This window comes from Microbacterium awajiense (assembly GCF_039536545.1).
GTDB lineage: Bacteria > Actinomycetota > Actinomycetes > Actinomycetales > Microbacteriaceae > Microbacterium > Microbacterium awajiense.
Window position 1 is genome coordinate 1,179,903 of sequence record NZ_BAAAYU010000005.1, and the last position, 57,671, is coordinate 1,237,573.

Sequence of the window (57,671 nt, forward strand, 5' to 3'; positions counted from 1 at the left end):
TCCACCGAGACCGGGACGTGGGCGTTCTCGGCTGCTGCGCGCGCGCCGGCGAGCCTGTCGTTGACCTGTCGGATGTCGAACGGACCACCGACGAACGCGATTCGACGGCGACCGCACGCGATCAGATGCTCTGCCGCCATGCGACCGCCTGCGACGCTGTCGATCGAGACCGATGAGAACTTTCCGTCGCCGCTGAAGCGGTCGACGAGCACGCAGGCGATTCCTCGCTCGCGCAGGCGGCGAAGTCGACCGGTGACGTCGCCGTAAGGTGCGATCAGCAGCCCGCGCACCTGCTGCTCTTCGAACAGATCGAGGTAGAGCCGCTCCCGACCGTGGTCTTCGTCCGTGTTGCCGTAGAGGATCGCGATGCCATGCTTGGTGGCTTCGTCCTCGGCGCCGCGGACGACGTCGTTGAAGAACGGATTCTGGCCGTCGAGCACGACGAACCCGACGGTGGTGCTGACCCCCGCGCGCAGCTTGCGGGCGGCGTCGTTGCGTACGTACCCGAGCTCCTCGATCGCCTGCGTCACGCGCGACACGGACTCAGCGGACACCTCGTCGGGCCGGTTGAGCACGTTCGAGACGGTGCCGACGGAGACACCGGCGCGCGTCGCCACATCGCGGATGCTCACTGCCACGCTCGACCCACTCCCTTGTCGGATCACGATTAGGTCACTGTCGCCGATCGGCTTGACGACCAGAGGCGACATCCATAGAGTAACTGAAACAAACCTGAATCGATTCATCTCCATTCACCTCGACGAGGAGGACCCTATCGTGGCAGACGATGTCGCCAAGCCGCGTCACGCACTCGAGCTCCACCGCGTGGTGAAGTCCTTCGGTCCCGTCGTAGCACTCCGGTCCGGAAGCCTCGTGCTCGACGCAGGCTCGATCCACGCTCTGATCGGTGAGAACGGCGCGGGAAAGTCGACGCTCGTCAAGATCATCGCCGGCGTCTACCAGCGCGACGCGGGCGAGTTCCTGCTCGACGGTGAGCCGGTCGACTTCTCGAGCACCGCGCAGTCCAAGGCTGCCGGCATCGCGGTGATCTACCAGGAGCCGACACTGTTCCCCGACCTGTCGGTCACCGAGAACATCTTCATGGGACGTCAGCCCCGCAACCGCTTCGGGCGCATCGACCGGAAGGCCATGCGCCAGGAGGCCGTCGAGATCTTCGACCGCCTGGGCGTGAGCATCGATCCCGACCGCATCACCGACGGCCTGTCGATCGCCGACCAGCAGCTCATCGAGATCGCGAAAGCGATCTCGCTCGATGCTCGCGTCCTCGTGATGGATGAGCCCACCGCCGCGCTGTCGGGCGTCGAGGTCGAGCGTCTGTTCGCCGTGGCGCGCAGCCTGCGGGATGAACAACGTGCACTCGTGTTCATCTCGCACCGGTTCGACGAGGTGTTCGACCTGTGCGACACCGTCACGGTCATGCGCGACGGTTCCTATGTCGACACGACGGCGATCTCCGAGACGACGGTCGACGATCTCGTGCGGCAGATGGTCGGACGAGACGTCACCGAGCTGTTCCCCAAGCTGCCCGCCGAGGTCGGCGACGTGCTGCTCGAAGTCGACTCGCTCACCCGTCCCGGCGTGTTCCGCGACATCTCGTTCGAGCTCCGCGCCGGCGAGATCGTCGGTCTCGCCGGACTCGTCGGCGCAGGCCGCAGCGAAGTCGCGAGGGCGATCTTCGGTGTGGATGCCTATCAATCGGGCACGGTGCGCCTCGAGGGGCGCGTGCTTCCGAAGGGCGACCCGCGTCTGGCCACCGTACGCGGCATCGCGCTCGTGCCGGAAGATCGCCGCAAGCAGGGGCTCGTGCTCGACGACGGCGTCTCGCGCAACATCACGCTCGCCATCCGATCGAAACTCGCCAAGTGGGGGCTGCTGTGGACGGGGCTGGAGAACGAGGCGGCCAAAGTGTGGGCGAGTCGACTCGAAGTGAAGACCGCCGCGCTCGACGCGGAAGCCGGAACCCTGTCGGGCGGCAACCAGCAGAAGGTCGTGCTCGGCAAGTGGCTGGCCACCGAACCCCGCGTCCTCATCGTCGACGAGCCCACTCGCGGCATCGACGTGGGCACCAAAGCTGAAGTCCACCGGTTGATCAGCCAGCTCGCGCAGCAGGGCATCGCGATTCTGATGATCTCGTCGGAGTTGCCGGAGGTGCTGGGCATGGCCGACCGCGTCCTCGTCATGCGCGAGGGGCGCCTGACCGGTGAGTTCAGCCGCGAAGACGCGACCCCCGAGGCGGTCATGTACGCCGCCACGGCCGACGTGGAGGTGGCCCGATGAGCACCACGATCGAGTCCCCGCCGAAGTCCGGCACGAGCCCCGCCGTGCGACTGGTGCGACACATCGCCACCGCCCGTGAGACAGGCATCCTGCTCGCGCTGGTGCTCGTGATCGTCGCGGCGACCCTCGCGAACCCGGCGTTCCTGTTCTCGTCCGACGGTTTCCGCGACCTGCTGTTGACGCCCTCGCTGCTGCTGCTTGTCGCCGTCGGCCAAGCCGTGGTCATCATCACCCGAAACGTCGACCTGTCGGTCGGGTCGATCGTCGGCCTGTCGGCCTACCTGACCGGACGTCTGTTCATCGACATCCCCGGTATCCCGATCATCGGAGTGTTCATCGCAGGGCTCGTCCTCGGGGGGCTGCTCGGCGCGGTCAACGGTGCGCTCGTCGCGTTCGCGCGAGTCCCTGCGCTGGTGATCACGCTCGGCACGATGTACATCTACCGGGGTATCAACGTCGCGTGGACCGGGAGCGACCGCATCAACGCGTCGGACATGCCCGCGGACTTCCGCGGGATGGGCACCGACCAACTCCTGGGCATCCCGGTGCTGACGATCATCGCCGTGGTCGTCCTCGTCGCCGCAGCCTGGTACATGCGCAACATCCGGGGTGGTCGCGAGCTGTACGCCATCGGCTCCGACCCGGCCGCCGCGCAGCTGTACGGCTTGAAGGTCACGCGCCGCGTCATCATGGCGTTCGTGCTCTCCGGCGCCCTCTCGGGTCTGGCGGGGGTGCTCTACGCGGCCCGGTACGGCACGGTGAGCTCTGCCGCCGGCTTCGGCTGGGAACTGCAGGCGATCGGCGCCGCGGTCATCGGCGGGGTCGCGATCTCGGGAGGCGTCGGCACGGTATGGGGGGCGGCGATCGGCGCGTTCCTGCTCCTGACCATCAACCGCGCGCTGCCGATCCTCGGCATCGACGACTTCTGGCAGCGCGCCGTCGTCGGCGCCCTCATCATCGGCGCGATCGTGCTCGATCGGGTGCTCGCCGTCCGACAGCATCGACGACTCGTCGCGCAACGAGAGGAGACACGATGACCACCGTCACCGACACCCCTCCCGTCCGGACCTACCGGGCGCACGCACGGCCTGCCTGGCGGCGGGTGCTGTTGACGCGCGAGTCGGCGATCATCGCCATCCTGATCCTCGTGATCCTCGTGGCGCTGGCCACTGTGCGCAACTTCGACAGCCCTCTCACGGTCACCTTCCTGCTGCGTGACATCGCGCCGATCCTGCTGATCGCGTTGCCGATGACGCTCATCATCATCACGGAGGAGATCGACCTCTCGGTGGCGAGCATCGTCGGGCTCTCGAGCGTGATGACCGGCATCCTCACACAGGCGGGGCTTCCGTTCCCGGTCGCCGCGTTCGTGGCGATCGTGGTCGGCACCCTCGCCGGCGCGTTCAACGGCTTCCTCGTCACCGTCGTCGGCCTGCCGTCGCTCGCCGTCACCATCGGCACGCTCGCGCTGTTCCGCGGTATCGCGGTCGGGTTGCTCGGCACGACGGCGATCACCGACTTCCCCGAGGAGTGGACCGACCTCGCCAAGGCGAACATCCCGGGCACGCCCATCCCGGTGATCATGATCCCCTTCGTGATCCTCGCGGTCGTCTTCGCGGTCATGCTGCACTTCACTCCCTTCGGGCGGTCGCTGTACGCCATCGGGCTCAACAAAGACGCTGCCGCTTTCTCGGGCATCGACGTCGGCCGCACCAAGTTCCTGCTGTTCGTCTTCAGCGGCGCGGTGTCGGGCTTCGCGGGCGTCTACTTCACGCTTCTCTACTCGAACGCCCGCGGCGACAACGCCATGGGCATGGAGCTGCAGATCATCGCGGCCGTGCTGCTCGGAGGCGTCTCGATCTTCGGTGGGCGCGGTGCGATCCATGGCGTGATCGCCGGTGTTCTGCTCATCGGAACGCTCGGGAGCGCGCTGCGGCTCGCAGGCATCACGAGCGACATCATCAACATCATCACCGGGATCCTGCTCATCCTCTCGGTGGTGTCGGCAAGCCTCCTCGCCTGGTTGCAGGCTCGCAGAGCCTCGGCCATCGGGAAGAGAAAAGGACGGGATGCGACGCCGGACGCGTCGACCTGAGCCTCCGGCCAAGCGCAACACCCTCCAGCACGACAGCTGAGAACAACGAAAGGAAAACAATGATGTTCGGAATTCAGCACAAGAGGCGCGCGGGTGCCGCGGCGGCCCTCGCCCTCGGTGCCGCGCTCGTTCTGAGCGCCTGCTCGGGCGGCGGATCGGGAACCCCGACGGACGGCGGCGACGGGGGGGACGGCGGCGACGCCAACCTCACGATCACGATGCTGCCCAAGAACCTCGGCAACCCGTACTTCGACACCTCGACCGGCGGTGCCGAAGAGGCCGTCGCCGAGCTCGGTGGCACCTTCGAAGAGGTCGGTCCGACCGAGGCGTCGCCGACGTCGCAGGTCAGTTTCATCCAGACCGCAGCCCAGCAGGGCGTCGGCGGGCTGATCGTGTCGGCCAACGACCCCGAAGCGATCTGCGACGCGCTGGACGAGGCCCGCGGGGCGGGTGTGAAGGTCGTCACGTTCGACTCCGACACCAACCCCGAGTGCCGTGACCTGTTCATCAACCAGGCCACCGCCGAGGGCATCGCCCGCATCCAGGTCGACCTGATCGCCGAGCAGATCGGCGACGCCGGTCAGATCGCGATCCTGTCGGCATCGGCGAACGCGACCAACCAGAACGCGTGGATCGAGATGATGGAGGAGGAGCTCGCCGCCAACCACCCCGACATCGAACTCGTCGACGTGGTCTACGGTGACGACGACGACCAGACCTCGTTCGACCGCACCGCGGCGCTGCTGCAGACGTACCCCGACCTGAAGGGCATCATCTCGCCCACCACCGTCGGCATCTCTGCTGCCGCCCGCTACCTCTCGACCTCGGAGTACAAGGGCCAGGTCATGCTGACCGGCCTCGGTACTCCGAACCAGATGCGCGAGTACGTCGAGGACGGCACCGTCGTGGCGTTCGCGCTGTGGAACCCGGCCGACCTGGGCTACCTGGCCGCGTACGCGACCGCGGCCCTGATCACCGGTGAGATCACCGGCGCCGAGGGTGACACGTTCGAGGCAGGCAAGCTCGGCTCGTTCGAGGTCGGCCCCGACGCCGGCGTACTGCTCGGAGACCCCTACGTCTTCGACGTCGACAACATCGGCGACTTCGACTTCTGAGTCGCCCGCGCGCGGCTTCGGACAGGGTCCGAAGCCGCGCGCTCAACCTGAACGACCGGCGAGCTGCACTCGGAGGTTCAGGTACGTGCGGCGCGCCGCGCCGCCCAGCACTGCCTTGCAACTTGGGACGCAATGAAGGGACCCACATGAGTGTCACAATCGAACCCCCGGACCGACAGGAAAAAGACGACCGGCGACCGCAGGTCGGCTCAGATCGCCGCTTCCATGCCACATCTCCACGGCGGTGGATCACTCTCGGCGTCGCCATGGCCACGTGTCTGGGCATGGTCGGTGGCGGCGGCCTGGCCGCCCCTGCCTTCGCTGAATCGAACGAGAACGTGATCAGCGTCGACAACCTGACGGTCGAGTACGCCGTCGAACCTCTCGGTGTCGACAATCCAGAACCTCGGTTGAGTTGGATGCTGGAGTCGTCGGAACGCGCCAAGACGCAGTCGGCGTACCAGATCCAGGTTGCCTCGAGTCGCGCCGCCCTCGCCTCGGGGCAGGGGAATGTCTGGGACACCGGTCGCATCGATTCGAATCAGTCGAACCAGATCGTCTTCGACGGCGACGAACTGACGTCGGGGTCCAGGTACTTCTGGCGCGTCAGGGTCTGGGACGAGAGCGGCACCGCGTCGGAGTGGAGCTCGATCGCCGAGTGGGAGATGGGTCTGCTCGATGCCGAGGATTGGCAGGGCTCATGGGTGGGCGCTCGCCCGGCCGACGACCCAGATGCGCCTGCCCCGGCTGCACCGATCCTCCGTACCGAGTTCGAGATCGACAAGCCCATCGAGCGGGCACGCGCCTACGTGAGCGGGCTCGGCTACTACGTGCTCCACCTCAATGGGGACCGGGTGGGAGACCGCGTTCTCGAACCGGGTTTCACCGACTACACCGAGAGTGTCCTGTACTCGACCTACGATGTGACCGACCAGCTCGCGAGCGGAACGAACTCCATCGGCGTCGAGCTCGGGCGGGGCTTCCACAGCCTCAACACGCCATCGACCTGGGACTGGGAGGAATCAGCCTGGTTCGACGAGCCCAAACTCCTGCTGAATCTGGAGATCGAGTATCAGGACGGCACGAGCGAGGTGGTGGCGACAGACGACACGTGGCGCCTCACTGAGGGGCCGACTCTGTTCGATTCGCTCCTGCAAGGAGAGACATTCGACGCACGGAAAGCGATGCCGGGCTGGACCGAGGTCGGTTTCGACGACGACGCGTGGCGCGACGCCGATGAGATGGAGGCGCCGACTGGGCGTCTGACCTCGCAGCAGATGCCGCCGATCACCGTCGCCGAGGACATCACCCCGGTCTCGATCACCGAGCCCAAGCCCGGGGTCTACGTGTTCGACATGGGCAAGGCGACAGCGGGTTGGGCTGAGCTCTCGGTCTCGGGCCAGCCTGGCGACAAGCTCGTTCTGCACTACCACGAAACCCTCAACCCCGATGGCACGGTCTTCAACAGCCAACGACCGAACAGATTCCAGCGCGACGAGTACATCCTCAAGGGCGGCGGCGTCGAGGTGTGGGAGCCGCAGTTCAGTTACAAGGGCTTCCAGTACGTACAGGTCACCGGTCTCCGGGAGGCGCCCAGCCTGGACACCCTGCGCGGGCGCGTCGTGCACACAGACGTCGAAGACGCGAGCACGTTGGAGATGTCCAACGCTCTCTACAACGACATCCACGCCGCCATGCGAGACACGATGCTCAACAATTTCCACAGCATCCCGACAGACACGCCCACTTTCGAGAAGCTCGGCTGGACGGGCGACGCTCACGTCGGCATTCCCTCGATGATGTACAACTTCGACATGGCCGCCTTCCTCACCAAGTGGGCCGGCGACACGCGGGACGGTCAAGCGGCGAACGGACAGATCCCGCCGGTCAATCCGGCGCCCCCGTATCACAACCCCGAGGTCAAGAACGTCCCGTTCACCGCGGCCTGGCTCGGTGTGTATCCGAGCCTGGCTTGGGAGATGTACGTCACGTACGGCGACCGGCAACTGCTGTCGTCCCACTACGACTCGCTCGTGAAGGCGACGAACTACTCGGTGAGCAGGCTCAACAGCGCCGGGATCATCCAAACCGAGGCCTACGGCGACTGGAGTTCGCCCGGCTTCAGCAAGCGTCCTCCGGAAGACCTGCGGCTCGCCGGAACCGCGCATCTCTACAAGTCGCTGACGGAGATGGCCAGCATTGCCGAGGTCCTCGGCAAGAGCGGCGACGCGCAGTCGTTCCTGGATCGTGCGAGCTCGGTGCGCGATTCGTTCAACGCCGCGTTCTTCGATGAGGAGGTCGGCCATTACCGCACGGCGACGGACACGGAGTACCGGCAGACCAACAACCTGTTGCCTCTCGCGTTCGGAATGGTGCCCGACGGGTCGGTGACGTCCGTCGCCACGAGCATCGTCGCCGATGTAGAAGCACGCGACTATCACTTGAACACCGGCGCGCTCGGAACGCGACTCCTGCTGCCGATCCTCTCTGAGTACGGCTACCACGAGGCGGCGGAGCGCATCGCGGGGCAGACGAGCTACCCGAGTTGGGGACACTGGTTGGCCAACGGCGGGACGACGATGTGGGAGCGATGGCAGCTCAATCCGTCGGACACCCGCAACTCGCACAATCACTACTTCCTCGGCACCGTCGACGAGTGGTTCTACAGCGATGTCGCGGGAATCCAGCCCGATCCCTCTGGTCCTGGATATCAGCGGTTCGTCGTTCACCCGCGACCCGGTCAGACCGAGTCTGCGACGGCGACGTATCAATCGCCGTATGGAGAGATCGTCTCGAACTGGACCAAGAGCGCGGACGTCTTCACGCTCGAGGTGAGCATCCCCGCGAACTCCACTGCCGAGGTGTTCGTGCCGGCCGAGCGAGCCGCTGCGGTTCGCGAGGGTGAGACAGGAGCGGCGGATGCCGAAGGCGTGGAGTTCCTGCGCATGCAGGATGGCGCCGCGGTGTTCGAGGTCGGTTCCGGTGACTACGAGTTCGTCGCCGACCCGATCCTCGGACTGTTCGCCTCAGCCCAGGCCGAGAGCGAGGCGATACAGCGGCTCGTGGACGAGGGCGACCTCGACCCCGGCGCCGAGGGCTACCTGGGGGCACAGTCGGGAAAGCTCCAGGGTGAGATCGACGACCTGTTCGACTCCTACCTGATGGGAGACCGTGAGGCGACCGCGGCGAACGTGTCGAAGGCGCTCACGACGATCGCCACCGTTCAGCGTTGGCTGGACAATCAAGGTTCGAAGGTCGATGCGGACACGCTGGCGGCACTGCGAGCAGCGTTGGCTCAGGCCGAGGATCACCTCTCCGAGGCAATCGGGAGGCTCATCGGCTTGACGGCCCAGTTGGCCGTAGAGACATCCGATGCGGTCGTCGGCGGACCACTCGTGCTCTCGGTGTCGATCGAGAACGGCGGCACGGAGCGGATCACGTCGCTGACCTCGAAGATCGACACCCCCGACGGCTGGCAGATCAGTTCTGTCGAGCCCCAGGAGTCGACGGTGGACCCCGGCGAGGTCGCGACTCATGGCTTCCGCGCCGTGAGTTCTTCCGCCGCGGATCACGGAGAGGCTGCACTCACCGGGAGCGTGAGCTTCAAGTACCTGTCGAGTACGGTCACGCTGCCGATCGAGGGCGCAGTCACGCTCCTGCCCGCCGTCGTCGTCGATTCGGTCTCGGTCGAACCCGCAACGGCCGAACCCGGCGAAGAGGTCACGATTCAAGCCGTTCTGCGGAACCGAAGCACGAGCCCCGCAACGGGGAGCGCCGAGTACGGTGTCCCGGATGGGTGGGACATGCCCGCCGCCAGGAGCTACGACGTCCCCGCAGCTGAGACGGCAGAGGTGGTCGCGACACTGGAGGTCCCGTTGGGTGTCTCCGAGGGTGATGCGATCATCGACGTGTTCGTCGGCGATTCCGACGAGGAGAAGGGAAGCAGTTCACTCTCCGTTGTGTTCGTGAACCCGCCGACCGGCTTCATCGATCACGTCGATCTCGGGGAACCCACCTCCGAGACGGAGCACAACGTGCGAGCATCGGCCGCGTCGGGCACAAGTGTCGAAGCAGACCTCACTCGTCGCTTCACCCGAACCAGTCCCGCCGGGGGATGGTTCGAAATGGAAGTGAAGGTACCGGAGACCGACGGTTTCGTGGTGCGAGTGGTCGAGACATACGGCTGGGCCCAGCTCAAGACGTACGACGTGATGCTCAATGGAGAGGTTGTCCATGAGCGTGTCCATCAGAAGGCCACACCGGGCAAGGGAGCACTGACCTATCAGTTCGTGGTGCAGCCTTCCGCGGGCAGTCCGGACGGGACGATGACGTTGAGGTTCCAGGATGTGCCTGGCGACTTCGACCCGTCGATCGCCGACGTGTGGGTCACGCCGCTGGCCGAGAGTGTGCCGGTGGTCGATGAGGAGCGGCCTGTCGTGGAGTTGCGCTCTCCGGCGTCGGCCGGCCCGTTCCCGGTGGTCGACATCGAGATGACGGCGACGGACGATGTCGGGCTGTCCCGCATCGTGGCGAACATCTATCAGGACGGGAAGCTCGTCAAGAGCACCCAGACGCGCGTCGAGGGTGGCGCCAAGTCCGGCACCCACTCGGCGACGGTGTCGCTGCCTGACGGGGAGTACTCGATGAAGTACAACGCTGAGGATCTGGCCGGCAACATCGCCCGCACGCGCACGGTGACCTTCACCGTGGACGCCACGGCGCCGGTGGCGTCGGTCAAGTCCGGCGAGGGGTTCACCGTCGTCAGCGGGACCGGATATGAGAAGGTCAGCTTCAAGCTGTTCGACGCGGGAAAGATCGACAAGGTCGTGATCAACGGCATCGTGAAGGACCTGACGGACAACACGTGGTCTGATGTGAACTTCGTCAGGCCCGGGGTGTTCGGCGCTGTCGCGGGCGAGAACGTGCTCGTGGTGTACGACGTGGCCGGAAACTCGTCCACCAGGTCGTTCACGCTGGTCGGCTAGCGCGAGTGTCACTGCACCCCCGGCGTCTTCGGATCCGGGGGTGCAGTGACGCGTCGACGCCAGTCGCCGTCGGCGACGGATCAGGCCGGGCTCACGAGCTGGATGAGGTTGCCGCAGGTGTCGTCGAGCTTGCACGGCCGGAACACGGCATGCCCGATCAGCCACGGCGCCGCCTGCCGGGCCGTACCGGCGTGACGGTGTCGGCGTGTGACGGTTCGTGACGGCCGGTGACGAGGCGTGACGGGCGCCGCGCGGCATCCGCCCGCCCGTCGGTACCGTCGCGGCATGACCATCGTGAACACCGTCCAAGACATCACCGCCGCAGAGCGCGACGAGCGGCTGGATGCCGCCGCCACGGCCTGGAGCGACCGCATCGACAGGAAGCGCTCGTCGGCCCACCTGACCTACCGCGTGAGCGGCACAGGCGAGGGCTCGGTGGCGACCCGCATCCAGTCGGGAGCCCACGAGTTCTTGATCGACGAGCCGACCGCGCTGGCCGGCGACGACGTCGCACCGAGCCCCGTCGAGTATGCGCTCGGTGCGATCGTGGCCTGTCAGGTGGTCGTGTTCCGCCTCTACTCGCGAGTGCTCGGCATCCCGTTCGACGACATCCGGGTGCTCGCCGAGGGCGATCTCGACGCGGCGAAGCTGCTCGGGAAAGACGACTCCGTGCGCCCGGGGTTCAGCTCGGTGCGCCTCGTGATCGAGCTGACCGGCCCCGAGTCGGCCGAGCGGTACGAACAGCTGCGGCAGGCCGTCGACGAGCACTGCCCGGTGCTCGACCTCTTCGCGAACCCGACCCCCGTCACCACGTCGGTCGTCGCGCGCTGACGCCGGCTCCCTGCGTGGGGAGAGGGCGGCTGCAAGATGGGGAGGTCCTCCCGATTCGCCGCGTGCGTCCCTTCGGAATCGTGGGAACCACCCGGCACGGGCCGGATGCCACGATCAGGAGGAACGTCATGCAACGCTTCATCATCGAGCGCGAGATCCCCGGCGCCGGCGACCTGAGCGAGGACGCGCTGGCCGACATCGCCAAGGCCTCGAACGCCGTGGTCGATTCGCTCGGCGAGCCGTACACATGGGTCACCAGCTACGTTGCGGGCGACAAGATCTACTGCGTTCACGAGGCCGAGAGCGCCGAGGCGGTGCGCGAGCATGCCCGTCGGGGAGGCTTCCCCGCGAACTCGGTCACCGTGATCGCCAACGAGATCGGTCCGCAGACCGCGACGCTCGCGCCGGTCAGCTGACCGGCCGAGCGGCGTCGCCGTTCGCGTCCGCGCTGGGGATGTCGCGGGCGCGGGCCCGGGCGTGGGCACCGGCCTCGCGACGGCTGCCCACGCCCAGGCGAGCGAGGATCGCCGACACGTGGTGTCCGGCGGTCTTGGTCGAGATCGTCAGCGCCTCAGCGATCTCGGCATCGGTGAGGTGGTCGGCCAGCAGCGCCAGCACCTCCGCCTGCCGGGGCGTGAGCCCGTCGGGGTCGCCCGCCGTCGCGGCTCGCGGTCCGCGCGGGATGCCGACCACCCCGCGCTGCTCGGCCAGGCGGCGCAGCCGCCCGATGGTGGCGTCTGCGCCGAGCCTGGCGAGCGCCTCGAAGGCATCGCGCAGCGTGCCTGTGTCGTCCGACAGCCCATCGATGACGGATGCCTCGAACTCGCACCCCATCGCGCGCCACGCCGCCGCCGCATCGGCGGCATCGCCGTCGAGCTCGAGGAGAACCGGATCGGGCAGCAGCGCGCGGTCGATGCCCGAGACGTCGGCGCGGTCGAGCTTGCACAGCCAGAACATGGCCGGCCCGATCAGCCACGGCGCGGCGGACGGCAGCGCCGCGATCGTCGCGAGCTCTTCGCCGAGTCCGTCCGCAGCTCCGCCACGCAGCCACGCAGCTTCGGCGCGCACCGCGAGGGCGAGGGGCCGCTCCATGCCACTCTCGTCGGCGGCCCGGTCGGCGTGGTCCATCGCGCTCGCGGCATCCGTCTCGCCCCGGCGGAGCGCGATCGTCGCCGAGGCGATCGCCGCGCACACCTGCATGCTGTCGAGGCGGCCGTCGACGTCGAGGGTCGCGGCGGCGTCGGTGAGCGCGTCGTCCCACCGCCCCTGATACAGCCGCAGCAGGGCGCGGGAGTCGATCATCGCGTCCCACCAGAACAGCAGGTCGCGATCGAAGGTCCACTCGAGGCCTTCGCCGAGCCAGCGCTCGGCGTCATCGAACCGGCGCGACACCGTCGTGATCCACGCGAGGTTGCAGTAGGCGCGCGCGGTCTGCTCGAGAGATCCGCCGCGCAGGCCGAGGTCGAGGCCCTCGACGAGTCGGGGAACGTAGACCTCGGCGCGAAGCGGTCGCGAGCCGGCGACGGTGACCATGAGGTGCGCAGCGATCTCGAGTTCCCCGGCGTCGATCGCGAGCTCGACGGTCCGGGCGCTCCAGGCATCGCGCTCGCCCTCGTCGTCCCGCTGACTCGCCAGCCACCATCGTGAGTACGCCTCATGCACCGTGTCGTCTCCGAGGGCATACGCGTCGACCGCGCGTTCGGCCCATGCGATCGAGAGCTCCGCGTCGCCGGAGTAGTGCGCGAGCCGCGAACACCACCAGGCCCGCTCGCCTGCGGTGGCGGTGGCGGCGGGATCGGTGCGGTCGTACAGCTCGGTCGCGCACGCGAGGGCGTACGACGGGTCGTGGGTGAAGTACGCCTCCTGAGCGGCTCCGTCGAGGGCGCGGTCGATCTCGTTGTCGGTCAGGTGCGCGCGATGCGCGAGGGCGTTCACGAGATGCCGCAGCGCCTCGCGGTGAGCGCCGTCCGCCCGCGCCTGTTCGCCCGCACGCAGCGAGAAGAATGCCGCATTCGGGCCGTCGCCGGCCGCAACGGCATGTGCGGCGATCTGTGCGTGGTCGGCTGCGGTCGTGGCATCCGCAGCGAGCTGCTCGACCAGGAACCCGTGCACCTGCCGGGCGCGTACCGGCGTGACGGTGTCGGCGAGGGCGGCGCGGACGAGGTCGTGGCGGCAGCGCAGCCGCCCGCCCGAGATCTCGAGCAGGCCGCGCCCGATCGCGAGGTCGGCGTGGCGCGAGGCATCCGGCCCGACCTTCGGCACGAGGCCCAGCGGAATACCGCCAGGCGCCAGAGCAACGGTCTCGAGCAGATGCCACGCCGCATCGGGCAGGCCCGCAGCGCGGGCGACGATGGCATCGGCGACGGCAGGCGGGGTCTCCTCCCCGTCGTGGGCGAGCAACTCGGTGACCAGGAAGGGGTTGCCGCCCGACCGGGCGTAGATGCTGTCGACGTCTCGGATCGGGTCGCCGGCGAGCGCGCGGACGGCTCGCAATGTGAGCGGCGGCAGCTCGATTCGCGTGCCGACCCGGCTGAGCTCGGCCGCCACGCGTCGGAACCGGTGATCGCGGTCGATCTCGTCGCTGCGGTACGCGACGCACAGCACCACCGGCACCTCGTCGATGCGGCGGGCGAGGTGGCCGAGGAGGTCCAGCGTCGCCTCATCGGCCCACTGCACGTCGTCGATGGCAAGGATGCTCGGCCGTTCGCGCAGTGCGTCGGCCAAGGCGACGGGCATTCGGATGCCTCCCCTCCCCTCGAGGGCAGTCCGCACCGCGGGCGGCAGTGTGAGCGCCATGTCCCAGATTGGCGCGTACGATGCCGGTGCTGTCAGGTCGTCGCAGCGGCCGAAGCGCGCCGGAACACCTGGAGCAGCGGCGTCGACGAACGCCCGCAGCACCGACGTCTTGCCGGCGCCCGCTTCGGCGCCGACCAGCGCCACCGCGCCTTGTGGCAGCCCGCGGGCGAGGCCCGCGAGCACGGCGAGCTGCTCGTCGCGCTCCACGAGGGGCATGCGCTTCACCCTACCGACGCGACCGCGGGGGCGGCCGGGGGCGCTGCCGCCGGTCACGGAACTCGGAGAACCACGCCAACCTCGGAGCGAAGCGCCCGCGTCCTCCGAGGTTCGCGTGATTCTCCGAAGTCGGTGACGTCGGGCGCCCGGGGCTCAGCGCGGGTCGTACCGTTTCGGAGGATGCGTGCGGGCGACGAGGTCGCGCAGCGCCTCGAGCGGGCCGTCCACCAGGCCGGCGGCACGCGCCTGGACGAGCACGTTGCCCAGCGCCGTCGCCTCGACGGGCCCCGCGAGCACCGGCATCCCGGACCGGTCGGCGGTCGCCTGGCACAGCAGCTCGTTGAGCGAACCGCCGCCGACGATGTGGACGGCGTCGATCTCGCGGTCGCTGAGCCGCCCGGCCGTCGACAGCGCGCCGGCGAAAGCCTGCGCGATCGACTCCACGATCGTACGGGCGAACGCGGCGCGGGATGCCGGAGCCGGCGCGCCCTGCTCGGCGAGCACGGCGGCGATCCGCTGCGGCATGTCGCCGGGGGCCGACAGCCGCGGATCGTTCGCGTCGAAGAGCGCTACGTCGCCCTCGACGGCGGCGGCGTCCGCGAGCAGTGACGGCAGGTCGATGGTTGCCGCATCCTCAGCCTCCCACGCCCGCACCGATTCGCTGAGCAGCCACAGCCCCGTCACGTTGTGCAGGAAGCGCACCCGCCCGTCGACGCCGCCCTCGTTGGTGAAGTTGGCCTCGCGGGCGGCATCCGTCACGATCGGCTCGTCGAGCTCGACGCCGACGAGGCCCCACGTGCCGCACGAGATGTACGCGGCGTTCGGAGTCGACAGCGGCACGGCGACGACCGCCGACGCGGTGTCGTGCGAGCCGACCGTCACCACCTCGACGTCGGCGCCGATCTGCTCGCGCGGCGTCCCGGTGACGGTGCCCAGCGGCGTGCCCGGGTCGATCAGCGGGGGCAGAGCGGATGCCGGGATGCCCAGCCGTGCGGCGAGCTCGAGGTCCCACTCGCCGGTCGACACGTTCACCAGGCCGGTCGTCGAGGCGTTGGTGCGCTCGGCGATGACGGCGCCGGTCAGCAGATGCGCGACCAGGTCGGGAATCAGCAGCGCGGCGTCGGCGTCGGCGAGTCCACCGTCGGTCACGTACTGGTAGAGCGTGTTGAACGGCAGGAACTGCAGGCCGTTTCGGCGGTAGAGCTCGGCGAACGGCACTTGGGCGTGCACGGCCTCGACTCCGGTGGACGTGCGCTCGTCGCGATAGTGGAACGGCTCACCGAGCAGCGTGCCGCCCGAGAGCAGGCCGTAGTCGACCGCCCACGAGTCGATGCCGATGCTCGCGAGACCGGGCTCGCGGGCGACCGCTTCGCGCAGGCCCGCAACGACGTGGCCGTACAGCGCCGTGAAGTCCCAGTGCAGCGATCCGTCGGAGGCCTCGACCGGCCCGTTCGGGAACCGCGCGACCGGCTCGAGGCGCAGCATCCCGTCGCCGACGTAGCCGAGCATGACCCGGCCGCTGGTGGCGCCGAGGTCGACGGCCGCGACGACCCCCGCGCTCACCGCGCGCTCCCGTTCGCGCGAGCGCTGTCGTTTCCTGCGACCGCTGCGTCGCGCGACGCAACCGTCGCAGGAAACTGCCGCGCTCGGCGCGCCGCGTGCGCCCCGCCAGTCATCGCAGGAAGGCGGCCGCGACGCCCGAGTCGACCGGGATGTGCAGACCGGTGGTGCGGGTCAGTTCGGGGCCGGTCAGCACGTAGACCGCGTCGGCGACGTTCTCGGGCACGACCTCGCGCTTGAGGATGGTGCGGTTCGCGTAGAACTGGCCGAGGTCCTCTTCCTTGACGCCGTAGGTGGCGGCACGGTTGGCGCCCCACCCGCTGGCGAAGATGCCTGAGCCGCGCACGACACCGTCGGGGTTGATGCCGTTGACCCGCACGCCGTGCTCGCCGAGTTCGACCGCGAGCAGGCGCACCTGGTGGGCCTGGTCGGCCTTCGTCGCCGAGTACGCGATGTTGTTGGGGCCGGCGAACACCGAGTTCTTCGACGAGATGTAGACGATGTCGCCGCCGAGCTTCTGATCGATGAGGATCTTCGCGGCGATCTTCGAGACGAGGAACGAGCCCTTCGCCATGACGTCGTGCTGCAGGTCCCAATCCTTCTCGGTGGTCTCCAGCAGCGGCTTCGACAGCGAGAGGCCGGCGTTGTTGACGACGAGGTCGACGCCGCCGAACGCGAGCACCGCCTCATCGAATGCGGCCTGCACGGCGTCGGCGTCGGCGACGTTCGCGGCCACCCCGATCGCCACGTCGGCGCCTCCGAGCTCGGCCGCAGCGGCCTGCGCCTTCTCGAGGTCGAGGTCGGCGACGACCACGCAGGCGCCCTCGGCGGCCAGCCGCGTGGCGATCGCCTTGCCGATGCCCGATGCCGCGCCGGTGACCAGCGCGATGCGGCCCTGGTGGCTCTTGGGCTTGGGCATCCGCTGCAGCTTGGCCTCTTCGAGCGCCCAGTACTCGATGCGGAACTTCTCGGCGTCGGAGATGGGCGTGTAGGTCGAGACCGACTCGGCGCCGCGCATCACATTGATCGCGTTGACGTAGAACTCGCCCGCCACGCGTGCGGTCTGCTTGTTGGCGCCGAACGAGAACATGCCGACCCCGGGCACCAGCACGATGAGGGGGTCGGCGCCGCGGATCGCGGGGCTGTCGGCGGTGGCGTGGGCGTCGTAGTAGGCCTGGTAGTCGGCGCGGTACGCCTCGTGCAGCTCGTGGAGCCGCTCGACGACCTTTTCGACGGGCGCGTCGGCGGGCAGGTCGACGAGCATCGGCTTGACCTTGGTGCGCAGGAAGTGGTCGGGGCAGCTCGTGCCCAGCTCGGCCAGCTTCGGCGCTTTGGCGGATGCCAGGAAGTCGAGCACGACGTCGCTGTCGGTGAAGTGGCCGACCATCGGCTTGTCGGTCGAGGCCAGCCCGCGGATCGTCGGCGCGAGCGCGGCCGCCTTCGCGCGCCGGTCGAGCTCGGGCAGCGCCTGGTACTTCGCGCGGGTCCTGCCCAGCGGCGCGGCCTTGCCGTTCGCGTCGAGGTAGGCCTGCGCGGTCTCGATGATCCACAGCGAGTTGGCCTCGGCCTCCTCCGACGTGTCACCCCACGCCGTGATGCCGTGCCCGCCGAGGATGCAGCCGACCGCCTGCGGGTTCTTCGCCTTGATCGCGGCGATGTCCAGACCCAACTGGAACCCGGGGCGCCGCCAGGGCACCCACACGACCTTGTCGCCGAACGCCTTCTTGGTGAGCTTCTTGCCGTCCTTCGCGGTCGCGAACGCGATGCCGGCATCCGGATGCAGGTGGTCGACGTGAGCGGCATCCACGAGCCCGTGCATCGCGGTGTCGATCGACGGCGCCGCACCGCCCTTGCCGTGCAGGCAGTAGTCGAACGCGGCGACCATCTCGTCCTCGCGGTCGACGCCGGGGTAGACGTCGACGAGGGCGCGCATGCGGTCCATGCGCAGCACCGCGAGGCCCTCGGGCTTGAGGGTTCCCAGGTCGCCACCCGAGCCCTTCACCCACAGCAGCTCGACCGGCTCGCCGGTGACCGGGTCGGTCTCGGTGCCCTTTGCCGACGTGTTCCCGCCGGCGTAGTTGGTGTTCTTCGGGTCGGCGCCCAGTCGATTGCTGCGCGCGATGAGGTCGGTCACTGCCGGGTTGGTCATGTCGTGGTTCCTTCTGAAGGTCGAAAGGGGTCGGGTGGCGCGGCTCAGGCGCCCCAGCCGGCCTGGGTGCCGCCGACGCGGTCGGCCGCGAGCTTCTGCTGGTGGCCGGATGCCGCATACGCGGCCATCGGGTCGGCGGGAAGACCGCGGGTCTCGCGCCACTCGGCGAGCGCCGGCCGCACGTCGGTGTAGAAGGCGTCCATGAACACCGCGTTGGCGGCGAGCACGTCGTTCGCGGCCTGCGCGGCATCCAGCGCCTCGCGGTCGACGAGCAGCGCGCGCGCCGTCATCTCCTGCACGTTGAGCACCGAGCGGATCTGGCCCGGGATCTTGTCTTCGATGTTGTGGCACTGGTCGAGCATGAAGGCGACGTCGGGGTTGTTCAGGCCCCCGCCGCGGATGACCTCGAAGAGGATGCGGAACAGCTGGAACGGGTCTGCCGCCCCGACGATGAGGTCGTCATCAGCGTAGAAGCGCGAGTTGAAGTCGAACGAGCCGAGCTTCCCGAGGCGCAGCAGCTGCATGACGATGAACTCGATGTTGGTGCCCGGGGCGTGGTGGCCCGTGTCGAGGCACACCATCGCCTTGTCACCGAGGGTCGCCACCTGCGCATACGAGGTGCCCCAGTCGGGGACGTCGGTGTGGTAGAACGACGGCTCGAAGAACTTGTACTCGAGCACGAGCCGCTGGTCGTCGCCGAGGCGCGCGTAGATCTGCTGCAGCGAATCGTTGAGGCGGTCCTGACGGGCCCGCATGTCCATCTGACCCGGGTAGTTCGACCCCTCGGCGAGCCAGATCTTCAGGTCGCGGGATCCTGTGGCATCCATGATGTCGATGCACTCGAGGTGGTGGTCGATCGCCTTCTGGCGGATGCGGTCGTCGTGGTGGGTCAGGGCGCCGAACTTGTAGTCCTCGTCCTGGAAGGTGTTGGAGTTGATGGTACCGAGCTTCACCCCGAGGCCCTCGGCGTGACGGCGCAGGTCGGCGTAGTCGTCGACCTTGTCCCACGGGATGTGCAGCGCGACGCTCGGCGCGAGCGCGGTGTACTCGTTGACCTTCGCGGCATCCGCGATCTTCTCGTAGGGGTCGCGCGGGGTGCCCTCGGTCGTCCACACGCGGAATCGCGTGCCCGAGTTGCCGAACGCCCAGCTGGGCAGCTCGATGCCCTGTCCTTCGAGGGTGGAGAGGATGTCAGGGGACAGCGTCGTCATGATGTGGTGCTTTCTTCGGTGGTCGGTTCGTCGGTCGGCTCCGCGTCGGCCAGCTGGTCGGCGAGGTGGAAGATCTCGGTGAGGGGCGTCGCGGCCTGGTCGGGGCGGCCGTCGAGCCCGGTGAAGTACGGTGCCATCTCGGCTTCCCAGCGGGCGGCGACGGGGGATGCCGCGAGGTAGGCCTGCGCCGCCGCGTCGTCGTCGGTCTCGTAGTAGCCGATGAGGCGTCCGCCCTCGCCCAGGAACAGTGAGTAGTTGCGGCGACCGGAAGCCGCGATCTCCGCGAGCATCTCGGGCCGTACGGGGGAGTGGCGTGCGATGTACTCGTCGAGCAGCTCCGGCTTCACCTGAAGCTGGAAGCACACACGCTGTGGGGTGGGCATCACCGATCAAACCCTTCTGTTGAATCGATTCAATGCTAGCCCCTCGCACTGAACGGTGCAAGCCCGTTCGGATCGCGCGCTATCTCAGACCCTGCGACTCATGGCCTTTCTGGTACTGCCGGATCTCTCCGTGTCGCCGCTCGCGCAGTTTGGTCGGCCACCCGGGGTCGGACAACACGGCACGCCCGAGTCCGACGAGGTCGAATTCGCCGCGCTCGAACAGTTCGATCAGCGGCGCGATGCTCAGCGACTGTGCGCCGGATTCCTCGCCGCCGAACGAGGTCGTGACCCCGACGGAGCCGAGCGCGATCGTCGGCAGGCCGGTGAGCGACTTGGTCCAGCCCGCGAGTGTGCGTGGGTCGCCCTCGAACGCCCCGAGCCAGTATCGGCGCGTGGAGACGTGAAAGGCATCGACCCCGGCTGCGACGAGCGGAGAGAGGAGCGCATCGAGAGTCTGAGGCGACTCGGCAACCCGCGCGTTGTAGTCGGTCGCCTTCCATTGCGAGTATCGGAAGAGAATCGGGAAGTCGGGCCCGACGGCGTCCCGCAGGGCGGAGACGACCTCCGCGCTCAGGCGCGCGCGCTGGGTGGGCGTTCCACCGTAGTCGTCCGTCCGACGGTTCGTCGCCGACCAGAGGAATTGATCGAGGAGGTACCCGTGGGCGCCGTGCACTTCGATGCCGTCGAATCCTGCGGCGGCGGCGAAACGCGCGGAGCGCGCGTATGCGGCGATGATGGCATCGATGTCCGCGGCAGTTGCGGGTCGCCCGACGCGCGACCCTGATCCGTCGATGCCGGACGGCGTGACGACCGGAGCTTCTGGATGCGGGGGTCTCCCGGGCGCGCGCATGCCACCGAGATGCCACATCTGTGCGACGATCCGTCCGCCCTCACGGTGAACCGCCTCGACGACCCGCGTCCAGCCCTCCCGCGCTTCGGTGCCGTACAGGTGCGGGACCGCGCTGTCACTGCCCGCCGATGGGTGGTCGATCAGTGCACCTTCGGTCACGATCAGACCGAGATGACGGGCTCTTCGGCGGTAGTACTCGACCACGTCGTCGCCGGGGACGCCACCGGGCGAACGATTGCGCGTCATCGGCGCCATGACGAATCGGTTCGCCAGGTGCAATCCCCGCAGGTCGAAGGGGGTGAACAGCGGCGAGGGATCGGCGTCGTCGAGCAACACCGCGGACTGGTGGGGGTCCATCGCCCGCGTCGCGCTCACGGGTGCGCTCCCATCGATTCGGCCACCGCGCCGCGATGAGCAGAGCCGACATCGGGTTGCCGTGCTCCGGCGTCACCCACATCCGCGGGAGGCAGAGTGAATCGGACGTCGTGGATGCCGGGACCCGCTGTCATCGACACTCCCGGCAGGACGACATCGGCCTGAGTGCCCGGCGGTATCACGATGCGGGCCGATCCGCCGTCGGAATCGAGTTGCCACTCGACCTCGACGCGGCCGCGCGGAGTGTCGCGCCAGGCGCTTACCGGCGAGAGGCGCCGGGTGATCAGCGGGGCGATCTCGAGTCGCTCATAACCGACGGAGTCATCCGTCTGGTCTATACCCCCGATGCGCCGATAGAGCCAGTCTCCGATCGATCCCATCGAGTAGTGGTTGAAGGAATTCATTCGAACGTCCTGGTACCCGCCGTGCTCGGTCCAGGCATCCCATCGCTCCCAGATCGTCGTCGCTCCCTGATCGATCGAGTACCCCCACGAGGGGTAATCCCGCTGCAGGACAAGCGATAGGGCGAGGTCGTTCCGGCCAATCTGCGACAGGACGGGCCCGAGGAGGCTGATGCCGTGGAATCCGGAGGTCAACCGGGCGCCGCGTTCCTCGATCTTCTCGGCGAGGCGCGCGGCGAGGGCCTGCTGCATCGGTTCAGGAGCGAGGTTCCACGACAGCGCGAAGAGGTATCCACTCTGGGAGTCGCCCTTCATCCGGCCGTGAGCGATGAAGCGTTCGGCGAACTGCTCGCGGTATTGCGCCGCCCGGGCGCCGAAGACCGCCTCGTCGTCGATGTGTCCCAGTTCGCGTGCCGCGCGCGTGAGCAAGTCGAGCGATCGGATCTGGTACGCCGCCGCGACGAGCGCGTGCGGCGTGTGCTCGTCGACCGACAGCCAGTCGCCGAAGTTGTTGCCGAGGGCGTTCTTCCAGAGATGACCCGGATTGTTGCGCTCGACCCATTCGACCCAGTTGCGCATGCCCGGGTAGTGGTGCGCGAGCAGATCGCGATCACCGTACTCCCGGTAGAGAACCCATGGCACGATCACGGCAGCGTCACCCCAGCCCGGGGCACCCTGACTGAAGTTGCGCGTGCGGGGTGGCACCGGGGCGACATCCGGCACGCAGCCGTCCTCACTCTGGCTGGCGAACAGATCCTCGAGCCAGCTCGAGAAGAACGCCCGCGTGTCGACGTTGAAACTCGCGGTGGGTGCGAAGATCTGGGCGTCGGCGGTCCACCCCAGTCGTTCGTCCCGCTGCGGGCAGTCAGTGGGTATGCCGACGAAGTTGTCGATCATGCTCCACACGATGTTCGAGTGCAGCCGATTCACCAGCTCGCTCCCCGTGGAGAATCCCCCGGTGCGCCGCAGGTCCGACGAAAGCACGACAGCGCGCACGTCGTTCGGGCCCGGTGCCGTGCGCAGGCCGGTGATTTCGACGTAGCGGAATCCGTGTTGGGTGAACAGCGGCTCGAACACCTGTTCAGGGTCACCGGTCGCGACGACGATATCCCGCGCCTCCGCGGACCGGAGGTTCTCGACGTACACATCGCCTGCGTCGACAGACTCGCCGTGCCTGAGTTGGATGACGTCATCACGCTGCGCAGCGCCCAGTCGCAGTCGGACGCGACCGGCGATGTTCTGGCCGAAGTCGACGACGACCCTGCCGTGAGACTCGCGTACGGAGACGGGGGCGAGCTCGGCGATGGCGCGGATCGGCTCGGCCTTCTGCCCGGTGAGCACCGACACGGGTGACGCCGCTGTCCTGGCGCGCGACCAGCCGGAGGCCGCGTACCCCGGTTCCAACCACCCCGGTGTGGAACTTCGGTAGTCATGGAACTCGCCCATGAGCAGATCGGCGAGAACGATCTCGCCCGTGGCGGTCTGCCAGGATGTGTCGGTCGTGATCACCGCCGTCGTTCCATCGGCGTAGCGAAGGTGCAGTTCGGCGATCAGCTCGGGATCGGTCCCGTACTGCTGCGCCTGCGCCCGGGTGTCGTACCCGAGATACCCGCTCCACCAACCATCCGCGACGGTAGCGCCGAGCACGTTCTCGCCGTCGCGCAGCAGATGCGTGACGTCGTGTGCGCGATAGTCCACACGTGACTCGTAGCGCGTCCACCCCGGGGCGAGCTCGTCATCGCCGATACGCACCCCGTTCAGCCATGCCCGATAGACGCCGTGGGCGGAGATGTACAGGCGCGCCCGTGCGACGGACCGATGGTGCATGAAGGCGTGACGGAACTGTGTCGGCGGGGTGCTGTACATGGTCGCCCACGATCGAGGCAGGTCCGTGCTCGCCGGACCGTCGTCGGGCTCGCCCTCGGTGTCCACGCCCCGCATCACCCGGCGTGCGATCCAGTCCGCCGTCCACGCCTCGCCCCGATAGCCCGTCTCGAACTCCGCGGATGCGGCGCCTGAACCGTCCTCGGCGCTCACGGTCCACCGATAGGCCGCACGTGCCTCGAGCGCCGCGGCGGGCACACGCGTCGACACTTCGGACCCGCTCACGCTGGTCGCCCAGACCCTCGTGAACCGCCCGAGTTCGTCGACGCGCTCCACAACGATGCGGGTCTTGCGGAGTTCCTCGCCGCCGGCCAGATTCCAGGTGAGTCTGGGTGAGGGCTTGTCGACCTCCCGTGGATTGCGGCGGCCTTCGGTCTCGAGATTCACATAGACCACCGCAGTCATCCCTCTCCGAGCCCGTCGTCGCGCTCGCTCACCAGAGCAGCACGACGCGATCTGGAACGTTACACTTTCGCAATCTGAACACTATCCTGTAACGTTACAGAAGGCAACCGACGAAGTATGCCCAGTACGAATTGTGAGAGGTCTCGGCATGTCTGATGCACCGCGTCTGCGCGATGTCGCCGAGCGCGCTGGGGTTTCGGTCTCGCTCGTCTCCAGCTTCATCAACAGCCCCGAGAAGGTGGGTGCCGCCAGCGGCGACCGTATCTCGCGGGCCATTGCCGAGCTGAAGTTCGTTCCCAATGACGCCGCGCGGCGACTGCGGCGCGGCCAAAGCCGGATGGTGGCGTTCGTTGCGTACGACATCGCCGACCCGAACTTCGCGCTCATCGCCCGCGGTGCGCAAGCACGCGCCGCCGAGGCCGGTCTGCAGGTCGTTCTCGCCGACACCGCCGGCGTCGCGAGAACGGAGCGCGACTACATCGCGATGTTCGAGGAGCAGCGGGTCCGTGGCGTCCTGCTCTCTCCCGCGCAGCATCCCGAGGAATACCTGCACAGTCTGCAGACCCGGGGGATCCCGGCCGTGCTGGTCGACCACCAGCCGCCCGCCGCGGGTTGGCCGTCGGTCGCCGTCGACAACTATGCGGGGGGGCGGCTGGCGGCACGCCATCTGCTCGCGACGGGACGGCGCGATCTGGTGGTCCTCGGCGGTGATGAGTCGATTCCCCAAGTTGCGGAGCGTCTTCGAGGCGCGACGGACGCGGTCGCGGAGGCGCCTGGCGCACGCCTCCGGTTCATCACGAGTGAGACACGCGACACTGCGGCGGGACGCGAACTCGCGCAGGTCCTGCTCGACGAGGGCGGCCTACCGGATGCCGCGTTCTGCATCAACGATCTGATCGCCCTCGGCCTCATGCAGAAGCTCTCCTCAACCGGCGTGCAGGTTCCGGACACCGTCGCCGTCATCGGGTACAACGACATCGCGGCCGACGCGTCCGGGCTGACGTCACTGTCGTCGGTTCGTCAGCCCCACGAGGAGTTCGGGCGTACTGCGGTCGAACTGCTCATCGAGGCTCTGAACGGCGCCGCCCCGCGCCAGGTGGTGTTCTCGCCCGAACTGATCGTTCGCGAGAGCTCGCGAGGATCCATGCCCTCCAGCGGAAGCGAGCGTGTCTGACGGTCCCGGGCCCAACGTCCTGTTCGTGATGACGGATCAGCAGCGTTTCGACGCGACCGCCCGGGGCTCTCGTGTCCCTGCCAGGTACATCCAGGTCCTCACATGCCCGGTGTGGGGGCGTGGCCGATCGCGCTCCAGTCGATGGCGGCCGCCGGGGCGGAGAGCCCGCCGGTGGCGACGGAGTGGGCGAGCGCAAGCGCATCGTCGCGGTCCGATGCGACCGCCGTGACCAGCGGCGCCAAGTCCATCGCGCCGGTGCGCATCGCATCGAGCGTCGCGAGCAATCTGTTCGGCGTCCAACCCGACACGAAGTCCGCGCGGATCTCATGCTGCTGCAGCTCAGCCATGTCGCCCCAATGCTTCACACCGTCGGGAGTGTGTCCGCTGTAGACGACCTGCCCGCCTCGTGGGAGCGCATTGATGTAGGCCGCGAACGCGGAGTCGTTCTGGACCGTGTCGATGACGGCATCGGGATGCCACCGTTCGAGCGCATCGTCCGGGGCGGTGCGTGCGTCGAGCGTCTCGATCGGTGAGTCGGCGAACGGCGCGAGTCTCTCTTCGTGCCGACCCTGGAGGAGGACTGTGAAGCCGCGGGCAGCGGCGGCGAGCGCGGCCGAGGCGCCGATGATGCCGTCGCCGATGACGCAGACACGCCCACCGGGGCCAGGAGCGAGCCGAGAGGCGGCGTTGAACCCCACCTGCGCCGACACGATGAACGCCGCGCTGATCTCGGGGACGCCGCTCGCATCGAACACGTTGCTCTCGTCGCTGACGATCATCGAGGCATGGCACCCCCACGCCGAGGCGATCGCACCCGGGGTCCGGGCGACGATCGCGACGACCTTCTGCCCGGCCGCAACGCGCGTCACCTCGGCGCCGACGGCCACGACCGTGCCCACCGTCTGATAGCCCGGAATGAGCGGAAACGAGAAGCCGCCCCATTCGAATCGTCCTGACATCACCCACCGATCGGTGCCCGTGCTGAATCCTGAAAGCGACGTGCGGATGACGACCTGGTCGGGTCGCATCTCTGGAAGGTCGACGGTCGTCAGGGTCAAAGTGGACGGGGCCTCGGCGACGATCGCCAGAGCGGTGTAGGGCACGTGGATCTTCTCGATAGGGGGTGTCAAGAGGTGGTGAACAGCTGGCGCTGGCGGCCGAGGCCTTCGATCTCGACCTCGACGACGTCACCGGAGCGGAGATAGTCGAAACGACCCGACAGGGCAACGCCCTCGGGTGTGCCGGTGAGAATCAGGTCGCCCGGTTCCAGCGCGAGGTACTGGCTGAGATGCCAGACGAGCGTGTCGACGTCGAAGATCATGTCCCGAGTCGATGAGTCTTGTCGAGGCTGACCGTTGACCCAACTGCGCAGCCGGAGGTCTGACGTGTCGACATCCTCTGCAGGTACGAGCCACGGCCCCGTCGGGTTGAAGCCGACGGCGCACTTGCCCTTGCTCCACTGCCCGCCCGACTGCTCTATCTGGAAGGCGCGCTCGGACACGTCATTGGCGACCGTGTACCCGGCGATGTAGTCGGGACTCTCGGCAGGCGAGTCGAGGTAGCTCGCGCGACGACCGATCACGACGCCCAGCTCGACTTCCCAATCCGTCTTGGTCGAATTGCGGGGAATGGGAACGTCGTCGTCGGGGCCGACGACGGTGTTCGGCGTCTTCAGGAATATGATCGGCACGTCGGGGGGCGCGGAACCCGACTCCGCGGCGTGTGCCGCGTAGTTCATGCCCACGCAGACGACCGCGCTCGGGCGACTGAACGGTGCACCGATGCGCTCGCCCTCGACGTCGGCGGCGGGGAGCCGTCCTTCAGCGAGGGCGGCACGGGTGGTCGCGATTCCGCGGGCCGCGAGGAACGCTCCGTCGATATCGGTGGTGATGGGCCGCAGGTCGTACCATCGGTCGGTGTCCCAGACGACGGGACGTTCGGCGCCGGCTGCGCCTACTCGTGCGAACTTCATCGCTTTTCTCCGTTCATGGTGATGTCCTCGCGATGCGCGTGAGCGGAGAGGACCAGCGTCTTGTTTCTGGTGCCGTCCTCGGCGGCCGCACGGAAGGCTTCCGCTCCATCGTCGAGCAGTGTCATGTGGTCGATGAACAGATCGAGCTCCGGCCGACCACCGGCCACCCACTCGGCAGTCTCTCGGAAGTGTTTCGTGGAGTAGCAGTAAGACCCGATCACGGTGCGTTCCGCGACCGTGATCTCATACGGCGTGATCGTCATCGCGGGAGCGCCCATCCCGACAAGCACGATCCGGCTGCGAACCGTGGAGTGGGCGAGCGCGGTCGCCAGGCTCTCCGCGATGCCCACCGCGTCCACCACGAGGGTGGCACGGCCGCCGAGTACACGTGCGACGTCGTCTGCGACGTGTTCGGGGGACGTGGTCGAGAAGCCCAGGGCCTCGATCAGGTCGCGCCGCGCGGCAGTCGGTTCGCTCACCAGGATGCGGGTGAGGCCGCGGCGCCGAGCCGCGAGCGCGACGGTCTGTCCGATCGGGCCCCCGCCGACGATGAGCAGACGGTCCTCGACGACCGGATGCCCTTGCATGAGTGCGTGGTAACCGACCGCGAGCGGCTCGACGAGTGTGCCGTGATGGACGGGCAGGTCTCCGTCGAGGGGAACGACGTTGGTGGTCGGTGCGACCAGCAGGTCGGCAAGGCTTCCGGGGAGCGCCGGGTCGACGCCGATCACGCGCGACTGGTCGCACGCCTGTGTCTCGCCCGCACCGCATAGCTCGCACTCCCCGCACGACACGATCGGGTTCACCGTCACGAGGGTGCCGACGCCGAGGTCACCGCCCGAACGGACGCGCCCGACCATTTCATGGCCCATGACCTGACCGGCCACCCGCCGGTCGGTCTCGCCGGTGTACCCGTGAAGATCAGACCCGCAGATGCCGGTCGCGATCACGTCGATGAGCGTCTCATGGTCGCGCGGCTGCGGTGCGGACCGATCGCGGACGCTCATCTCCCATGGTCCGCGGTACGTCAGCGTCTTCATCGGGGTTCCCTCTCGTCGGGTCGGCTCGGCGGAGGGCTCGGAGTGCTCACGTCAGCAGACCCGCCCATCGGGATGGCGCGCGAAGTTGTCCGGGTCGTACAGGGGAAGGATCACATCGGCGCGCTCACGCACGCGTCGGTAGCACTCGAGGACCTCGTAGATGTTCTCGTTGATGCCGATCGGAATGTCGTCGACCACGTTCTCGACGCGGAAGTATGCGTCCGACACGGCGACGACACCCTTCGGTGTGTCGACCTCGACGACGATCGACGCCCGATGATGGCCGCCGGCCCACCACGTGCGGATGCCGGGCACGATCTCGTCTTCATCGGCGAGAAGCCGGACCCGGGGCCACGCCGTGGTCACGAGCGCTACCAGGATGTCGTCGGGGATCGATGTCGCGCGGTTGTCGTGCGGGTGATCGTGGGTCGTGTGGAAGTGGACCCAGCCGCGCTCCGCGATACACACCTGCGCACGGGGAAACGCCAGCACGTTGCTCACGCTGTACAGCTGCAGGGGCGTGAGGATGACGTGGGTCACGTCCTCGGGTGCGACGCCGAGACGGGTCAACTGCTCGAGAATGAACTCCCCGTCCTCACGGTGCATGCGCGCTTTCGGGCCGAGGAAGGTCTCCCACCCGGCGTTCATCGGCTCGAGATCGGCGGCGGGACCGGTGTTGACCAGGGCGACGATCCCGTTCCCCCTGATCAGCACGCACTGGAAGGTCACCGGGTGCCACTCGTCGAACTTCGTCATCCAGTACAGCTCGGGCCCGGGGACCTGGCCATGGCCGACGGCGAGAGTGGTCACGGAGTACTCGGTCATGATGCGCCTTCTTCTTCGTCTGTGCTCTGCGTCTGCGTCGCGCGGAGTTCTTCCCTCACCTGGGTGAGATGAAGATGCATCGCCGCACCGGCGCCGATTCCATCCCCGCTGCGCAGGGCGTCGATGATCCGCTCGTGCCAGAAGACCGCGCGATCTATCGCTCCCGGAACGGCGGCGGCGGCGATGCGTGTGCGCTGGCCGAGGCCGGTGATCGAGCTGTGCAGCGATACGAGGATGACGTTGTCGGTCGCCCGAGCGACGGCGTCGTGAAACGCGATGTCGAGGTCGGCGTGGCGCTCGGGATCATCGTGCTGTTCCGCCAGTTGATGGTTGAGCGCGATCATCTCGGCGAGCGCGTCATCCGAGATGCGTTCCGCCGCGAGGTTCGCCAGCGCAGGCTCGAGAACCTCTCGTGCCTCCTGGAGGAGTGGGAAGTACTCGGCCGGGTTCGTGGCATCCAGGAAATCCCGGTCGAGCACATGCCAGCGGTGGCGGGGGGCGACGACGGCGACGCTGCCTTGTTTCACGATGATGAACCCCTTGGCATCCAGGGCCTGGAGTGCTTCTCTCACCACACTCCGACCGACGCCGTATTGCGCGCACAACGCTGCTTCGGGAGGGAGCGGGGTGCCGGGCTCAATCTCGCGCGATCCGATGCGGCGCAGGTAGTCGGCGACGATGGCGTTGCTGAGCCGGGACTTGGCCAAGGCGTCCTCCGAAGGTGTTCCATGAATCGCGCGTCGAGGGCAAAAGTACCCACTGATCAGACAAGTGTCAACGGAACCTTGCCAAAAACGCCGTCTGTGTCCATTCTAGGAGGAACTTGTATGAGAGGCATGGCTATGACGCGTACGATCCTTCTGACCGACAGCGATCTCGGCGATCGCGTCGAAGAGGTCGCCTGGCTCAAGAGCGCTCTCGATGCCGATGTCGTCGTCGCGGACTGCGTGACCGCGGCGGACGTCGCACGGGAGGTGCGCGAGTGCAGGCCGGAGGCCATCGTGACGCAGTGGGCCCCGATCGATGCCACGGTCGTCGCGGAGGCCGCCGGCTCGTGTCGCATCATCAGTCGACTCGGAATCGGCATCGACATGATCGATACCGAGGCCGCATCGGCCGCGGGCATCGACGTGCGCAACGTCGCGCACTATTGCACGGAGGAAGTCGCGACGCACGCCGTCGCCCTGGCGCTGGCACTCTGGCGGCGCGTTCCCGACCTCGACCGCGAGGTGAGGGCGGGACACTGGGCCGCAGCGCCGCACGCTCCTCAGATCTCGCGACTGTCGGGGGCGACACTCGGGCTGGTGGGATGCGGGCGGATCGGGCGGCTGGTCGCTCGGGCGTTCGAAGTGTGGGGGACCCAGGTGATCGCCTTCGACCCGGCGCCCGCGCACGACGGATACGAACGGGTCGGCTTGGACGAACTGGCCGAACGCGCCGACATCATCAGCCTGCATGCGCCGTTGCTCGACAGCACGAGGCACATCATCGGGCGGGACTTCCTCTCCGCGGTCTCGCGTCGACCGGTCCTCGTCAACACGTCGCGCGGGGGGCTCGTCGACGTCGACGCCGCGGTGGCCGCGCTCGACGACGGCAGGCTCCGTGGGCTCGGCCTCGACGTGTTCGACGTCGAACCGCTCCCCGTCGATGCCGCCATCCGGCGCTCCGCATCGACGATCATCACCCCGCACGCAGCGTGGTGCTCGGCCGAGGCGCTGCCCGATCTGCGCCGAGGGGCGATCGACAACGTCATCGACGCGCTGTCTGCGCGCGACGGTTCCTCCCCGGCCACGCACCCGTCGGAAGTACGCGCATGAGGTGGGACTTCGACGCGAAGACCGTCGTCGTGACCGGAGCGGGTTCGGGCATCGGAGCGGCGACCGCGCGGGCTTTCCTGGAAGCCGAGGCCGTGGTCCATCGCCTGGACATCGATGCCGACGCGCTCGCCGAGTCGCGGCGTGCACTCCCGAGCGATGCGCAGACCCGTTGCCGTGACGTGGTCGTCGACATCGCGGACACCGCTGCGATGCGGGCCGTGCTGTCCGGCGTCGAGGGCGGCATTCACCACCTGGTGAACTGCGCGGCGAGCTTCGTGGCGGCCGGACCCGACGCGACCGAGCAGGACTGGTCTCGCTCGCTCAGCGTGAATGTCACCGCGTCCGCGATGCTGACCGCTGCCGTCGCGACGCGGATGCCGCCAGGTGCGACGGTCGTCAATATCTCGAGCATCTCGGCACATGTCGCGCAACCGAACCGATGGACGTACAACGCGACGAAGGCGGCGATCCTCGCGTTGACCCGAGGTCAGGCGATGGACCTCGCTCCGCGGGGCATCCGGGTCAACTCGGTGAGCCCGGGCTGGATCTGGACGGCGGAGGTCGAGAAGGCCGCAGGCGGCGATCGCGAGCGATGGGAACCGATCTGGGGCAAGTATCACCTGCTCGAGCGCCTGGGCGAGCCGTCGGAAGTCGCCGAGGCGGTGCTCTTCCTGAGCAGCGCTGCCGCGAGTTTCATCACCGGAACCGAACTGTTCGTCGACGGGGGTTACCGGGCAATGGGTCCCGAAGGTCTCGGAGAGACCGCGCACTTCGCGGGGAGCGACGGCAGATGACCGGCCGGCCGCGCCGTACGAGCCGGCGCGCGAGGAGGCACGCATGCGGATAGCGATCACCGGCGCGGCGGGCGGCCTTGGCCGCCGCGCGACCGAGAAGCTCGAGCAGCGCCACGAGCTCGTCCTCATCGACAGGGTCGATCCGGACGAGGCGACGGTATTCGTCGGAACCGGACCCACGGGGCGTGAACGGCGTCCGCTCTCACCCCACTGGCCGTACCACCGAGTCGACATCACGTCTGCGGACCAGGTCGAGGCGGCACTCGCGGGCGTCGATGCGGTCGTCCATCTCGCTGGATGGCCGGCCGGCGAGTGGGTCGATGCGCGCACGATCATGGACGCCAACGTGATGGGGACCTTCACGGTGTACGAGTGCGCGGTGAGGCAAGGGGTTCGGCGTGTGCTCAACGCCTCGAGCATCAATGCGTTCGGCTCGTTCTACTGGCGCGTTCAGCCGACGGCGCCGATACGTTCGCGGATGCCGCTCATCGAGGACGAGCCTCGCGTCGCCGAGGATCCCTACAGCCTCAGCAAAGGAATCACCGAAGACATCGGATGGACCTATCGACGTGCCTTCGGCATCGAGGCGATCAACCTGCGCTTCGCGGGCGTGGTGCACGAGCCGCAGTACGCGCGACTGTTGGAAGAGGGCCTGCCCTCGTCGCGCGCATGGGCGGACGACCTGTGGTCGTGGGTGCACGTGCGTGACTGGATGGACGGGATCGCCGCAGCCGTCGAGGTGCCGGCATCGACCAGCGAGCCGATCGTGCTGGGCGGCGCCGACACGCGGGCACCCGAGGACACGCTGGATCTCATCAGCCGGTTCCGGCCGGAGTTCCTCAGCGAATTGCGCGAGCCGTTGCCGGGTCGGTCGCCACTGCTGTCGATCACGAGGGCGCGGGCGTTCCTCGGCTACCAACCGCAGTACACCCTGAGTGAGGCCCCGGTCATTCCCGCGGCGACCGCTGACGGGTGATGGCCGACGTGGAGAGCGAGACGAGCACGATGACACCCAGGACGACGCCACCGACGATCACCCGACTGCGGGCAGAGCAGGTCCTCCCCGGCGAGGTGCTCGGGGAACCGCGTCCACGGCTGTCATGGATGCTGGACGGAGGCGATCCGCATTTCCGCCAGGACCGATTCGAAGTCGAACTGACGGCGCGCAGCGGTGTCGAGCTGTACCGCGGCCACGGCTCCGAGAACGTTCTCGTCGCGTGGCCCTTCCGCCCGCTGTCGTCGCGCGAGAGCGCGCGGGTGCGGGTGAGATGCGGGTCCTCCGACGGCGAGTGGACGCCCTGGAGCCCGTCGTGTGTGATCGAGGCAGGCCTGCTCGATCCCGCCGACTGGTCCGCCCAGTTCGTCAGTCCCCGCACTCTGGCGGGCATGGAAGACGGGGCGCCGCACGTCTTCACGGAGTTCGAGGTTGCGCAAGCTCCCGTCGCGGCCACCCTGTACATGAGCGCACACGGCATCTACGAGCCGTGGCTGAATGGGGTGCGCGTCGGCCAGGACGTCTTCGCACCGGGGTGGACGACGTATCAGAAACGCGTGCGGTATCAGGCCTATGACGTCACCGGAGTGGTTGCGGCGGGTCGCAACACGCTCGGTGCGCTGCTCGGCAACGGGTGGTATCGCGGTCAGCTGGTGTGGAAGGGGAATCGCCGGAGCTACGGCAAGCGGCTGGCCCTCCTCGCGCAGCTGGAGCTGCGGTTCGCGGACGGCACGACACGGACGATCTCATCCGATGGGTCGTGGCGGGCGTCAGCGACCGGCATCCTGTTCGACGACTTCTATGACGGTCAGACGCAGGATCTGAGGATCTCCCTGCAGCCGGACCCCGCGAACGCCGAGGGCGTCGATGTCATCAAGGCGGATCTCTCACGGCTGGTCGCGCGCCGCGGCCCTGCGGTCCGCCCGACCGAGAGGATTCCCGCCCGTTCACTGAAGCGGAGTCCGTCCGGGCGGCTGCTGGTCGATTTCGGGCAGAACGTCGCCGGCTGGGTGGAGCTGACCGTGGCAGGACTCACCGAGGGAGCCGAAGTCGTCGTGCGCCACGCCGAGGTCCTCGAGGGTGGCGAACTCGCGCGGCGGCCGTTGCGCAGCGCGCAGGCGACGTGCACCTACATCCTCGCCGGCGAGCATGCGCAGACGTTGCGGCCCACCTTCACCTACAGCGGGTTCCGCTACATCGACATCCTCGGCCTCGACGAGGCTCAGCTCGTGGAGGTGTCGGCTGTCGTGCTCGGGACGGACCTGGAGCGCACCGGCTGGCTCACGACCTCGGACGCCGACCTCAACCGACTCCACGACAACGCTGTGTGGAGCGCTCGCGGGAACTTCCTCGATGTGCCGACGGACTGTCCGCAACGCGATGAGCGGCTGGGCTGGACAGGAGACATCCAACTCTTCTCTCCGACCGCGAACTTCCTGTTCGACACATCGGGCTTCCTCGCCGGGTGGCTGGAAGACCTGGCCGCGGAGCAGTTGCCCGACGGCTCGGTGCCGTTCATCATCCCCGACGTGCTCCGCGAAGGCACCGCCGCCGCAGCCGGGTGGGGCGACGCCGCCGTCGTCGTGCCTTCGGAGCTTCATCGGGCCTTCGCCGATGAGGGCGTCCTCGCTCGGCAGTACTCGTCCATGCGCGCCTGGGTCGACAAGGTCACGTCGCTCGCCGACGAAGATCACGTGTGGGATGCACGCGATCAGTTCGGGGACTGGCTCGACCCGACGGCACCACCGGACGCGCCCATGAAGGCGCAGGCCGACCAGGCGGTCGTGGCCACCGCGTGCTATGCACGCTCCGCCCGTCTGCTGGCACAGGCTGCACACACACTCGGCGAGGTCCGAGACGCCCGCCGCTACTCGGCGCTCGCGGATGACATCGCCCGCGGCTTCCAAGCTCGGTTCGTGACGGCGGACGGTCGGGTGTTGAGCGACTGTCAGACGGTGTATGCGCTGGCACTGTGCGGAGATCTGATCTCGGACGAGGCTGTCCGTGCCGCCGCCGGAGACCGACTGGCAGAGCTCGTCGTCGAGGCCGACTACACGGTCGCGACCGGACTGCAGGGCACGGCGGTCATCCTCGATGCCCTCGTGATGGCCGGGCGCGTCGACGTCGCCTACCGGATGCTCCGTGAGACGCAGATGCCATCGTGGTTGTACGCCGTGGGGATGGGAGCGACGACGATCTGGGAGAGGTGGGACTCGATGCTGCCGGACGGCTCGGTCAACCCCGGCGAGATGACGTCGTTCAACCACTACGCGAATGGCGCGGTCGTCGATTGGATGCATCGGCGTATCGGCGGCATCGCCCCGACCTCGCCCGGCTATCGGACATTCGAGGTACGGCCCCTTGTGACACGGGATCTCGACTTCGCCCGGGCGCGTCATCGCTGTCCCCACGGCGACATCGCCGTCGAGTGGTCACGCGAGGGCCAGGTCGTCGATCTCTCGGTGCGTGTTCCCCATGGGACCAGCGCCACGGTCTGGGTGCCCGGGTCGAGGGAGCCGGTGCGCGCGGAGACCGGGACGCATAGGTGGCGGGGCGTACTCCATCCCGCAGGGGCCGCTCCGACCGTGTGATCGGTCGCACGAGTCGTGCCGGTCCTACCACGTCGGCGTGCGCGTGCTCCACCCGACTTCGCCGACGTCGAACGACGACTCGCCCAGCGCCGCATCGGAATCATCGTCGATGAGTCGGATTCCGACGTCGGCCGCCGTGACCGCCGACCGCCCTGTCCAACCGGTGACGTCGAGACGCACCCGGTTCCATCCGGCCGGCCAGATCCTGCCGGTCGTCTCGAGGACGGTACCGTCGTGCCCGTGTAGCGCCAACACGCCGGCGACGGCTCGCGGATCGCTGCGTACGCAGAGATCGACCAGTGCGTAGACGAAGACGGCGTCCTCGAGGTCGAGGGGGGAATCGAAGATCGTCCGCACGAAAGCCTCACGACGAGGCTCTCGCGCGGACGAGGTGACGCGTACCACGGTGTTCGCCAGCTGCGCATGGGGGATCGGCATGCAGACGAGTCCGGTCGGCAGGGTCTGGAGGGTGGCGCCGCCCAGACCCACGACGCGGCGGCCCGAGAGCGCATCGACGAGCAGATCGCGCGGTCCGTCGACGTCGCTGGCCGGCGGTGCCACCGCCGGCGCACGCCAGGGAGATGTCACAGCAACGGGAGCTCGCGCCTCGCCGATCGGCCAGGGAATCACGAACGTGTGCTCGCCCGATGCGACAAGCACCGGATCCATGCCCGGAAGCAGCACCTTCGCGTCCATGCTCACCGGAACGGTGACCTCGACGATCGCGTTCGCTCTCTCGCGGCGGTATCGGACCCCGACCCTGCCCCGGACCGTGTGCCGATGTGACGAAAGCGTGTCGATGCCCGCGACGAACTGCGGTGCGACCTGCGCACGCCGGTAGCCCGCCGCGATGGGCCGGATCCCCGCGAGCCCCTGGTACGCCCACGCGGTGAACACGCCACCGAGCCCGACGTGGTCGAGTGAGCCGGTGCCGGTATTCGCGGGATCGATCCACCAGCACTCCCAGAAGGTGCCGGGGCCGTGATCGAGCATGGCGCCGACCCCCGGTTCATCGCGTTGCTGCAGTACGTCGTACAGCAGCTGGGCATGACCGTTGTGCGCGAGTGCGCTCACGACCGTCCGCGTTGCGGCGAATCCGGTCGAGACCCGATTGCCGCGCATACGCACGTCGCTGACGATGCTGGCCACCGCCGCCGCGCGCTCGTCGGGATCGGTGAGGATGTCCGCCTCAAGCGCGCATGCGTAGGAACCTTGCGATCCGTTGCCGAATGTGCGCGACGACGGATCGAAGAATGCTTTCCTCGCCGCGACGCGGATCTCGTTCGCCTGATCGCGCCGCAGAGCCGCGAGAAGCGGTTCGCCGACCTCCGATTCGAGTTCGGCGAGGATCTCGAGGCAGTCGATCGTGGCCGCAGTGTGATGAATCGGAGGAGGAGTCTGCTCGAGGGCGAGCCAGTCGTGTCCGTAGCTGATCGGCGAGCCTGATACGACACCGTCGGCGCCACGGCTTCGAAGCTGGAAGTCCGCCCACCGACGCAGCGCGGGCAGATTCTCGTCGACGACGCGTCGGTCGCCGTAATGACGCCAGTGATTGATCAGGATGCGCTGGAGCGCGGAGCCCCAGACGGGGTCGGCCGGAGTCTTGGCCGCACGAACGTCGGGAGCGATCGCCGGGATCGCGCCGTCGGGCTGCTGACTCGTGCGCAGGTCGGTCAGCCACTTGCGCAGAAAGGACTCGGCGTCGAAGGCGGACATCTCGAACTCGGCGATCGCCGAAGTGTCGCCTGTCCAGCCGGCTTGCTCACGCGTCGGACAGTCTTCGGGAATGCCGTGCACATTGTTGAGCAGCGTGCGATTCGCTCGCGTGATCAGGGTGTTCACCTGGGCGTCGTCGGTCTCGACCGCGCCCACCACGGCCAGATCGGTGTGGTGGGAACGCACCTCGAGACGCACGACCGCGTCGGAGGGAAGGCCCTGAACCTCGACGAACCGGAACCCGTAGTAGGCGAACCATGGTGTGCAGACCTGCCCCGGCTCGCCGGTGGCGACGACCTCAAGGGCCTGGCGCTCCCGTCCGTGATCGAAGGGCATCGTGATGTTCGTCGTATCGAGGCGACCGGTCGCATCGAGGTGCTCGCCGTGGACGATCCTCACCACGGTGCCCGCCGGTACGCCGTCGATGAGCTCGAGGGCGGGTCGGCCGGCGACGTTGACACCCACGTCGAAGAGACGAGCGCCGTCGATGGTCCCGATGAACGCCGGCTCGAAACGTCGCACATCATGCAAGGGCGGCGTGAGATCGGGTTGGACGTCTTGCGGAGCGGTGTCGACCGTGGAAGGCGTGAGAGCGGGGCGGACGCAGCGTGGCGGATCGACGGTCGAGAAGCTCGGCGTCGCGCGCGGGTCGTGACGTTCGAGGTAGAAGGGTTCGTGCGCGACGACCTCGCTCGGAGCGGTGGCCATGTCGGCGGAGGTCCCCACACGGAGTCGCGTGCCGTCGAGAAGGTCGAGGACGAGTTCGGCGAGCGCCCGCGGGTCGAGCCCCGTCCGCTGCCATTCGCCACCCGACACCGTGAGGTCCAGGACGTTCTCACCCACGCGGCACAGGTCGGTGACATCGTAGGTCCGCACAAGAGCGCGAACGGTGTCGACCCGCGTCGCGTCGGTGGCGCTGCCGTTGACGGGCGCGCTGTTCACGGCTGCCCGGACGAGCCCCTGAGCGGTCAGGTGCAGACGGGCACGCTGCACCGGTGAGGATATGGCGAACTCAGCGCGCAGTGTGGTCAGTGCGGGACACGTCACCCAGGATGCCCGCCAATCCGCGAACTCGAGCGGCCCTGTCTCAAGACGGGCGGGATCAGCCCACTCGCTCCACTCGCCGCGCTCGTCGCGCACGCGCACGGTCCAGGAATAGCGGGTGAACGCATCGAGGGGCCTGCTCACGACGGTGTACGGGTCCGATCCCGTGCCGTGCGTTTCGAATACCGTCGGCGATTCGTCGTCCCGGGGGTCTGCGTCGGCGAGACAGAGGCGGACGTGCCACTCCTCCTGCGCCTGCCCGTCACGCAGAAGAGGCACGACCCAGCTCAGTCTCGGTTCGCGCGCACACGTCGGCACGAGGCGTGAGTCGCTCGCGAACCGCTGTCTGCCGTCGGCGCGGAGGTTGAGCGGTGCCGAAGCTGCGGTCATGCCATGGGCTCCCTCGTCTGTCGGGCCGACGCGGTGCGCAGGTGGTCTGGTCCGCTCGGCCCGAGCTTGCGGCCGTCCTGCAGTTGTCTCGCCATCCATACGTTCGCGACCATGTGGTCGCCATCGGCGGCCAGTTGGTCGTACAGCGCGCGTCGAAGATGAGCGACCGTGGCCCGACACGCCGGGTCGTCGATGCGATTGACGAACTCTCGCTCATCGCCGACCAGGTCGTAGAGTTCGTCGACGTCCGTAGGATTCCAGACGTACTTCCACTCTCGTGTCCGGATCATCCGTTGGGTGAAGAGTCCGAACTGCTGGCCGTTGTACGTGCTCACGACGTACTCTCGCGCACGCACGTCGGCGGATGCCTCGCTGACGCTCCCCGCGGCGAACAGGTCGCTCCCGTGCCCCTGGGGCGGGCCGGACACACCGGTGGCAGCGGCGATGGTCGGCGCGAGGTCGAGCATGTTGTAGGCGAACGCGTCGATCCGGCTGCCTGCGGTGATTCGCTCCGGCCAGCGCATCACGAGCGGGACCCTGACCACGTCGTCGTACATGACGTAGTGCTTGTCGATCATGCGGTGGGAGCCTTGCATGTCGCCGTGGTCCGTGGTGTAGATGACCAGCGTGTTCCCTTCGGCTCCGGACTCAGCGACCGCGCGCAGCACCGAGCCGACGGCGTCGTCCATCTGGGCGATGACCGCGTAGTACCGCGCGACCGCCGGCGCCCAGTCGTCCCAGGTGAAGTCCTCGATTCCCCAGTTCACGAGTTGCTGGCGCTGGATGTAGGGCTTGTCCGTCAGCGGATCGTCGAACGAGCGCCACTGAGGGATGGCGTTCGGGTCGACGCGTGCCGCGAACTGCTCCGTGGGCAGGCACGGAAGATGGGGTTCCACGAGATCGAGACGGGCATGCCACGGGCCGCCCGCCGCAGCCGCCTCGCGGATGAACTCTGATGTTCGCGCAGCGAGCCAGTGTGTTCGACTCGACTCGGTGGGCACGGGGTCGATACCGCCGAGCCAGTCGCCACGCACCCGCGCCTCAGGATGATGGGTCTCCCGCCAGCGGTCATAGTCCTCCAGCGCGACGTACTCGTCGTAGCCGAACGCGGTCGGGTCGTGGTCGGGGTGGACGTGCCACTTGCCGGTGTAGTGCGTTCGGTAGCCCCCGCGCTGCAACTCTCGGGCCCACGAGTACGCTGTCGGCTCCAGTGCCGGTATCCGGGAACCGAGGTCGTAGTTCCACAGGCCGCCTGTGGTCTCCGGCCTCTGGCCGGTGATCAGTGCGTGTCGGGCCGGTGTGCACAGGGGGATGGGCGTGAAGGCGGAGTCGAACCACACGCCGGAACGCGCGAGCGCATCGATGTGCGGCGTCGACACTGGGTAGTCCTCGCTGGCTCCGACGCAGTCGTATCGGTGCTGGTCCGACACGATCAGGAGGACGTTCGGGCGAGAGTCGGCGGGGCGGGCCATCGGTACCGTCACGAGATTCCTTTCGATGTGCGCTCGTCGTCGCCATCGGCGATGTCGCAGGTCCAGGCATTCTCCGTCGTCGAATCCCATTCCTCGCGGGGTGCGGCGGCGGCGTCCTGTGCGCGCTCGGGACTGCCCGCGCCGACGATGACGGAGACAGCGGGCGACTGGGCGAGAAGTCCGCGCAGCGCGAGTCGATGCGGCGAGATGCCGCGGGACTGCGCAATCCTCGAGAGACGTGGGAAGCGTGCGGGGAGCGTCCGCGCCGCCGCGGGGCCGCCCAGCGGCGAGTAGGCGAAGAAGGCCACACCATGCCGCGCGGCGGTCGCGAGCGAACCGTCGTCCGGACATCCGGCGACAAGGCGGTTCTCGACAGCAGCGACCTCGGTGACGGCGCACGCGCGTTCGATCTGCTCAGAGGTCGCGTTCGAGATTCCCAGTGCGCGCACCTTGCCTCGGCGGCGGAGTTCATCGAGTGCACCGAAGCTCTCTTCGATGCTGATCGGACCGTCGGCGCGGTGCACGAAGAAGAGATCCAGTCGCTCCACTCCCAACGCGGCCAGGCTGTCGTCGACGTCGCGACGAAGCCGTTCGGGGGAGTTGTCGACCTTCCATTCGCGATGGGTCGCGCGGAAGTGTCCGCCCTTGGTCATCACGACGATCTCATCGTCGTCGCCGAGTGCCCTGTGCAGAAGCCTCTCGTTGTGGAGCGGGTCACCCACCGTCGCGTAGGCGCGTGCCGTGTCGAAGATGCGGATCCCTGCGTCGCGCGCGGCGCGGAGGGTGCGGATCGACCTGTCATCGTCTCGGGTCTCGGCGAGTGAGAAGCTCGCGCAGCCCGCGGCGACCTGGTGCCGTAGGTCTTCGCTGCTGAGAGTCGTCATCGGTTCCCCTGCTTCGGTGGATGCGAGCCTACATGAAAGGTTTCATGGACCCTGCGGCAGACGGACCGTGCGGTTACCTCGGCTGCGGCCCCCGCGCGCGACCCCGTGATGCGCGCATGCGTGCGATCGGCGCTTCATCGTCGGCTCCGATGTAGGACCACAGTTCCTTCTGATCGGGGAACGGGTCCTCGAAGTAGTCAAGCCAAGCCAGCGTCAGATCGTGGAGTCGAGCCTGCACGGCTTGCGGGTCTTCGATGCCGGGCATCGCACGGTGCCCGAACAGGTTGTACACCTGGTGTGGGTCATCAGTGCGATTGAAGAGGGTGTCCATACGGCGCACCAGGACGGTGCGCCCGATGTCGGATTCCGGGTGCGGCTCGTCCCCGTCGCTACGGTCGATGTTCTCGACCGAGTAGGTCCACTCGTGCGTGTACACACCACGCCACGGCGTCGTGAAGTAGAAGAGAGGTGCGGACTCGACGGCGTCATCGTGTCCCTCGACGATCGCCTGCGACAGGTCCTTGCCGTGCAGGTCATTGGAGACATCGAGCCCCATCAACCCGAGCAGCGTCGGCATGAGGTCGATCGTGCCGACGATCAGATCCGACGTCCGCGGCGCGGCGGTCCCCTCGGGCAGGCGGATGATGAGCGGAACGCGGGTCGACACGTCCTCAGGGCTCGACTTGTGCCAATGGTTGTTGAAAGCGCCGAACGTCTCGCCATGATCGCTGGTGTAGACGACGATCGTGTTGTCCGCGAGCCCGCTCGCCTCCAGCGTGTCGAGGATGCGCCCGATGTTGGCGTCCAGGTCGCTGCACATCGCCAGATAACCCTGGGTCATCCGTTTCGTGCGGTCGTTGACCGGCACGGTGGGCCGGAGCGTGAGCTCCTCCGGGTCGTAAAGAGCCTTCGCTTCCGCAGGCGCGTCGAACATCGAGTACGCGTCGGCATCGCCGCCGACGTGATTGTGCGGCGGGTGGTAGGACACGAACAGCGTGAACGGCGAATCGGCGCTCTGCGCCTCGAGGAACTCGATCGCCTGGTCGGTCTGCCCCTCCGCCTCCCATTTGCCGAAGAGGCGCTTGCGGTCGCCGTCCCAGAAGAACGCATTGTCGGGGTCGTAGTTCACATGGCAGTTGTTGGAGAGGAAGACGTCGTCGAAGCCGTGGCGATCCGGTCCTGCGGGTATCGGGCGGTCGCGATCGCCCCCGTACAGGTGCCACTTCCCCACATACCCGTTGCGGTATCCGGCGCGCTTCGTCACTTCGGCGAACGAGTCGCCCAGTTCGGTGGAGAGACGGCGATCATTCGTGAAGCAGTTGTTCCACAGAGGATGCAGACCGCTGATCATCATGCTGCGCGCCGGCGTGCAGACGGGAGCGTTCGACACCGCGTGGTTGAACAGGATGCCCCGAGAGGCCAGCTCATCCAGTCGGGGTGTTTTGACATCGCTCAGCCCGTACGCCCCGACCATGTCGTGGGACTGCTGGTCGGAGAAGATGAAGACGAGATTGGGCCTCGTCGACTTGAAACGATCCATATTCGCCGAGCCTGGCATCTGGGAGCGAATCGCACAAGCCGCTCAGCTCGCGTCGAGCGGGAACTCCTCCTGGACCCGGACCGCGCGGTGTTCGCGGATCGATCGTGAGATCGACGCCTCCATCTGCAGCTCGCGCAAACCCGCGTCGACGCCCACGGGCGGCGGGGCATTCGTGCGGACGGCTGCGAGATACGCCGTCAGGGAGGCAGTGAAGGATGCCGAATAGCGGGCCTCACGAGGGCCGGGCAGCACCGTGACGGTGCGCCTGCCCGAGGCCGCTTCGAACATCGACGACTCGGCATCCAGGTCGCGCCATCGGAGGTGGCCGCCGTCGAAGGAGAACGAGATGTCGAGGAGATCGTCCTCCCAGTCGCGCAGGGCGGAGCCCAGCGCCGAGCCCACGGCTCCGGACACGGCACGGAAGGACACACTCCGAGTGGGCGTCCTTCCGTCCCGGGCAGTGCCCGGTCCGGCCATCGCGGTCAGGGTGGCGATCGGGCCGCACGCCATGCCGATCAGGTCGAGCGTGTGCGACCATGTGGCGAAGTGCGAGTTCGCGACGACGGTCCGCAGCGGCCCCAGTCTCGCACCCGCCACGGCGTCGAGCGAGTCCTGCACCGACTCGAAGAATCGATAGTTGAATCCCATCGCGATCTCGAACCCGGCCTCGTTCGCCAGCCCGACGATGTCCCGAGCGCGGAAGAAGTCGTCTTCGTCGACATTCTCCTGGCCCGCCTGCGAGATCAGCGGCTTCTCGGTGAACACGCGCGGCACGCGCGCCTCGATGAGCGATTCGAGGACGTGCGCGTGCGCGGAATCCGTTGCGAGGTTGAAGGCGATGTCCGGCGCGAACCCCTCGACCTCACTCCAGCTGTCGAGCCCGTGGCCGCCGAACGCGTCTTGTGCGGCACGTGAAGACGCCGACCTCCGTGAGAGATAGGCGAGCTCCAGGTCTTCCTGACGCGTGAGGAAGGGGAGGTACTGACCCATCGCCAGACCTCCGATGCCGACGACAAGGCAGCGCATGGTCCTCCTGACGTGACGGTTCGGTTCAGCGACCTCCTATGATGAGGGCGGCGAGACGTAGCCACCAGGGTAGGTGATCATGGCGGGACCGGTCGGAATCCGAACCGTCGCCGCACAGGCCGGCGTCTCGGTCGGCACGGTCTCGAACGTGATCAACAAGCCGGAGACCGTCTCGGCGCGAACGCTGGCGCACGTGCAGCAGGTGATGGACGAACTCGGCTTCGTGCGCAACGACCTTGCCCGCCAACTGAAGATGGGCGGCGGCACCACCCTCGGTCTGATCGTCCTCAACGTCGCCAATCCCTTCTTTGCCGGCCTCGCGCATGCGTGCGAGGCTGCCGCGGAAGAGCTCGGGTACACGGTCATCATGGGCAGCAGCGATCAGCTGCGCGAGCGCGAAGATCGCTACATCGACCTGTTCGAGCAGCAACGGGTGCGGGGAATGCTCATCGCAGGCCTCGACGGCGCGACCGAGCGTATCCAGCGGCTCACCAAGCGAGGGATGCCGTTGGTGCTGTTCGACATCCACGCTCAGGCGGGAGAGTTCTGCACCGTCGCACTCGATGGCGCCGAGGGCGGGTACATGGCCGTGTCGCACCTGATCGAGACCGGACGGCGACGGATCGCCTTCGTCGGCGGCCCGCTCTCGCAGGTCGATGACCGTTGGCAGGGGGCCAGCCGGGCGGCGGACGGAATCGCAGAGCTCACGCACATCGACACTCCGGACCAGACGATCGCCGACGGCCGCGCGATCGGCGAGCAGATCATCGCCATGAGCGCCGATCAGCGCCCGGACGGGATCTTCGCAGCCAACGACACGTTGGGCCTCGGCGTGCTTCAGGCGCTCGTGCTCGCCGACGACATCGTCGTCCCGCGAGACATCGCCCTCGTCGGCTACGACGACATCGAGTACTCGCGCTCGGCGATCGTGCCCATGTCGTCGGTTCGGCAGCCGGTCGACACCTTGGCGCGTGAGGCGGTGCGGCTGGTCCTCGAGCACGCCGGCGACCCGAGTGCGCACGAGCATCGGCGGGTGCTGCTGCGTCCCGAGCTGGTCGCACGGCGAAGCTCGGTGCGCTGACCGTGCGCGTGCGCGTTTGCAATCCCGTCCGTGGTATGCGACATTCGCAGTGTGAAACCTTTCATTTGGCGGGCTCGTGGCGATCGCCGATGACGACGGGTTCTCGTCGGCCCTGACCGCCGACGATTCCGACGCGCCGAGCACCCCGCACGTCGTCGGCCTGCGAGCCGAGCAGGTCCCAGCCGGATCGGTACTCGGGTGCGCCCGCCCTCGATTGTCATGGGTGCTCGAAGGCGGCGATCCGCTGGTCTCGCAGACACGCTACGAAGCCGAACTCACCACCGAGTCCGGCACGGTGATCGCGACCGCGAGCAGTCGGGATGGCGTGCTCGTCGACTGGCCCTTTCCAGCCCTCGAATCGCGCCAGGTCGGACGACTGCGCGTCCGATGCGAGACGTCGGACGAGCGCTGGACGGATTGGAGCCCGCCGATCGACCTCGTCGCCGGCCTGCTCGATGCTGCGGATTGGATCGCACAGCTGGTCAGCCCGTCGAGTCTGGGGACCCTCGAGGACGGTGCGCCGTTCGTCTTCGGCTCGTTCGACCTGCCCGAGCTTCCTGTCGCCGCCCGTCTCTACGCCTCGGCGCAGGGAATCTATGAAGCGCAACTCAACGGTGTGCGCATCGGAGCTGACATATTCGCTCCCGGATGGACCGCATACGAACACCGTCTGCAATACCAGTCGTACGACGTGTCCGGGCTTCTCGTGCGCGGATCGAACCGGCTGGGGGCGGCCCTCGGCAATGGCTGGTATCGCGGGCAACTCGTGTACAAGGGCAATCGCGAGTCCTACGGTAATCGCCTCGCGTTCTTGGCGCAGCTCGAACTCGACTTCGCCGATGGGTCGCGACGCATCATCGGCACGGACGCCTCGTGGCGCGCGTGTGAGACGGGCATCCTCTTCGATGACTTCTACGACGGTGAGAGACGGGACCTCCGCTTGCCGATGGGCCCGCAGCCGCAGGGCGCCGAAGCCGTGGAACTGCTGCCGCTCGACGCGGCGCGCCTGGTCGCGCGCCGAGGGCCGGCCGTGCGCGAGACCGGGCGGATCAGCGCCGAGACGATGACGGTCACCGAGTCGGGGCGGGTGCTCGTGGACTTCGGGCAGAACGTCGTCGGCTGGGCGGAGGTGACCGTTCGTGCACAGGCGCCCGGCACCGAGGTGACGATCCGGCACGCCGAGGTCCTCGAGGGCGGCGAGCTCGCACGTCGCCCGCTCCGTACGGCGCAGGCGACGTGCACGTACCTGCTCGTCGGCGGTCAGGAGGAGATCCTGCGCCCGACATTCACCTACAACGGTTTCCGGTACGTCGACATCTCCGGCGTCGAGGTCGACGATCTGGTGTCTGTCACAGCTGTCGTCCTGGGCACAGACCTCGAGCGCATCGGATGGCTCGAAACCTCCGACCCTCTCCTGAACCGACTTCACGCGAACGTCGTGTGGAGTGCCCGGGGCAACTTCCTGGACCTGCCGACGGATTGCCCGCAGCGCGACGAACGGCTCGGCTGGACGGGCGACATCCAGGTATTCGCGCCCACGGCGAACTTCCTCTTCGACACGTCCGGCTTCTTGGCCGGATGGCTCGAGGACCTGGCCGCCGAGCAGGGCCCGCGAGGCGAGGTTCCGTACATCGTGCCCGACGTCCTGCGCGCTGAATACACCGACGCGCCCGGATGGGGCGACGCCGCCGTGGTCGTCCCCTGGGAGCTGTACCGGGCCTTCGGCGATCGCGACGTCCTCCGACGGCAGTACCCGTCGATGGCCGCGTGGGTCCGTCGTATCGCGGACCAGGCCGACAGCGACGGAGTGTGGAACGCACAGGGCCCCTTCGGCGACTGGCTCGACCCGACGGCGCCCCCGGACGATCCCGCGCGGGCCCAGGCCGACCAGGCCGTCGTCGCAACCGCCTACTTCGCTCGGTCCGCCCGGATGATGGCCCAGACCGCGCGGGTGCTCGGCGAGGTTGCCGATGCCGACGAGTTCGACATGCTCGCCGCGCGCATCGCCCATGGGTTCGAGCGACGGTTCGTGTCAGAGGACGGCCGCGTCCGCAGCGACTGTCAGACCGTCTACGCGCTGGCCCTCGTCGGCGAGTTGATCACGGATGACCGCGCACGCGCAGCCGCGGGCCGTCGGCTCATCGATCTGGTCGTCGAGGCGGACTACCGCGTCGCGACGGGCTTCCTGGGTACACCCGTGATCCTGGATGGCATCGCGAAAGCAGGCCGTCCGGACGTCGCCTACCGGATGCTGACGGAGACCGGCGTTCCATCGTGGCTGTACGCCGTCACCATGGGAGCGACGACGACGTGGGAGCGGTGGGATTCGATGCTTCCCGACGGGTCCGTCAACCCGGGGGCCATGACGTCGTTCAACCACTATGCCTACGGGGCGGTCGCCGATTGGATGCACCGCACGATCGGCGGGATCACGTCGCTCGAGGCCGCGTATCGCCGGTTCGAGGTACGCCCGTTCTTCGCGCAGGAGCTCGAGCACGCGAGCGCGCGCCACCGTTGTCCGCTCGGCGACATCCGCGTGGGCTGGCGTCGTGAGAGCAGCACGATCCACCTGACCGTGGAGGTTCCACGGGGTACCGAGGCGTTCGTTCATGCGCCGGGCGCCTCTGAGGCACATCGCGTGGGTCCCGGCCGTCACACGTGGTCGGGCCCGGCCACCCCTGGGTGAACCACGTTCGGAGACCGACGAAGACGACGAACGCCGGCGCCATCGCGCTGACCGCGGCGGATCCGATCGAGGGCCGGATGCTCGTGAGCCGCGAGGACGCCAGCGGCGCCACCGCTCCGGATCGCCAGCTGCAGCACGCACACCCAGCGCGAAGATGAAGGTCGTGTCGTTCTCTGTGGGTGGTCGGTCAGGTGGTCAGGCCGAGCAGTCGGCTCGCGTTGCCACCCAGGATCGCGTTGAGTGCCTCGTCTCCGACGAATGCGCAGTGCGTGCGCACGACTTCGATCGATTGGGTGTAGGTGAGTTGATCTCGCGACGCCGGGTAGTCGGAGCCCCAGTACAAGCGCTCGGGTCCGAACGCCTCGAAGATCCGCCGGAACAGGGCGATGGACTCCGGGTAGGGGAATCCCCAGCGGTGTGCGTCGTGGTAATTGAACCCCGAGATCTTGACGCCGATGTTCGGACGCCGGGCGAGTCGGACAACGGCCTCGATGTCCTGCTCGCGGGCCGGTCCGTTGCGGGGGTTCGACATGTGGTGGAGCAGAAGCGGCAGCTCGGGGTGTCGCTGCGCCGCGGTGTCCAGGTCGTCGAACCATGCGGCGCCCATCGCGAGCGAACCGACGAGCGATCGACTCTCCGCCTCGGCGAGCAGGCGATCACCCTCCGCCGATCGTAGCCAGCCGTCGTTGCGCTCCGAGACGTAGTGGGTGAAACCCGTCGCGCCGCTGCGGGAGACGGCGTCCACGAGCCGGTCCGACGCCCCGGCGGAGTGGTACTCGGGTCGCCACGCGCAGTCGACATCGACCCACGCGCTCAGTCGGGCGGGCAACCGGGCGGCAGCCGCCGCGACGTAATCGTTGTTGTCCTCGTTGGGGAACCCGTTTCCCCCCGCGCCCCCTCCGATTCGCGCGCACACGACCGCGGCATGGTCGACGCCGTGGGTGTCCATCTCGTACAGGAGGCTCTCGATGCTGCCGCGGGTTTCGGGATCTGGAACGGTGCAGTCGTACGGCCAGCGTCGCCATGCGTGGCAATGAGCGTCGACGATCACGCAGGCATCCCCCGCCCGACGAGCGTGGGTTCGGTGAACCCCGCTGCGATCCCGAACCGAAGCGGGCCGGGATCGGCGGAGTCCGTGCTCGCGGTCGGTGTGTCACGGCCGTCGGTCATCCTCGCCCTTCCCGCGCTGGGAGGTCAAGACCTCCGCCAGTCCGTCGCGCCGCGTCCTTACATGTGGCTTGCGCTGTTGAAAGCTTTCAGCAATGGTGGCAGTGTACGCGACGAAGGGACCGATGTGAACAGGACACCGAAGCACCGAGCGGCCGGTTCGGGTGACTGCCTGACCCTGAACTCGGGCGATGCGACGATGACTCTCTATCGACGGACGACCGGGTGGGGCTGGGCCGAGATCGATGACCATGGCGGCGAGCATGTCGCGGTGATCGACCACCTCGGCGAACTCGCCGTTCGTGACTCACCGGTGCCGATGCGACTCGAGGCGGCCTCCGCCGAACTGGACTCCGACGCGGAGGGTGACTTCATCCGCTTCGCCGTCGCCGCCATGAGCACGCGCGATGCGCTGCGCGGCACGTCGTTCGACCAGTGGGTCGGGTCGCCGTTCGCGGGGCCCCTCTTGGAGGGGCACGTCATTGTGCGCGCAACCGGTGACGGCCGGTTCTCGATGTCGTGGGAGCTCATGTCGACACATGACATCAACGCGACGTATCTACGCGGACCCTGGGTGCGGTTCGGACAAGGGGCCTTCGGCGTCGAGAAGGATGATGCGATCCTGCCCGGGATCGAGTGGGCTGAGGGATCGGAGTGGACGAGCGGCTCAGACTGGTTCCGCGACCCCTGGGCGTGGCGCGTGACCCCTCCGGTGGACTCGGTCGGGATCCCTGTGATGGCCGTCTCCCGAGGCGAGACGTACGTCTCCGTGGCCTGGGATGCCGGAGGCGAGGCCACGGGCTGGTTCAGCTACTCTCGCCATCGGCTGCAACCGGTCTTCGCCGCGCCGAACGTCGTGGAGCGCAGCGACTCGTCACTGCTCGGCCTGATGCTGCCGGAGACCGCCGGGAGCGGCGACCAGTGGGCCGCCGACCAACCGCTCGAACTCCACCGAGGGCAGGTGCTGACGTTCTCGGCAACGGTCGCCGTGGGCAGAGGCTCCAGCCTCGACGCGGTCGTCGACGCCGTGCGGCGAACGGGCATGCCCGACGCTGCGACGCCGGGTGATCTGGAGGAGGGCGTTCACAGAATCGCGCGCACCTACGGCGACACACTGTGGCACGAGGGTGAGGGATTCGGGCTCGGCCAGAAGCCCGGGGACATCGGGCTCGGCAGGCCGCCGTTCGTCGAAGACTATCTGCGTGCGTACCCCGAGCGCGCCGAAGCCGGCCGGCTCCGCGCGCTGGTCGCGTCATTGCCGGTCGAGGAGAACGCCGATGTCGTGCAGATCGCAGACGGCTACCTCGCCGAGCAGTGCGACGACGGCAGCTTCGTGTTCGACCCGAACGGCCGGCATCGATCTAAGGATGACTTCGTCGTCGCGAGGGATCTGGTCGCCCCGATGGGGATGCCGGGGGACCGCGCGCTCGACCTCGATGTGCTGCCGGCGCTCCACATGCTGAGGGCTTTCACCCGATCCGGAGAGGCCCGCTTTCGTGACGGAGCCCGCCGCGCGCTCGATGCGGCGCGTCGGCACTCCCGACCCGAGGGAGGAGACTTCTGGGAGACGCCGTTGAACGCTCCGAATCTTCTCGCCGCCGGTCACGCAGCCGTCGCATACGCGTGGGCTTGGCAGCTCTTCGGCGACGAGAGCGACCGGTCGGCCTCCGCGCATTGGATGCGCAGTCTGCTGGTGTTCACGCACCTCTGGGAGCCGAAGCATCGTTCGATGCTGTTCAACACGAAGCCCTGCTTGTGTTCGTCGGACTGGTACTTCGCGAACTGGGTTCGCGACCATGTGCAATGGGAGGTCATCGAGACGTTTGCGCTGGCCGGCGAGCTCGACGTCGACCTCACAGCCGTTGACGACGAGCTCGACTGGTCGGCGTACGCGCGGGGTGTGCTCGGCGCCGGATGCCGGTGGCTTCTCGACCATCGCGACGACACGTGGCGACCGCACAATCTCCCGCAGACTCTGGCGATCTACCGCGCCGGAGGGTTCGACGGCTGCCTTCCCGACACTCACAATTCGACGACCGGACTCTACGGCGGCATGGCGATCCCGCCGGGTCGCCTGGGGCAGGCGATCTTGTCGCTCGTCGCTCGCTGACGCCCCGCGGCCGGTCAGATCACAGGCGGCATGCGGTCAGCGGCGGTGTCGTCGACCGTGTCTCGGGTTCCCCGAACTGCACCAGGGTCTTGCCGGGTGCGCCGGCGCCCGCCGCTGCCCGTTCGAAGGCCACCGGACCGTCGGCCAACGGCACGAGCTCGCTGATCAGAACGCCGGCGCGCGCGGGCGCGTCGCCGATCATCGAGGCCGCCCGGCGGAAGTCGTCATCCGAGTAGGTGAAGCTGCCCACGAGCGTGCGCTCCTCGACGCTGATCCGGAACGCGTCCAGGGGCACGACCGGCGCGCCCATGCCGACGAGGCAGATCCGCGCACCCAATCGGCTCACCGCGAAGGCTGTGCGAAGTGTGGCTTCGACGCCGACGGCATCGATCACGACATCCGCTTCACCGCCGAGCTGTCGGCGGACCTCCTCGGCGAAGGTGGGTGCCTGCGGGTCCAGAGTGCGTGCGCCGAGGCGCTCGATGAGAGCCCGACGAGAAGGATCGATCTCGGCGACGACCGCCTCCTCGCCCGTCATCAGCGACAGTGCGAGCGCTACCGACTGTCCGATCGGGCCGCCGCCGACGACCAGGACGCGTTCTCCCGGTTGCGGATCGACGCGGGTGATGGCGTGCACGGCGACGGCAAGTGGTTCGATGAGTGCGCCGAGCAGGATAGGGGTGGCGGCAGGGATCGGTACCACGTTGGACACGGGCGCGACCAGTAGCTCGGCGAAGGCGGCACTCCGGTCAGCGCGCACGCCGATGACGTACTTGTCAGGGCAGTGCTGCTCTCGGCCGACGTATTCGGACCGCGCGGACTCAGGGATGACGACCGGATTCACGGTCACGGGCTGACCGATCTCGAGGGCCGTCGTCGCGCTGCCGAGCGCCCGCACGCGCCCGACCGTCTCATGCCCCATCACCTGCCCGGGGATGCGGCGTCCGTTCTCGCCCGAGAAGCCGTGGACGTCCGAACCGCAGATGCCGGTGGCGACGATCTCGATGAGCACGTCCGACGGGCCCGGGACCGGGTCGGGGCGTTCTTCCACGGCCATGTGGCCGAAGTCCTTCAGTACCAGTACTCGCATCAGATCAACTCACTGTGACAGGATCGAACGGAAAATCGAAACGTTACAACCGTAGCGTTCTGCTCAAGATTGAGGAATCGATGTTCAAGGACGAACGAATCGTGTCGGTGCGCGCGTACATCGTCGAGCCGGTGGAGTCCCCGCCGGCTGTCGACGACGCAGACTTGCCCGAGGAGGTCATGAACTGGCGTCGCCAGAAGGTGGCCAACCCGATGACCAAGTACCCCGAATTCAGAGATGATCGCACCGCCGGAATCGGTGCGGGGGCCATGCGCCAGGTGTACGTCATCGCTGAGTCGGCATCCGGACATGTGGGAATCGGTTCGACCAGTGGAGGTGTTGCTGCCGCTGCCATCATCGAGTTGCACCTCGCTCAGATGGTCGAGGGGGAGTCCGTCTTCGCGCACGAACGGCTGTGGGATCGGATGTTCCACAGCACGATCGCCTACGGCCGGAAGGGCGTGGTCCTCCACGCGATCTCGGCGGTCGACATCGCGATCTGGGATCTCCACGGCAAGATCACTGAGACGCCGGTCTATTCACTTCTGGGCGGAAAGACGGCCGAGGGCATCGACGTCTACGGCACCGGGCCGAGCCCCTCGGCCATTCACCGACTCGGCTTCTGGGGTGCCAAGCTCCCCCTCACGTGGGGGCCGAGCGAGGGGGCCGACGGTTTCCGTCGCAATATCGCTCGTGCCGAGGCAGCACGCGAGGCGGTCGGTGACGACTTCCCGCTGCTCTACGACTGCTGGATGGCGCTCGACGTGGACTATGCCGTCCGGCTGGCGTGGGCGCTCGAACCGCTCGGATTCCGGTGGATCGAAGAGCCCCTCATGCCTGACGACTATGCGGGCCACGCCGAATTGCGCCGACGGATGCCTCCGCGGATGCAGCTCACGAGTGGCGAGCATGAATACACGGCGCGCGGGCACGATCTGCTCGCGCGGTCGGGAGTCGACATCCTTCAGCCCGACCCGCAATGGTGCGGCGGCATCACCGAAATGCGGCGCATCGCCGCCGTCGTGGCGGCGGCGGGAAAGCGGATCATCCCGCACGTCGGCGGTCAGTACTCGTATCACTTCCTGGCATCGCAACCGAACGCGTTCCTCGCGGAGTTCCCGGTGATGGCGGGCCGTGGCGACCAGATCTCCTCTCAGCATGAGCCGCTGCTGCGTGGGGAGGCTCTGCCGGTGAACGGTCGGATCTGCGTAGGTGAGGCGCCGGGCTTCGGACTCGAGCTGGATGATTCGATCGCACTGCTGCGCCCCATCACCCCTGCATGGGCCGACCGGCGATGAGCACGCGGATCGCCGTCGTCGGGGCGGGCTGGTGGTCCACCACCGTTCATCTGCCCGCACTTCGGGCGGATCAGGGCATCGATGTCGTCGCGGTCGTCGACTCCGCCCCCCGGCGCTGCGAGCTCGCTGTGAAGCAGTTCGGCATCCCGGCCTGGTATTCCAGCGTCGACGATCTGCTGGCGGCGGAGACCATCGACGGGATCATCATCGCCACCCCGCACCATACGCATGCCCCGCTGGTCGAGAAGTGTCTCGCCGCGGGGGTCAATGTGCTCGTGGAGAAACCGCTCGCGATGACCGCAGAGGAGGCATGGCGCGTCGTCGCCGCGGAGCGTGCGGGCTCTGCCCGTGTCGTCGTCGGTCAGACGTACCAGTTCGCGGCGTGCGCGAGAGCCGTGCGGGTCGCGGTTCGCGAGCAGATCGGCGACCTGGTCTGCATCAACGCGGAGTTCTCGTCGACGACCGACTTCCTGTTCGCGTCTGAAGGAGCCACGCCCGAGGAGGTCGATCAGCCCGGCCGGCCGCACGCGTCGACCTACAGCGATCCCGCCACCGGTGGCGGGCAGGGGTACACCCAGCTGAGCCATCTACTCGGAGGCGTTGTCTGGGCGACCGGGCGGCAGGCCATCGAGGTGTCCGCCTTCATGGAGAACCAGACCTACCGCGTCGACGTCGTGGACGCTCTCGCATTTCGCCTCGACGGCGGTGCCCTCGGGGTCGCCAGCTCCACGGGGACGACTCCACAGGGGGTGCCCGTGCGTCACACGGTGCGTTTCCACGGCAGCGAGGGGGTCGTCGAATGGGACATGCTCGCGGGTTCGTTCTGGGTCTTCCGTCGCGGCGGCGCGATCAGCCGAGTCGAGAACCCGGTGGATCGCGCCGCATACGGCGCATCGCGCGTGGCCGTGGAATTCGCCCGCATCATCGAGGGCGCCGCCGACAACCCCGCACCCGCCGACGTCGCCGCGGCGAGCATCGCCCTGATCGAGGCCGCGTACGCGGCCTCGCGGACGGGCGCGCGTATCGCCGTGCCCCAGGGCGATCTTCGCTCGTAGCCGGTGTCTTCCGTGCCCTGCGTATTGCCACTTGACACGTGGGGCGCTGCACGTGACACTTGTAACGTTCCAGAACCTGTAACGTTCCAGGTCCCCGATCGTCCCGTCCCGGGACATGACGGAAGCCCATCGAAGAGGATGGAGAGCCCTCCATGGCCGTAACCGAAGTGCCGTTCGAAGCCGCAACCGTCGGCTACGTCGAGCGCTCTCCGAAGGCCAACCGGCGGCGCCGGCGGCGCTTCCCGTGGTATGCCTACCTCGCGCTGGCACCGCTGATGGTCGTCCTCGGGTGGTTCGCCTACTATCCGGCCGCGAGCGGCATCTTCTTCTCGTTCTTCGACTGGAACCCCGCATCCGTCTCGGAGTTCATCGGCCTCGAGAACTACGCGACGATGCTCGACGACAAGATCTGGTGGAAGTCCTTCGGCAACCTCGGCATCATCTTCCTGTTCGGCATCGCTTCCTGGATCTTCCCGCTGCTCGCAGCCGAACTGCTCATCACGCTCCGCAGCGCGCGCGCCCAGTATGTGTTCCGGACGCTCCTGATCATTCCGATGGCCTTCCCGGGCGTGGTCACCGCACTCGTGTGGTCTTTTATGTACCAGCCGAACAACGGATTGATCAACACCACCCTTGAGAATCTGGGACTCGGATTCCTGGCCAGCAACTGGGTGGGAGACCCCGACACGGCGCTGCTGGCGCTCCTCTTCATCGGTTTCCCGTGGATCGCCGGGCTTCCTTTCCTGCTCATCTACACGAGCCTGCAGAATGTTCCGCCCGAGATCTTCGAGGCCGCAGAGATCGACGGTGTCGGCCGCATCCGGCGCTTCTGGACCATCGACCTGCCGTTGATGGCCACGCAGGCCAAGATCCTCGTCTTCCTCGCCGTCGTCAGCACGCTGCAGTACGGATTCATGGCCTTCATCGTGACCGGAGGGGGGCCGGACAACGCCACGATGGTCCCGGTTCTTCGCATGCTGAACGTCGCCTTCCAAGGCGGGGACTGGGGCTATGCGGCAGCCCTGTCGACGACCCTCTTCTTCATCACCTTGTTCTTCAGTGTGATCATCGTGTTCTTCCGTCGCAAGAAGACCGAATCGACCAGCGACGCGAAAGGGATGTGAGACGACCCATGTCCTCCACAAAGACAGTCGTTCTTGCCGAGCGGAAGTCCCAGCGCTCCGGACTCGAGGCGGACTACGGCGTTCTCCGCAAACCGAAGAAGCAGGTGGGGGTCGTGATCGCCTTGTGCGTCCTCGTCCTGCTCTCGTTGCTTCCCTACCTGTTCATGGTGACGGCGTCCTTCAAGGACAACGTTCAGTTCGCGGACAACCAGTGGGCGATCATGTTCCCCCTGCACTGGGAGAACTATGCAACGGCATGGGAGCAGATCCAGCCCTACATGCTGGCGTCCATCATCGTGGCCGCTGCATCGATCCTCGGCATCGTCCTGCTGTCGACCGTGGCGGGCTTCGTACTGGCTCGGTACACCTTCCCGGGTCGCACGTTCTTCTTCGTGATGATCGCGGCGCTGATGATGGTGCCGAGCATTTCCAGCCTCATCCCGCTCTTCCTGCTGATGCGCGATCTGAATCTGCTGAACACCTACATCGTCCTGGTGATCCCGCACGTCGCGGGCGGAGCCGTGCTCGGCACCATCCTGATGAAGACATTCATCGAGGGGATCCCCCAGTCGTTGTTCGACGCGGCACGCATCGACGGCGCCAACGGCCCTCGTTTGTTCCGCTCGATCATGCTTCCGTTGTCGATGCCGGTGATCGGCACGGTCGGACTCATCACGATCAACGGTGTCTGGAACGACTTCTTCTGGCCACTGCTGACGATCACAGACAACGAGCTGCGCACCGTGTCGGTCGGTCTCCTCTTCTTCCAGGGCCAGAACGCGACGCTGTACGGCCCGATGTTCGCCGGCTACCTCATTGCCAGCCTTCCGCTCCTGCTGCTCTTCGTCTTCCTGTCGAAGTACTTCCTCGCAGGGGTCCAGGGCGGCCTTCCCGGCTCACACTGACCCACTCCGTCCACCCACCGAAGAGAAATCGAGGCAAGAAATGAAACGAATCAGCACTCGTCCGCGCGCACAGTTGCTCGCTGGCGTCGCTGGCTTGGCCGTGACCGGCTTGGCACTGGCCGGCTGCGGCGCAGGCGGCGCAGACGCCGGCAACGGCGAGGAAGTCGTCGAGATCACCCTGTCCGGCCCGAACCAGTGGAACAACAACCCCTCGAGCTTCGGGCCCGCATGGGAAGACATGGTCGCGAGGTTCGAAGAGGCCGAGCCGAACATCAAGGTGAAGACGACCGTCTTGCCGATCCCGACGTTCGCCCAGACCCTGTCGACACAGCTGACGGCGGGCACCGCTCCAGAGCTCGTCTTCAATCAGGCACCGCACAGTCCCGACCAGGTGGTGAACCTCGACGAGTACATGGCCGCGCCGTCGCCCTACTCCGACGCTGACACCTGGCTCGACAGCTTCGACCAGAAGTACTTCGGAACGGGGAACGCCGGATCGAAGAACGCGGCGGGCAACTACGAGTGGGCACCGTTGAACCTCGTGATCATCGGCGTCTACTACAACGAGGAGATCTTCGAGGAGGCCGGGGTCACCGCTCCGATCGAGACGATGGACGACATGATGGATGCGTGCGTCGCGATCAAGGACGCGGGCTATACCCCGTTCGCGATGGACAACGGCTGGCTCGGACAGGGCTGGACGCTCTCCACCATCGAGTCGATGCTCGTGGACAAGTATGCCGATGAGCTCAATCAGTTCGCGCCCGACGGAAGCCCTGGCACGTCGCCGCAGGTCTCCGGCAAGAGCATCTCGAAGGCTGTGCTCACGGGTGAACTCAGCCCGCTCGAAACGCCGGAGATCGCCGAGAGCCTCAAGATCACCAAGGACTTCTTCGACGCGTGTGCCACGCCGAACTGGTCGGGAATCCAGGGCGGCGCAGCGTTCATCGGCAACGACGAGTGGCTCAGTGGCAAGGCGGCCATGAGCTACGGCACGAACTTCGCCGCGAACAACCTCGAAGATGTCGACTGGGCCTACGGCACGATGCCGTTCCCGACGATCACCGATGAGACAACGTCGCTCTCGGACAACACGCCGGCGCGATTCGGTGCGGCACCGGGCGGCACGAGCTACATGATCCCTGCAACCACCGAGGGTGCCAAGCTCGAGGCGGCCGTCAAGTTCCTCCAGTTCGTCACGAGCGCCGAGGGCAACCAGGAGTGGATGAACAACTCGGGCGGCATCCCTGCGACCGTCGACGGTGAACCTGCTCCCGGCCTGGAAGGTCTCATGTCGGGCGAGTGGTTCAATTCGCCCACCATCCCCGCCCTGACGCTGACACCGAAGGCGAAGGCGGGCCAGGCGCTGTACACCGGTTACCTGCTCGGCGACAAGTCGCTGGAGGACCAGCTCGTCGAGATGCAGGAGGACTGGACCCAGGCGTCGCAGGAGCAGGCGGCGGACGGCGGCTGGACCGAGGACTGGGCTCAGTAGTCCACTCCCAGAGTGCGGGGCTCGACGTCGGCGTGCGTCGGGCCCCGCATCGCTGCGAACGGGTATCGTTTCAGCGGTCTGCTGAGACTCCGGGAGCCGAGCATGAGCGTGAGCGTACGTGATGTCGCCATCGCGGCTTCCGTGTCGGTGGGCACCGTCTCGAATGTGCTCAATCGGCCCGACAAGGTGGCGCCGGCGACTGTCGCGCGAGTGCTTGCGGCCATCGACGAGCTCGGCTTCGTGCGCAACGACGCCGCCCGCCAGTTGCGTGCAGGGCGCAGCCGCAGCATCGGACTGGTCGTGCAGGATGTCGGCAATCCCTTCTTCGCCGAGATCGCTCGCGGCGCCGAGGATCGCGCCGCCGAGGATGGCATGGCCGTGCTGTTGGGAAATGCCGACCAACAGTCGCGCCGTGAGACGTCGTACCTCGACCTGTTCCGCGAGCAGCGTGTCAACGGCGTCCTGGTTTCTCCGACCGGTGAAGACCTCGCCCCGATGGAGCGGCTTCGGGACGCGGGTATTCCGGTGGTCCTGGTCGACCGCGAGGCGCCCGACGCGGAGTTCAGCTGGGTCGCGGTGGACGACGTCGAAGGGGGGCACCTCGCAGCGACCCACCTACTCGAGCGGGGCCGGCGACGGCTCGCGTTCATCGCCGGCCCACGGTCGATCCGTCAGGTCGGCGACCGTCTCGAGGGGGCGCGTCGTGCCGTCGCGGCGCAGGCGGGTGCGACGCTCGAAGTGGTCGAGATGGCGGCGCTGTCGGTTCTGGAAGGGCGGCGGGCCGGCGCGCAGTTGGTGGCGCGCGCACCCCGCGAGCGCCCCGACGC

41 protein-coding genes (2 of these 41 cut by a window edge) are annotated in these 57,671 nt (G+C 67.7%); 21 read left to right on the forward strand and 20 right to left on the reverse strand.

Features of this window, described 5'->3' with window-relative positions; all coding sequences use genetic code 11:
* Positions 1-638, reverse strand: partial view of a LacI family DNA-binding transcriptional regulator gene (locus tag ABD663_RS12220; protein ID WP_344738914.1) — the 5' portion only. 370 nt of this gene lie to the left of the window's left edge; 638 of the gene's 1,008 nt are visible here — the first part of the coding sequence; its start codon is at positions 636-638; the stop codon falls past the left edge of the window.
* Between the two features lie 139 nt (positions 639-777).
* Between ABD663_RS12220 and ABD663_RS12225 the strand changes: the two genes are divergently transcribed.
* The 7 genes from ABD663_RS12225 (at position 778) to ABD663_RS12255 (ending at position 11,740) form a co-directional block, all read left to right on the forward strand.
* Positions 778-2,298 (forward strand): sugar ABC transporter ATP-binding protein, encoded by a 1,521-nt coding sequence (locus ABD663_RS12225; RefSeq protein ID WP_344738917.1) that lies wholly within the window; start codon positions 778-780, stop codon positions 2,296-2,298.
* Positions 2,295-3,335 (forward strand): ABC transporter permease, encoded by a 1,041-nt coding sequence (locus ABD663_RS12230; RefSeq protein WP_344738919.1) that lies wholly within the window; start codon positions 2,295-2,297, stop codon positions 3,333-3,335. The genes ABD663_RS12225 and ABD663_RS12230 overlap by 4 nt, the downstream gene beginning before the upstream one ends.
* Entirely contained in the window at positions 3,332-4,393 is a 1,062-nt protein-coding gene (locus ABD663_RS12235; protein ID WP_344738921.1) for an ABC transporter permease, read from the forward strand. The genes ABD663_RS12230 and ABD663_RS12235 overlap by 4 nt, the downstream gene beginning before the upstream one ends.
* A gap of 62 nt (positions 4,394-4,455) precedes the next feature.
* Complete coding sequence (gene rhaS, locus ABD663_RS12240; RefSeq protein WP_344740237.1) at positions 4,456-5,508, forward strand: rhamnose ABC transporter substrate-binding protein; 1,053 nt, start codon at positions 4,456-4,458, stop codon at positions 5,506-5,508.
* 266 nt (positions 5,509-5,774) lie between these two features.
* Entirely contained in the window at positions 5,775-10,493 is a 4,719-nt protein-coding gene (locus tag ABD663_RS12245; RefSeq protein ID WP_344738923.1) for a family 78 glycoside hydrolase catalytic domain, read from the forward strand.
* Between the two features lie 285 nt (positions 10,494-10,778).
* A complete protein-coding gene (locus ABD663_RS12250; protein WP_344738925.1) occupies positions 10,779-11,324 on the forward strand; it encodes an OsmC family protein in 546 nt (181 codons plus the stop codon).
* A 128-nt stretch (positions 11,325-11,452) separates the two neighbouring features.
* On the forward strand, positions 11,453-11,740 hold the full coding sequence (locus ABD663_RS12255) for a DUF4242 domain-containing protein (protein ID WP_344738927.1): 288 nt from the start codon (positions 11,453-11,455) through the stop codon (positions 11,738-11,740).
* Here the strand turns inward: ABD663_RS12255 and ABD663_RS12260 are convergent.
* The 7 genes from ABD663_RS12260 to ABD663_RS12290 form a co-directional block, all read right to left on the reverse strand.
* Positions 11,733-14,336, reverse strand: coding sequence for an AAA family ATPase (locus ABD663_RS12260; protein ID WP_344738929.1), 2,604 nt, complete (start codon positions 14,334-14,336; stop codon positions 11,733-11,735). The two genes, ABD663_RS12255 and ABD663_RS12260, sit on opposite strands and share 8 nt — an antisense overlap.
* A 153-nt stretch (positions 14,337-14,489) precedes the next feature.
* Entirely contained in the window at positions 14,490-15,899 is a 1,410-nt protein-coding gene (locus tag ABD663_RS12265) for a rhamnulokinase (protein ID WP_344738931.1), read from the reverse strand.
* 109 nt (positions 15,900-16,008) lie between these two features.
* Positions 16,009-18,045 carry a bifunctional aldolase/short-chain dehydrogenase gene (locus ABD663_RS12270; protein ID WP_344738933.1) on the reverse strand — a complete coding sequence of 679 codons (2,037 nt, stop codon included), beginning with the start codon at positions 18,043-18,045 and terminating at the stop codon, positions 16,009-16,011.
* 44 nt (positions 18,046-18,089) lie between these two features.
* The gene (rhaI, locus tag ABD663_RS12275) at positions 18,090-19,256 is read right to left on the reverse strand and encodes an L-rhamnose isomerase (protein ID WP_344738935.1); all 1,167 of its coding nucleotides are present in this window, start codon (positions 19,254-19,256) and stop codon (positions 18,090-18,092) included.
* Positions 19,253-19,639: an L-rhamnose mutarotase gene (locus tag ABD663_RS12280; RefSeq protein ID WP_344738937.1), complete on the reverse strand. Its 387-nt coding sequence runs from the start codon at positions 19,637-19,639 to the stop codon at positions 19,253-19,255. The genes rhaI and ABD663_RS12280 overlap by 4 nt, the downstream gene beginning before the upstream one ends.
* A gap of 79 nt (positions 19,640-19,718) precedes the next feature.
* Positions 19,719-20,864, reverse strand: a complete 1,146-nt coding sequence (locus tag ABD663_RS12285; protein WP_344738939.1) for an NADH:flavin oxidoreductase — start codon at positions 20,862-20,864, stop codon at positions 19,719-19,721.
* Entirely contained in the window at positions 20,861-23,554 is a 2,694-nt protein-coding gene (locus ABD663_RS12290) for an alpha-L-rhamnosidase (RefSeq protein WP_344738941.1), read from the reverse strand. The genes ABD663_RS12285 and ABD663_RS12290 overlap by 4 nt, the downstream gene beginning before the upstream one ends.
* A 148-nt stretch (positions 23,555-23,702) precedes the next feature.
* On the opposite strand from ABD663_RS12290, the gene ABD663_RS12295 reads away from it, so the two are divergent.
* Positions 23,703-24,728, forward strand: coding sequence for a LacI family DNA-binding transcriptional regulator (locus tag ABD663_RS12295; protein ID WP_344738943.1), 1,026 nt, complete (start codon positions 23,703-23,705; stop codon positions 24,726-24,728).
* 98 nt (positions 24,729-24,826) lie between these two features.
* On the opposite strand, the gene ABD663_RS12300 is transcribed toward ABD663_RS12295, so the two are convergent.
* Genes ABD663_RS12300 through ABD663_RS12320 form a run of 5 tightly spaced genes read right to left on the reverse strand, consistent with a single transcriptional unit; the run spans position 24,827 to position 29,272 of the window.
* A complete protein-coding gene (locus tag ABD663_RS12300) occupies positions 24,827-25,831 on the reverse strand; it encodes an alcohol dehydrogenase catalytic domain-containing protein (protein WP_344738945.1) in 1,005 nt (334 codons plus the stop codon).
* Between the two features lie 23 nt (positions 25,832-25,854).
* On the reverse strand, positions 25,855-26,700 hold the full coding sequence (locus ABD663_RS12305) for a fumarylacetoacetate hydrolase family protein (protein WP_344738947.1): 846 nt from the start codon (positions 26,698-26,700) through the stop codon (positions 25,855-25,857).
* The gene (locus ABD663_RS12310; RefSeq protein ID WP_344738949.1) at positions 26,697-27,740 is read right to left on the reverse strand and encodes a zinc-dependent alcohol dehydrogenase; all 1,044 of its coding nucleotides are present in this window, start codon (positions 27,738-27,740) and stop codon (positions 26,697-26,699) included. The genes ABD663_RS12305 and ABD663_RS12310 overlap by 4 nt, the downstream gene beginning before the upstream one ends.
* A gap of 51 nt (positions 27,741-27,791) precedes the next feature.
* Positions 27,792-28,565, reverse strand: coding sequence for an MBL fold metallo-hydrolase (locus ABD663_RS12315; protein WP_344738951.1), 774 nt, complete (start codon positions 28,563-28,565; stop codon positions 27,792-27,794).
* Positions 28,562-29,272 (reverse strand): FadR/GntR family transcriptional regulator, encoded by a 711-nt coding sequence (locus ABD663_RS12320; RefSeq protein WP_344738953.1) that lies wholly within the window; start codon positions 29,270-29,272, stop codon positions 28,562-28,564. Before ABD663_RS12320 ends, ABD663_RS12315 begins: the two co-directional genes overlap by 4 nt.
* Before the next feature lie 135 nt (positions 29,273-29,407).
* Between ABD663_RS12320 and ABD663_RS12325 the strand changes: the two genes are divergently transcribed.
* From ABD663_RS12325 to ABD663_RS12340, 4 genes are read left to right on the forward strand one after another with little or no spacing between them, the layout of a single operon-like run.
* A complete protein-coding gene (locus tag ABD663_RS12325) occupies positions 29,408-30,382 on the forward strand; it encodes a C-terminal binding protein (protein ID WP_344738955.1) in 975 nt (324 codons plus the stop codon).
* On the forward strand, positions 30,379-31,176 hold the full coding sequence (locus tag ABD663_RS12330; RefSeq protein ID WP_344738957.1) for an SDR family oxidoreductase: 798 nt from the start codon (positions 30,379-30,381) through the stop codon (positions 31,174-31,176). Before ABD663_RS12325 ends, ABD663_RS12330 begins: the two co-directional genes overlap by 4 nt.
* A 43-nt stretch (positions 31,177-31,219) precedes the next feature.
* The gene (locus ABD663_RS12335) at positions 31,220-32,152 is read left to right on the forward strand and encodes an NAD-dependent epimerase/dehydratase family protein (protein WP_344738959.1); all 933 of its coding nucleotides are present in this window, start codon (positions 31,220-31,222) and stop codon (positions 32,150-32,152) included.
* Between the two features lie 29 nt (positions 32,153-32,181).
* Entirely contained in the window at positions 32,182-34,761 is a 2,580-nt protein-coding gene (locus ABD663_RS12340; protein WP_344738962.1) for a family 78 glycoside hydrolase catalytic domain, read from the forward strand.
* A 24-nt stretch (positions 34,762-34,785) separates the two neighbouring features.
* On the opposite strand, the gene ABD663_RS12345 is transcribed toward ABD663_RS12340, so the two are convergent.
* The 5 genes from ABD663_RS12345 to ABD663_RS12365 all read right to left on the reverse strand — a co-directional run bounded on the left by ABD663_RS12345 (position 34,786) and on the right by ABD663_RS12365 (position 42,833).
* Positions 34,786-37,911 (reverse strand): family 78 glycoside hydrolase catalytic domain, encoded by a 3,126-nt coding sequence (locus ABD663_RS12345; protein WP_344738964.1) that lies wholly within the window; start codon positions 37,909-37,911, stop codon positions 34,786-34,788.
* Positions 37,908-39,395: a sulfatase family protein gene (locus ABD663_RS12350; RefSeq protein ID WP_344738966.1), complete on the reverse strand. Its 1,488-nt coding sequence runs from the start codon at positions 39,393-39,395 to the stop codon at positions 37,908-37,910. Before ABD663_RS12350 ends, ABD663_RS12345 begins: the two co-directional genes overlap by 4 nt.
* The gene (locus tag ABD663_RS12355) at positions 39,392-40,267 is read right to left on the reverse strand and encodes an aldo/keto reductase (RefSeq protein WP_344738968.1); all 876 of its coding nucleotides are present in this window, start codon (positions 40,265-40,267) and stop codon (positions 39,392-39,394) included. The genes ABD663_RS12350 and ABD663_RS12355 overlap by 4 nt, the downstream gene beginning before the upstream one ends.
* Positions 40,268-40,340: 73 nt before the next feature.
* Complete coding sequence (locus ABD663_RS12360) at positions 40,341-41,807, reverse strand: sulfatase family protein (protein WP_344738970.1); 1,467 nt, start codon at positions 41,805-41,807, stop codon at positions 40,341-40,343.
* A 42-nt stretch (positions 41,808-41,849) separates the two neighbouring features.
* Positions 41,850-42,833: a Gfo/Idh/MocA family oxidoreductase gene (locus tag ABD663_RS12365; protein ID WP_344738972.1), complete on the reverse strand. Its 984-nt coding sequence runs from the start codon at positions 42,831-42,833 to the stop codon at positions 41,850-41,852.
* A gap of 79 nt (positions 42,834-42,912) precedes the next feature.
* Between ABD663_RS12365 and ABD663_RS12370 the strand changes: the two genes are divergently transcribed.
* The gene (locus ABD663_RS12370) at positions 42,913-43,914 is read left to right on the forward strand and encodes a LacI family DNA-binding transcriptional regulator (RefSeq protein ID WP_344738974.1); all 1,002 of its coding nucleotides are present in this window, start codon (positions 42,913-42,915) and stop codon (positions 43,912-43,914) included.
* Positions 43,915-43,990: 76 nt separating this feature from the next.
* Positions 43,991-46,600, forward strand: a complete 2,610-nt coding sequence (locus tag ABD663_RS12375; RefSeq protein WP_344738976.1) for a family 78 glycoside hydrolase catalytic domain — start codon at positions 43,991-43,993, stop codon at positions 46,598-46,600.
* Between the two features lie 187 nt (positions 46,601-46,787).
* Here ABD663_RS12375 and ABD663_RS12380 read toward each other — a convergent pair whose 3' ends face one another.
* Positions 46,788-47,651 carry an amidohydrolase family protein gene (locus tag ABD663_RS12380; RefSeq protein WP_344738978.1) on the reverse strand — a complete coding sequence of 288 codons (864 nt, stop codon included), beginning with the start codon at positions 47,649-47,651 and terminating at the stop codon, positions 46,788-46,790.
* Between the two features lie 315 nt (positions 47,652-47,966).
* Between ABD663_RS12380 and ABD663_RS12385 the strand changes: the two genes are divergently transcribed.
* Entirely contained in the window at positions 47,967-49,877 is a 1,911-nt protein-coding gene (locus tag ABD663_RS12385; RefSeq protein WP_344738980.1) for a hypothetical protein, read from the forward strand.
* 19 nt (positions 49,878-49,896) lie between these two features.
* Here the strand turns inward: ABD663_RS12385 and ABD663_RS12390 are convergent, their stop codons facing one another.
* The gene (locus ABD663_RS12390; RefSeq protein WP_344738982.1) at positions 49,897-50,934 is read right to left on the reverse strand and encodes a zinc-dependent alcohol dehydrogenase; all 1,038 of its coding nucleotides are present in this window, start codon (positions 50,932-50,934) and stop codon (positions 49,897-49,899) included.
* A 113-nt stretch (positions 50,935-51,047) separates the two neighbouring features.
* On the opposite strand from ABD663_RS12390, the gene rhmD reads away from it, so the two are divergent.
* The 6 genes from rhmD to ABD663_RS12420 all read left to right on the forward strand — a co-directional run.
* The gene (gene rhmD / locus ABD663_RS12395; protein ID WP_344738984.1) at positions 51,048-52,265 is read left to right on the forward strand and encodes an L-rhamnonate dehydratase; all 1,218 of its coding nucleotides are present in this window, start codon (positions 51,048-51,050) and stop codon (positions 52,263-52,265) included.
* On the forward strand, positions 52,262-53,320 hold the full coding sequence (locus ABD663_RS12400) for a Gfo/Idh/MocA family protein (protein WP_344738986.1): 1,059 nt from the start codon (positions 52,262-52,264) through the stop codon (positions 53,318-53,320). The genes rhmD and ABD663_RS12400 overlap by 4 nt, the downstream gene beginning before the upstream one ends.
* A 152-nt stretch (positions 53,321-53,472) precedes the next feature.
* Complete coding sequence (locus tag ABD663_RS12405) at positions 53,473-54,444, forward strand: carbohydrate ABC transporter permease (RefSeq protein WP_344738988.1); 972 nt, start codon at positions 53,473-53,475, stop codon at positions 54,442-54,444.
* Between the two features lie 8 nt (positions 54,445-54,452).
* Positions 54,453-55,349, forward strand: a complete 897-nt coding sequence (locus tag ABD663_RS12410; RefSeq protein ID WP_344738990.1) for a carbohydrate ABC transporter permease — start codon at positions 54,453-54,455, stop codon at positions 55,347-55,349.
* A gap of 100 nt (positions 55,350-55,449) precedes the next feature.
* The gene (locus ABD663_RS12415; RefSeq protein WP_344738992.1) at positions 55,450-56,844 is read left to right on the forward strand and encodes an ABC transporter substrate-binding protein; all 1,395 of its coding nucleotides are present in this window, start codon (positions 55,450-55,452) and stop codon (positions 56,842-56,844) included.
* Between the two features lie 102 nt (positions 56,845-56,946).
* Positions 56,947-57,671: the 5' portion of a LacI family DNA-binding transcriptional regulator gene (locus ABD663_RS12420; RefSeq protein WP_344738994.1), read on the forward strand. The gene runs 328 nt beyond the window's last position; 725 of the gene's 1,053 nt are visible here — the first part of the coding sequence; its start codon is at positions 56,947-56,949; its stop codon lies off the right edge, out of view.

What these genes read in the sequence shown, in the direction of transcription:
- ABD663_RS12230 (WP_344738919.1), top strand. Translation starts at nt 2,295, where the DNA reads ATGAGCACCACGATCGAGTCCCCGCCGAAGTCCGGCACGAGCCCCGCC.
- ABD663_RS12235 (WP_344738921.1), top strand. Translation starts at nt 3,332, where the DNA reads ATGACCACCGTCACCGACACCCCTCCCGTCCGGACCTACCGGGCGCAC.
- rhaS (WP_344740237.1), top strand. Translation starts at nt 4,456, where the DNA reads ATGTTCGGAATTCAGCACAAGAGGCGCGCGGGTGCCGCGGCGGCCCTC.
- ABD663_RS12245 (WP_344738923.1), top strand. Translation starts at nt 5,775, where the DNA reads ATGGCCACGTGTCTGGGCATGGTCGGTGGCGGCGGCCTGGCCGCCCCT.
- ABD663_RS12250 (WP_344738925.1), top strand. Translation starts at nt 10,779, where the DNA reads ATGACCATCGTGAACACCGTCCAAGACATCACCGCCGCAGAGCGCGAC.
- ABD663_RS12255 (WP_344738927.1), top strand. Translation starts at nt 11,453, where the DNA reads ATGCAACGCTTCATCATCGAGCGCGAGATCCCCGGCGCCGGCGACCTG.
- ABD663_RS12260 (WP_344738929.1), bottom strand. Translation starts at nt 14,336, where the DNA reads ATGCCCCTCGTGGAGCGCGACGAGCAGCTCGCCGTGCTCGCGGGCCTC.
- ABD663_RS12270 (WP_344738933.1), bottom strand. Translation starts at nt 18,045, where the DNA reads ATGACCAACCCGGCAGTGACCGACCTCATCGCGCGCAGCAATCGACTG.
- rhaI (WP_344738935.1), bottom strand. Translation starts at nt 19,256, where the DNA reads ATGACGACGCTGTCCCCTGACATCCTCTCCACCCTCGAAGGACAGGGC.
- ABD663_RS12280 (WP_344738937.1), bottom strand. Translation starts at nt 19,639, where the DNA reads ATGCCCACCCCACAGCGTGTGTGCTTCCAGCTTCAGGTGAAGCCGGAG.
- ABD663_RS12290 (WP_344738941.1), bottom strand. Translation starts at nt 23,554, where the DNA reads ATGACTGCGGTGGTCTATGTGAATCTCGAGACCGAAGGCCGCCGCAAT.
- ABD663_RS12295 (WP_344738943.1), top strand. Translation starts at nt 23,703, where the DNA reads ATGTCTGATGCACCGCGTCTGCGCGATGTCGCCGAGCGCGCTGGGGTT.
- ABD663_RS12305 (WP_344738947.1), bottom strand. Translation starts at nt 26,700, where the DNA reads ATGAAGTTCGCACGAGTAGGCGCAGCCGGCGCCGAACGTCCCGTCGTC.
- ABD663_RS12310 (WP_344738949.1), bottom strand. Translation starts at nt 27,740, where the DNA reads ATGAAGACGCTGACGTACCGCGGACCATGGGAGATGAGCGTCCGCGAT.
- ABD663_RS12315 (WP_344738951.1), bottom strand. Translation starts at nt 28,565, where the DNA reads ATGACCGAGTACTCCGTGACCACTCTCGCCGTCGGCCATGGCCAGGTC.
- ABD663_RS12325 (WP_344738955.1), top strand. Translation starts at nt 29,408, where the DNA reads ATGACGCGTACGATCCTTCTGACCGACAGCGATCTCGGCGATCGCGTC.
- ABD663_RS12330 (WP_344738957.1), top strand. Translation starts at nt 30,379, where the DNA reads ATGAGGTGGGACTTCGACGCGAAGACCGTCGTCGTGACCGGAGCGGGT.
- ABD663_RS12335 (WP_344738959.1), top strand. Translation starts at nt 31,220, where the DNA reads ATGCGGATAGCGATCACCGGCGCGGCGGGCGGCCTTGGCCGCCGCGCG.
- ABD663_RS12340 (WP_344738962.1), top strand. Translation starts at nt 32,182, where the DNA reads ATGACACCCAGGACGACGCCACCGACGATCACCCGACTGCGGGCAGAG.
- ABD663_RS12345 (WP_344738964.1), bottom strand. Translation starts at nt 37,911, where the DNA reads ATGACCGCAGCTTCGGCACCGCTCAACCTCCGCGCCGACGGCAGACAG.
- ABD663_RS12355 (WP_344738968.1), bottom strand. Translation starts at nt 40,267, where the DNA reads ATGACGACTCTCAGCAGCGAAGACCTACGGCACCAGGTCGCCGCGGGC.
- ABD663_RS12360 (WP_344738970.1), bottom strand. Translation starts at nt 41,807, where the DNA reads ATGGATCGTTTCAAGTCGACGAGGCCCAATCTCGTCTTCATCTTCTCC.
- ABD663_RS12365 (WP_344738972.1), bottom strand. Translation starts at nt 42,833, where the DNA reads ATGCGCTGCCTTGTCGTCGGCATCGGAGGTCTGGCGATGGGTCAGTAC.
- ABD663_RS12370 (WP_344738974.1), top strand. Translation starts at nt 42,913, where the DNA reads ATGGCGGGACCGGTCGGAATCCGAACCGTCGCCGCACAGGCCGGCGTC.
- ABD663_RS12385 (WP_344738980.1), top strand. Translation starts at nt 47,967, where the DNA reads ATGACTCTCTATCGACGGACGACCGGGTGGGGCTGGGCCGAGATCGAT.
- ABD663_RS12390 (WP_344738982.1), bottom strand. Translation starts at nt 50,934, where the DNA reads ATGGCCGTGGAAGAACGCCCCGACCCGGTCCCGGGCCCGTCGGACGTG.
- rhmD (WP_344738984.1), top strand. Translation starts at nt 51,048, where the DNA reads ATGTTCAAGGACGAACGAATCGTGTCGGTGCGCGCGTACATCGTCGAG.
- ABD663_RS12400 (WP_344738986.1), top strand. Translation starts at nt 52,262, where the DNA reads ATGAGCACGCGGATCGCCGTCGTCGGGGCGGGCTGGTGGTCCACCACC.
- ABD663_RS12405 (WP_344738988.1), top strand. Translation starts at nt 53,473, where the DNA reads ATGGCCGTAACCGAAGTGCCGTTCGAAGCCGCAACCGTCGGCTACGTC.
- ABD663_RS12410 (WP_344738990.1), top strand. Translation starts at nt 54,453, where the DNA reads ATGTCCTCCACAAAGACAGTCGTTCTTGCCGAGCGGAAGTCCCAGCGC.